This is a genomic window from Rhizobium sp. AB2/73 (genome assembly GCF_020871915.1).
Classification (GTDB): Bacteria; Pseudomonadota; Alphaproteobacteria; order Rhizobiales; family Rhizobiaceae; genus Rhizobium; species Rhizobium dioscoreae.
Genome location: NZ_CP067071.1, coordinates 2716775 through 2773518, shown reverse-complemented (window position 1 = coordinate 2773518; position 56744 = coordinate 2716775). Strand labels below are relative to the sequence as shown.

Genomic DNA, 56744 nt, shown 5'->3' with positions numbered 1-56744 from the left:
GCTGGATGGAGAAGCGGCGGAAGATCTCTTCCAGGTCCGCCTTGGAATAGAGGCTTTTGGCCGCCGGCTTGCGGCCTGCGGTCGCATTTGACTTTTTCACGGTTTGGGCGCTGGATTTGATCTTTGGATTTGCCATAAACGACCTATACTCAAGTCCTATGACGGAACGCAACGCCGATACGGCTGCAGACGGCAACAGGCCGGTTTTTGCCGCCGAACTGTTTCCCCATCGCTCGCTGCCGCGAAAGGGGTTCAGGGTCATGCTGGCCATGGCGGGCGGCTTCTGTCTCATCTACACTATTCTCTTCGTCACGCGAGGCGCCTGGCCGATCGGGATTTTCTTCGGCGCTGATTTCTTCCTGCTCTATGGCGCCTTCTGGCTGAATTATCGGTCGGGCCGCGTGCGCGAAGAGGTGACGATATCGCGCACCAATGTTTCCATCCGCAAATTCTCGCCGACGGGCCGCATGGTGGAACATGATTTCAATCCGTTCTGGACGCGCTTCCTTGTTCGCCGCCACTGCGAGATCGGGGTCGTGTCGATGCATGTCCGCGACAGGAGCCACGACACCGATGTCGGTTCCTTCCTCAATCCGGAGGATCGCGAGAGTTTCGCCAAAGCCTTCAAGCGGGCATTGGCGACCGTGACACAACGGATATGAGCGGTCTTCCCAAACCGGCGGTATCACATTTTTGCAGAGAGACCACTTGCGCAAGAAACGGGTGGTTTTAGCCCTCTTGTCGTGGTTTTCTCCTTTTTAAGGAGAAAGATCATGAACGCGATTGCACAGCTGAAGAAAGACATCACCCCGGAAGGTCAGGACTACGACACCGTGCGGGAGGTCATCGAGCTCATCACCGAGGAATATCGCGACCAGCCATCGCTGGAGATGCTCGCCGAGAGGCTCGGCCAGTCGCCGACACAATTGCAGAAGACATTCACGCGCTGGGCCGGGCTGTCGCCCAAGGCCTTCCTGCAGGCCGTCACGCTCGATCATGCCAAACGCCTTTTGCGCAAGGAGGATCTGCCGCTGCTCGAAACCTCTTTCGAGGTCGGCCTTTCCGGTCCGAGCCGGCTGCACGATCTTTTCGTTACGCATGAGGCGATGTCGCCGGGCGAATGGAAGGCAAGGGGCAGCGGTCTGGTGATGCGCTATGCGTTTCACATTTCGCCCTTCGGTCTCGCTTTGATCATGGTCACGGATCGCGGCCTTGCCGGTCTCGCCTTCAGCGATTCCGGCAATGAGAAGGCTTGCCTCGCCGACATGACCTGCCGCTGGCCGAATGCCGAGTTCATCGAGGATCCGAATGCGACGGCACCTTATGCGGCACGCATCTTCGAGCGCTCGAACTGGTCGAGCGATCAGCCGCTGCGCGTCGTGCTGATCGGCTCGGATTTCCAGCTCCGCGTCTGGGAAAGCCTGTTGAAGATTCCGATGGGCCGTGCCGTGACCTATTCCGACATCGCAAGGGATATCGGTCAGCCGACGGCCATGCGGGCCGTGGGCGCTGCCGTCGGCCGCAACCCAATCTCCTTCGTCGTGCCCTGTCACCGCGCGCTCGGCAAGAACGGGCAGCTCACGGGCTATCACTGGGGGCTAACGCGCAAGCGGGCGATGCTGGGGTGGGAGGCGGGAGATGCTTGACGGTTGCTGCAATAGGCCTTGAGTTTTTGGAGAGTACACACCCCCCTCTGTCGCCGTCGCGACATCTCCCCCACAAGGGGGGGAGATTGGTAATCCGCGGTACTCTCTCACTTCAAAGCAAACCTTGAATTTGCTGGAATTGCCATTGTGGAGTGTCTGCCAAGAGGCAGCCGCAAACTCCCTATGATCTCCCCCCATGTGGGGGAGATGTCCCGACAGGGACAGAGGGGGGATGCACTCTCCGCAAACTCAAATGCAATTGTTCAAGCCGCCTTCGCCATAGCCATCTGCAGCAGCGCCTTGGCAGCGCTCTCATCCGTAATCAAAGTATTGCAGCCGATGCGTTTGATGGTGGCGCTGATCGCCTGCGCGCGGTGGGCGCCCCCGGAGGAGATCACGATGTGCTTTGCCTTTTTCAGCGTATCGAGATCGACGGACATGACGCGCTTGTTAATCGGGTGATCGACCGAATTGCCCTCGGCGTCGAGGAAGTTGAACATGGTGTCGCAGACGCAACCCATGTCGATCAATTCTTCCAGCTCGCGCTTCGAGATGAAACCCTCCGAAAGGGAGGTCGATTGCGGACCGATATCGCCGCAGCTGACAATGGCGAGATCAAGGTTCTCCGCTAGGCGGTAGATAGCCTCCAGTCCGCATTTTTCGATCAGATTGCGCTTGGTTTCGACAGAATCGACAAGCAGCGGCGCCAGGAACATGTAGCATTCCGCGCCGAGCTGGCTCGCCAGACGCCATGTATAGTCGATCGGGTTGGTCTGGTGGACGGCGACGATGCCGCCGAGCAGGGAGACCACCTTGCAATTGTCGCGGCGAGTCGGACGGAAGCTCGCGAGCGAAGCGGTCATCGTCCGGCCCCAGCCGACGCCGATCGTATAATTGTCGGGGATGGCCTCCGTCAGGAACTGGCCGAGCGCCAGGCCGACGCTCTTTGCCTGAGCGTTGACATTGCCCCCGGCGGGCTCGGGAACGACGATCGCCTCGTCGAGCCCATAGGTGCGTTCGAGCTTGATCGCCAGTTCCACGCAGTCGTCAATGCCTTCGGTGATCCAGATTTGCACTTCGGCGCGGCGCATGGCCTCGTCCAGCAGGCGGATGACCGTGGTGCGGCTGATGCCGAGCTGCTCGGCAACGTCCTTCTGCGTCAGGCCCTGATTGTAATAGAGCCAGGCGGCGCGAAGCCTCAGGGAGGAGGTCTCCGAATAGGCGGTATGGGTTCCGCGTCTCAGTTTGGCCACAGGTCCTCCGGCAAGATTGTCGCACACGTCATTTAACGTCAAGATCCGCCTGAGAGCGAAATGTGGCTATGGCGGATGACAGGAGCAGGCGAGATCGGCTCTTCTGCCGCCGATATTCTATGACATGAAACTTATGTCAATCGAATTGCACAAATGTCCTTGACTTTTCCGTGCGAGATTGCTGATAGTCGGCGCTGAGGAATTCGGTCTTGTCCAGTCGAGGAGGACAATGTGCGAGTGCTGCCGCGAGCAAGTGCCAGGCCGGACGGGGAGCCATATAGGGCGCCCGATGCCGGCGGAAAGCTTGTTTTCGGAAGGTTGTCTCCTCATCGCTCGGCCGTTCACCGGAAATGGAACTTTCGCTGTTTTTATCCCGTTACCGAAACATAGGAGAAGGAAGGCCGCACTCCCCTGACGCCTTCGGTCCCGCCCGGCGCAAGACCGGATCTGCCGCCCGACATCTCCCATCCCAATGGGCCTCATTCAACAAGGATACCTGTTATGACTTCCAAGCTTGATCAACTCCGCGCCATGACGACGGTCGTGGCCGATACCGGCGATATCGAGGCAGTCGCTCGCCTGAAGCCGGTGGATTGCACCACCAACCCGACCATCGTGCTGAAGGCGCTCGGCACGCCGATGTTCGCCGATGCGATCAAGGAAGCCGTTGCCTGGGGCAAGAAGCAGGGCGGTGCCTCCGAAGCCGTCGTTGCCGCCGTTGCCGACCGTCTGGCAATCTCCGTCGGCGCAGCGCTCTCCGGTCTCGTTCCCGGCCGTGTCTCGACGGAAGTTGATGCTGATCTCTCCTTCAACACCGAAGCTTCGCTTGCCAAGGCCCGCGCTATCATCGCCGCCTACAAGGAGCGCGGCATCGAGCGCGACCGCATCCTGATCAAGCTCGCCTCCACCTGGGAAGGCATCCGCGCCGCCGAAGTGCTGCAGAAGGAAGGCATCGACTGCAACCTGACGCTGCTCTTCAGCAAAGCCCAGGCGATTGCCTGCGCCGATGCCAAGGCATTCCTGATCTCGCCCTTCGTCGGCCGCATCCTCGACTGGTACAAGAAGTCGACCGGCAAGGACTACACGGCTGAGGAAGATCCGGGCGTCATCTCGGTGCGCGACATCTATCACTATTACAAGGCCAACGACATCAAGACGATCGTCATGGGCGCCTCCTTCCGCAATACCGGCGAAATCGAAGCGCTGGCCGGCTGCGATCGCCTGACGATCAGCCCGAACCTGCTCGACGAACTTTCCAAGGACGAAGGCAAGCTGGAGCGCAAGCTCTCGCCGGAGCCCAAGGGCTCGGTCGAAAAGATCGCCGTCGACGAAAAGACCTTCCGCTGGATGATGAACGAAGACGCAATGGCAACCGAGAAGCTTTCCGAAGGCATCCGCGCTTTCGCCAAGGATCTCGGCACGCTGCGCGCCATGGTCAGCAAGGAACTGCAGCTCGCCGCGGCTTGAAAGTGAGATTGGCTCTCTCTTTGGGGAGCTATGATTTGAGAGGGGTGTCGCAGGATGCGGCGCCCTTTTTATTTGGGGTGATAGGTTGAGACTTTGAGTTTGCCGCACCGGTGTACCCCCCTCTGTCACTTCGTGACAGAGGGGGGTATCGCAGATGCGAAGTATGCGATGACCTACCGATCCCCAATAAACTCCGCCCTGATCTTCTCCGACTGCCCGCCGATCGTCGGCGCCGCCATATCGTTCTTGGCACGGACGCCATTCACCCGGATCGGGCTTGCCGTCGTGCGTACCGAGGCGCCGTTATCGCGGGTTACCGTCTGCAGCATATCGAGCTGGCGGAAGGCCGCGCTTTGCAAGAGCTTTGGCCAGTCGAGCACTTCGGCCGCCCAGATGTCTGCTGGTTCCAAGAGATCGAGCCACTCGCGAACCGTCTTTTCCCCCAGGCTCCTGGCGATCATGCCCTTGATCTCGTCCCGACGCTGGAAAGCATCATCCGGCGTGTAACCGGCAAGAGCGGGCAGATCGAGCAGCGACGCGAGTTTTTCCAGCGGCATCATCGCCAGTGCCAGCCAGCCATCGGCACAGCGATAGACGCCATACGGCGCCGCGAGATAGGCGTGGGCATTGCGCACGGCGGATTTCTTCGGCAGTCGACCGCCGTCGTTCAGATGGGTGGTTAGCACTTCGAACTGGAAATCGACCAGCGCCTCCAGCAAGCTCGTCTCAACATGCACGCCGCGGCCGGTGACGCCGCGGCGCACCAGTCCGGCAAGGATGGCCTGAACCAGGAGATTACCGGCCAGCATGTCGGCGACGGCGAGGCCGAAGGGCACCGGCCCGTCATCCGCCTCGCCATTCAGCCACATGACGCCGGAGCGGGCCTGGGCCAGCAGATCCTGCCCGGGGAAATGGCGCCATTCATTGTCGGGGCCGTATCCGGTGATGCTGCCATAGACGACGCGGGGATTGATCGTGGCAACGGCGGCATAGTCGAGGCCAAGCCTTTCGATGACGCCGGGGCGGAAATTCTGGATGACGACGTCGGCCTTGGCGATCAGCGCGCGCAGTTCCTGCAGGTCGCCTTCATCCTTCATATTGACGGCAAAGCTCTCCTTGCCGCGGTTGATGGCATGAAACAGCGTGGAGTCGCCGCCGATCTCGGTGTCGCTGAGGTAGAGCCGGCGGCAGAGATCGCCGCCATCGGGCCGCTCGATCTTGATGATCCTCGCGCCGAGATCGCCGAGCCGTAGCGCCGCCATCGGGCCGGCAAGAAACTGGCTCATATCCAGCACGATGATGCCGGAGAGCAGGCCCTCTTCGTTATCCTTGGTCATGTCAGACTTTCAGCGGCGGCGCGTCCGCGGGCCGGCCGTTCCTGTAGCGCACGGTCTGGATATGCTCGCAATAGAGCACCAATTCGCCTTCGCCCTTGAAGACTTCGTAAGAAGAGCGGATCAGGCCGAGCTCGGCATATTTCGGCTGCTTATCGAGATTGGTGCGGATGGTGTAGATCGTCTCGCCGATGAAGGTAGGTTTGATGAAGCGCAGTTTGTCGTATCCATAGGAAAAGGCGTTGACGCAATTGGTGGCGACAAGCCCAAGCCCGGCGGAAAAGACGAAGGCGCCGGCAACGAGCCGCTTGCCGAACAGGCCCTCGGTTTCGGCGAAGATCTGGTCGCTGACGTAAGGATGCATGTCGAGCACCAGGGCGTTGAACTGCTGGGATTCGCCTTCTGAGATCGTGCGACGCAGCGAGCGGATCCTGTGGCCGATTTCGAAATCTTCGTAGAACCAGTTTTCCGCATTCCAGACAGGAATCTCGGCGTGATCGGCCGGCATGGTCTTCGGACAGGTGCTGGATATGCCGACGGTGGCGGTCATGGCATGTCTTTCGATGGAAAACCTCCGATCTCAGAGAGACCAGAGGCGCTTGGCATTGAGGTGATAGAGCCGGCTGCGTTCGTCGGTGCTTACGCCTTGCATCAGCGCGTGAGTGGCTGCGACCCAGGTGGAAAGATTGCCGCCGAGCGTACAGACTGGCCAGTCGCTGCCCCAGATGACGCGGTCCCAGCCGAAGCTTGCGATGCAATGTTCGACGAAGGGACGCAGCGTTTCCGGCGTCCAGCTGTCCGGATCGGCATAGGCGACGACGCCGGAAATCTTAACGGTGACATTCGGGCGCTTCGCCGTTTCCGTGATCGCCGCCGCCCAGCTTTCGCTGAAGCCATCCTTCACCGCCGGTACGCCGCAATGGTCGAGGATGAAGCGGATATTGGGATTGAGGTCAATGAGCGCAAGCGCCTTGGACATCTGATTCGGTAGGACACAGAGGTCGAAGGTGAGCCGCGTGCCGCCGAGCCGCTTGAGGTTCTCGCGGAAGAGGGCGTCCTCGGAGACGTCATCTGGCACGACATGCAGTACACGGCGGAATCCTTTGACGAAGGGATCGGCAAGTACGCGTTCGAGATAGGCGGGGAAGTTCGTGCTCTCAGGACGGCAGGCGGCGATGGCACCCCTGAGGAGGCTGCCGGGCTCACGGCTTACGCTTTTGACGTAGTCGGTTTCCCGCTCGATATCATCCTCGGCGACGTCGACCTCCATGTGAAGCGTATCGGTGATCCCAAGCCGCTTGGCCTCGCGCGCATAGTCTTCATAGAGGCTGTCGCGATTGAGCGCGCCGGCGCCGGCCAGCCAGGGATAGGCGAGACGTTTCCGGTCGACGATGTGCAGATGGCTGTCGAAAAGCATGACGTTCCTCCCATACCCGCTTACTCAACATATACTCACATAAGAATAGTTTATTCAAATAAAAATTATAACTCGGCCCTATCCACTGTGCCGGCCACGGTTTCGGAGATTTGCTTGGCGGCTTCCCGTACATATTCGACCACCTGCTCGCGCGTAGGCGCCTTCGGGTTCACTGGCTCGATATAGGGGCAGGTGAGGGCGGCAAGGGCGTTGCCGTCCATCGCCAGCACGGGCGCGGAAATATTGTGTACGCCGCTCGTCTGCAGGCTGCTCATCGTTTCGAAGCCCTTTTCACGAATTGCTGCGAGCTTTTCCTCGAGATCGGCAGGCGGCTCCTCCGGATCCTGTTCCTGGCGTCTCTGCTCGTTGATCATCATCTGGCGCTGCTTTGCATCCCGGAATGCCAGAAGTATATGGCCGGAGCCGGTATTATAGAGATTGATCTGCGCGCCGACGCGGATGGAGATGCCCCAATAGGTCGGCGAATCCTGCTGCGCGATGACGACGACAGAACCGCGGTCATAGATGGCCAGATGGCAGGCCTGCTCGGCACGGTTGGAGAATTCGCGCATCAGCGGTGTGGCGAAGGAGACGAGGCGGCGCACCGGCGCATGATAATGCGCAAGGCCGAAGAGCTTCAGCGTCAGATAGAAACGATCGCCATCCTGCCGCTGCACATAGCCGCGCCGTACGAGACGATCGAGCATGCGGTAGAATTCGTTGGGGCTCTTGTTGAGCGCCTTGGCAATCTCGGCCTGCGTCAAGCCGCCGTCGATCGTCGCCAGCAGCTCCAAAATGTCGAGCCCCTTGTCCAGCGCCGGTGCGCGGTAGCGATCACTGTCGTCTTCTATGCTCATCAACAAGTCCCCCGTGCGAAGAAACATGAATCATCATTCATATATGAATGAAGACATTTTACAAGCGCGCGATCGCGGCTTGACGGCCAATGAATAAGATGTTTACTTATAAATCATTGATCCATATTTGGGTCGAGAGGGCAATCGGGCAAGGGGTCCGATTTTAAGGGAGGAAGTTCGATGAGGAATTGGAAGGCCGGTCTTGCTGCCGGCACGATGGCATTGCTTGCCGGCACAGCGGTCTTCGCCGCCGATCTGCCGGGCAAATTTCCGGGCGTGACGATCGACGCCAAGCTCATCGGCGGTCAGCAATACGAGCCGCTTTACGCGCGCATCGCCGAGTGGGAGAAGGAGACGGGCGCCAAGGTCAACATTCTCTCGAAGAAGAACCATTTCGAACTCGACAAGGAAATCAAATCGGACATGGCCTCGGGCAGCATCTCCTGGTGCGTCGGCTCGAACCACTCGTCCTTCGCGCCGCAGTATCCCGATCTCTATACCGACCTCGGCAAGCTGCTGCCGAAGGAAGAAATTAGCCAGTTCGTCGATTCAACCATCCAGGCCTCGACCATCGACGGCCGCCTGATCATGCTGCCGCGTGCGCAGTTTGACGTTTCGGCGCTCTACTATCAGAAGAGCCTCTATAGTGACGAAGCCAAGAAGACGGCGTTCAAGGCGAAGTACGGCTACGATCTGGCGCCCCCGAAGACGTGGAAGGAAGTCTCCGATCAGGCGATCTTCTTTTCCAACCCGCCGAACTTCTTCGGCACGCAATTCCCCGGCAAGGAAGAAGCGATCAATGGCCGCTTCTATGAGATGCTGGTCGCCGAAGGCGGTGAATATCTCGACAAGGACGGCAAGCCTGCCTTCAACTCCGAAGCCGGGGTGCGCGCGCTCGACTGGTTCGTCAACATGTACAAGGCCAAGGCCGTTCCGGCCGGCACGACCAACTATCTCTGGGACGACCTCGGTGCCGGCTTTGCCTCTGGTTCGATCGCTCTCGATCTCGACTGGCCGGGCTGGGCGACCTATTTCAATGATCCGAAGTCTTCGAAGATTGCCGGCAATGTCGGTGTCGTTGTGCAGCCCGCCGGTTCCTCGGGCAAGCACACCGGCTGGTCCGGCCATCATGGCTTCTCGGTAACGGAGGCTTGCGCCCACAAGGATGCAGCCGCCTCGCTCGTCTGGTTCCTGACGAATGACGACTCGCAGAAGCTCGAAGCCGCCAACGGCACTCTGCCGACCCGCAAGGCCGTATGGGATTGGGATATCCAGCAGGCTGCATCCGACCCTTACAAGAAGGAAGTGCTGAGCACCTTCCAGGAAGCCATGAAGTATGCCTTCCCGGTTCCGCGCACGCCGCAATGGATCGAGATTTCCAACGTCGTCTATCCTGAGCTTCAGGCCGCGATCCTTGGCGACAAGAGCTCGAAGGAGGCGCTTGATGCCGCTGCGCAGAAGGCAACCGATGTTCTGAAGGACGCTGGCGCCCTCTAAGCGGTGCACTCGAAATCCCGCGCGTCTCGGGCGTGCGGGATTTCCGCAAAACTGAGTTCGAGAATGGTTTTCGATCGGCACCGCAACGGGCCGGTCTGCCCTGCCGGTTTGCTGCCGGCTTCTCGGTCCCAAGCAATCCATTCCACGCAGTCCGGGCCACGCTGCCGAGGAATGCCGACAGGTGCAAACCATGCTCAAAAGAATATCTCCACCGGTCCTGCTTCTTCTTCCGGCGATCATCGTCCTCGTGGCTGTGGTTCTGTTTCCGCTGCTTCTGTCCTTCTATTCCAGCTTCACGCCCTTTCGCCTGACGCGGCCGGCGACGCTCTTCACCTTCATCGGTCTGCGCAACTACATGCGCATCCTGTCTGATCCGGTGTTCCTGGCCGCCTTCGTGCGCACCGTCGTGCTTTTGACGATCGCGCTCAATCTGGAAATGCTGCTCGGTTTGGGATTGGCGATTCTCGTCAACAAGGCGACGCACGGCAAGCGCGTGCTGCGCACGCTGATGATGTTTCCGATGATGTTTTCGCCAGTGCTCGTCGGCTTCCAGTTCAAATTCATGTTCAACGACAATGTCGGCATCATCAACAATGCCCTGCAGTCGCTAGGGATCACGGAAACGGCCATTCCCTGGCTCATCGACGGCAATCTGGCGCTGCTCTCCATCGTCATTGCCGAAGTCTGGTCGTCGACCTCGGTGTTCGCGATCCTCATCCTTGCGGGCCTGCTCGCCATGCCACAAGAGCCGGTCGAGGCCGCCAAGGTAGATGGCTGTACCAGCTGGCAGACCTTCCGCTACGTCACCTGGCCATTCCTGATGCCGTTCGCCTTCATCGCCATGACGATCCGCTCACTCGACGTTGCCCGCGCCTACGACATCGTCAAGATCATGACCGATGGCGGGCCGGCGCGGCGCACCGAGCTGATCTGGACGCTGGTCGGGCGCACCGCCTATGCCGATGCGCAGATGGGGCTCGCCAATGCCATGGCTTATGTCTCGATCATTCTTTCTATCGTCTTCACCGTCTATTTCTTCCGTAAGCTGGCGCTTGCCCGCACCCAGATCGGAGCGGAGTGGTAATCATGGATCGCAACGCTCAACAACGCCTGCAGCGCCGCCTCTGGAAGATCGCCTATCTCATCGGCCTTTTCATCGCGATGCTTATCATCTGCCTGCCCGGTTTCTGGATCGTCATCAGTTCGCTACGGCCGACCGTGGAAATCATGGCGAAGCCGCCGGTCTGGATACCGCAGGAGCTGTCGCTGGAAGCCTATCGCGCCATGTTCAGCGGCGTCGGGCAGGGCGGCATTCCCGTCTGGGATTATTTCCGCAATTCGCTCATCATCTCCGTCACCTCAACCGCCATTGCGCTCGTCATCGGCATGTCCGGCGGCTATGCCTTTGCTCGCTTTCGTTTCGCAGGCAAGTCAGCCGTGTTCCTCGGGCTGATGCTGACGCGCTCCGTGCCCGGCGTGGCGCTATCGCTGCCGCTCTTCATGGTCTATGCGCGGCTCGGGATCATCGACACGCATTTCGGCCTCATCCTCACCTATGTCGCGCTGAACGTGCCGTTCACGATCTGGCTGATCGACGGCTTCTTCCGGCAGGTGCCGAAGGATCTCGCCGAGGCCGCGCAGATCGACGGCTGCACGCGCTGGCAGGCGTTCTGGCAGGTGGAATTTCCGCTCGCGGGCCCCGGCATCGCATCGGCCGGCATCTTCGCATTCCTCACCTGCTGGAATGAATATGCTCTCGCCTCGCAGCTGACGCGTTCCGTCGATTCCAAGACGCTGCCGGTCGGTCTCCTCGACTACACGGCCGAATTCACCATCGACTGGCGCGGCATGTGCGCGCTGGCTGTCGTGATGATCATTCCGGCTCTCGCTCTCACTTTCATCATTCAGAAGCATCTGGTGTCGGGTCTGACATTCGGTGCGGTCAAAGGTTGATCTCCATGGCTCAGGTTTCCCTCAAAAAACTCGTCAAGCGCTACGGCGCGCTGGAAATCGTCCACGGGATCGATCTCGACATCGCGGACAAGGAGTTCATCGCGCTTGTCGGCCCGTCCGGCTGCGGCAAATCGACGACGCTGCGCATGATCGCCGGCTTGGAGGATGTGTCCGACGGCACGATCGAGATCGGCGATACGGTCGTCAACGACCTGCCGCCGCGCGATCGCAACATCTCCATGGTGTTCCAATCCTATGCGCTCTATCCACATATGACCGTGCGCGAGAACATGGGTTTCTCGCTGAAGATCGCCAAGCAGCCGCAGGCCGAGATCGACCGGCGCGTCAACGAGGCCGCTGGTATTTTGAGCCTCGAAGCGCTGATGGATCGTCGTCCGGCGCAGCTTTCCGGCGGCCAGCGCCAGCGCGTTGCCATGGGCCGCGCCATCGTGCGCCAGCCGGAGGTCTTCCTCTTCGACGAGCCGCTATCGAACCTCGATGCCAAGTTGCGTACGCAGATGCGCACCGAGATCAAGAAACTGCATGCCAAGGTGCAGTCGACGGTAGTCTACGTTACGCACGATCAGGTCGAGGCCATGACGCTGGCCGACCGCATCGTCATCATGCGCGACGGTCACATCGAACAGGTCGGCACGCCGGATGAAGTGTTCAAGCGGCCCGCCACCCGCTTCGTTGCCGGCTTCATCGGCTCGCCACCGATGAATATCGAAGAGGCGACGCTGAAGGCAGGCGAACTCATCTTCAAGAACGGTGATCGTCTGCCGCTGCCGAACCAGTTTGCCGGCAAGGTCAGGGAAGGAGAAAAGGTCGCTTTCGGTCTTAGGCCCGACGATATCTTCCCGACCGGCCACGGCCTGCATTCGGGCGCGGAATCTGCCGTCTACGAGCTGACCCTGCCGGTCGCCATCACCGAACCGCTCGGCAATGAAACACTCGTCTTTGTCGAATTCGCCGGGCGCGAATGGGTGACGCGCATGCTCAATCCGCGCGCGCTGAAGAGTGGCGAGCGGCTGAAGATGAGCTTCGATCTCAGCCAGGCGCATCTCTTCTCCGCCGAAACCGGCAAGAGCCTGGCAAACTGAGGAATAGCTCCATGGCACGTATCGAGAAAATTGAATTGCGCATGGTCGATCTGCCGCCGAAGGTGAAGCGGACGGATGCGATCCAGAGCTTCGTCAGCCAGGAGACGCCGATCGTCACCATCACCGACAGCGATGGGGCGGTTGGTACCGGTTACAGCTATACGATCGGCACCGGCGGCTCGTCCGTCATGCGGCTGCTGTCCGACCATCTGGTGCCGCTCTTGATCGGCGAGGATGCCGATTGCATCGAGGCGATCTGGCACAGACTGGAATTCGCCACGCATGCTACGACGATCGGTCCCATCACGGCGCTGGCGCTTGCGGCCATCGACACGGCACTTTGGGATCTGCGAGCCAAGAAGCAGAAGCTGCCACTCTGGAAGCTTGCCGGTGGCGCCAAGGATCGGTGCCCGCTCTACACGACGGAAGGTGGCTGGCTGCATATCGAGAAGGAAGCTTTGGTCGAAGACGCCCTGCAGGCGAAGGCCAAGGGCTTTTCCGGCTCGAAGGTGAAGATCGGCAAGCCGCATGGCTCCGAGGATTACGACCGGCTGGCCGCGATGCGTCTGGCACTCGGCTCCGGCTTCGAAATCATGACCGACTGCAATCAGGGCTTCACCGTCGATGAGGCGATCCGCCGGGCAGCACGCTTGAAGGAGCTGGACCTCGCCTGGATCGAGGAGCCGCTGCCGGCCGACGATCTCGATGGCCATATCCGGCTGACACGATCGACGGCGACGCCGATCGCGGTCGGCGAATCCATGTATTCGATCCGGCATTTTCGCGAATACATGCAGAAGGGTGCCTGCTCGATCGTGCAGGTGGATGTCGCCCGCATCGGCGGCATCACGCCCTGGCTGAAGGTGGCGCATGCCGCCGAAGCCTGCGACATTCCCGTCTGCCCGCATTTCCTGATGGAGCTGCATGTCAGCCTCACCTGCGCCGTGCCGAACGGCAAATATGTCGAATACATCCCGCAGCTCGACGATCTCACCACCAAGGGCATGGAAATCGTCGATGGCAAGGCGGTCGCCCCATCGGAGCCCGGTATCGGCATTGCCTGGGACTGGGATGCCGTGAAGGCGCGCTCGATCGGCGAATTCACCCGGGAAATTCACGGCTGAGGAGGAGCTGGCCATGCAGCGGATGGGAATGGTGATCGGCCTGAAGCCGGCCAAGGTGGCGGAATACAAGGCGCTTCACGCGGCCGTCTGGCCCGAGATCCTGGCGCTTATCTCCGAATGCAACATCACCAACTATTCGATCTTCCTGAAAGAGCCGGAAAACCTGCTCTTCGGCTATTGGGAATATGTCGGCACGGATTTCGAGGCCGATATGGCGAAGATCGCTGCCAGCCCGAAGAACCAAGAGTGGTGGTCCTTCTGCATACCCTGTCAGAAGCCCTTCGAGACCCGCAAAGAGGGCGAGTGGTGGGCCATGATGGAGGAGGTGTTTCATCATGATTAGAAACTGGAGTGGAACGGACCGCGAAGCGGTCACCTCCCCCTCAAGGGGAGGCTGAGATGAGCTTCGATCCCAAATCCCTTCGCCAATGGTGGCCGAAGCCGTCGCATCCGCGTCCGATCGTGATTTTCGGTGCCGGCAGCATCGTCGGTGACGCGCATCTGCCTGCCTATAAACAAGGCGGCTTTCCGGTCGCGGGCCTCTACGATCCAAACACCGAGAAGGCGGTGGCGCTGGCTGCTCGATGGGGTATTCGAGTTTTCGCCTCAGAGGCAGAAGCCCTTGCCGTCGATGGCGCGCTCTTCGATCTGGCGACGCCGCCGGCAGCGCATGCGACGATCCTTTCGAAGTTGCCGCGCGGTTCCTTCGCGCTGATCCAGAAACCGATGGGCAGCGATCTTGCCGGCGCCTCCGAAATTCTGCGGGTCTGCCGCGAGCGGGATATCAAGGCGGCCGTCAACTTCCAGCTTCGCTTCGCGCCGATGATGCTGGCGCTCTACGACGCCGTGAACAAAGGGTATCTCGGCGAGGTCGTCGATTTTGATGCTTGGCTGGCGCTTGCGACACCCTGGGGCCTCTGGCCGTTCCTGAAAGGCCTGCCGCGGATCGAGATCGCCATGCACTCGATCCACTATTTCGATTTCATTCGCGGGCTGCTCGGTAATCCTCAAGGGATCCACGCCAAGACCATCGGCCATCCCAATCACGATGTCGCGCAGACGCGGACGGCGGCGATCTTCGATTATGGCGACAAGGTTCGCTGCGTGCTCTCGGTCAATCACGACCATGATTTCGGTCGCAAGTTCCAGGCTTGTGAGTTTCGCATCGCCGGCACCAAGGGGGCGGCCTATGTCAAGCTCGGTGTCAATCTCGACTATCCCAGCGGGGAGCTGGACGAACTCTGGATCCGCCCCGAGGGCGGCAGCGATTGGATCGAGGTCAAGCTGGAAGGCGCCTGGTTCCCGGATGCCTTCGTCAATCGCATGGCCAACCTGCAGCGTTTTGCATCCGGCGAGGATCAGGAGCTGATCGGCTCCGTCGAGGATGCCTGGCAGACCATGGCGCTCGTCGAGGCCGCCTATCAATCGAGTGCCGCGCCAGCGACGCCGATTGCCGAACTTCCAAAGGCTTGAGCAATGGCAGAACAAACCCTCTATTTCGAAGATTATGAAGTCGGCCACCTCAGGGTGACCACGGGACGGACGATCACCGAGACGGATTTCGTTGTCCACGCCGGCCATACCGGCGATTTCTTCCCGCATCATATGGATGCGGAATTCGCCAAGACCTTGCCCGGCGGCCAGCGCATCGCGCATGGCACGATGATCTTTGCGATCGGCGTCGGACTGACGGCCTCGCTCATCAATCCCGTCGCCTTTTCCTATGGTTACGATCGGCTCCGCTTCGTCCGCCCGGTGCATATCGGCGATACGATCCGCACCCGCGTTACCATCTCGGTGAAGGAGGATGATCCGAAACGGCCGGCTTCCGGTCGTGTGGTCGAACGTTGCGAAGTGCTGAACCAGCGCGACGAAGTCGTGCTTGCCGCCGATCATATCCTGGTCGTCGAGCGCAAGCCGGGCGCGGGGAAGGCATGATGGTAAAACTTAAGGGAATGACCTGGTCGCATCCGCGCGGCTACGATCCGATGATCGCCTGCTCGAAGGTGTGGCGGGAAAAGACCGGTGTCGAGATCAGCTGGGAAAAGCGCTCGCTGCAGGATTTCGAGACGTTTCCGGTGGAGGAGCTTGCCGCGCAATACGATCTCATCGTCATCGATCATCCGCATGTCGGCCAGATCACGCGCGAGAACTGCCTGCTGCCGCTCGATGATGCAGGCTATGCGGAGGAAATTGCCGCGATCGCCGCCGGCACCGTTGGGCGCTCCTATCCGAGTTACAACTGGCATGGCCGGCAATGGGCCTTTCCGCTCGATGCGGCAACACAGGTGCAGGCCTATCGGCCCGACCGGCTGAGTGCGCCGGTCAAGGATCTCGCCGAATTCGTGACGCTCGCCAAGGAAGGCAAAGCGATCCTGCCGATGCGGCCGCCGCATTCACTGATGACTTTCATCACGCTGGCTGCCCACCTCGGCACGCCCTGCAACATCGAAGGGCCGGATTTCATTGTCAGGGCCGATGGCGAAGCGGTGCTCGACTGGATCGCGCAGCTCGTTTCGGGCATGGATGCCAGCTGCTATGAAATGGATCCGATCGCCGTGCTCGACCTGATGGGCCAGCCTGACGGCGCCTATGTGGCGTCGCCGTTCATCTATGGCTACGTGAACTATTCCTTTGCCGGATTCAGGCCGGCGCGGATCGCTTTTGCAGATATGCCCGTGATCGATGGACGCGCGCCGAATGGCTCGGCACTCGGCGGCACCGGCATTGCGGTGTCGGCACGCACGCAAGCGCCTGAAGAGGCGAAGGCCTTTGCGCGCTGGATTGCGAGCGGGCCGGTGCAGGCGGGTGTTTATGCAAGTGGCAATGGTCAACCCGGCCATGCCGACGGCTGGGTCAGCGATGCGGTCAATGCGCCGGCGCTCGATTTTTACCGCGACACGCGTGCGACGCTGGAAGGAGCCTATGTGCGGCCGCGGCATGATGGCTACATGGCATTTCAAAGCGATGCATCCGAGATGATTAGCAATGGACTGCGAAGCGGCGAGCGGCATACAGTCCTCATCGACAAACTGAATCATCGCTTCGCGCAGTCTTTCGAAGCGTAGCGAGGTTGCGCCAACTGATTGTTATAGCATGATCTTATCCGAGGTTTCGGCTATGCAGCCAGCGGCATGGATGGGGTCATGGTTCCCGAAGAAAGGATCAGGATTATGGGTCACGGGTTGGAAGGCAAGAAGGTCGTCATCACGGCGGCGGGGCAGGGCATCGGCCGGGCGTCGGCAGAGCGCTTCATCTCGCTTGGCGCACACGTCTACGCCACTGATATCAACGAGCAGACGCTCTCGACGCTTGATGGCGCGACCAAACATGTGTTGAACGTGCTCGATAGCGCCGCCGTCAAGGCCTACGCGGAAGAACTTGGCCCGATCGACGTGCTCTTCAATTGCGCCGGCTTCGTCCATGCTGGCACGATCCTGGACTGCGAGGAAAAGGATTGGGATTTCTCCTTCAACCTCAATGCCAAGGCGATGTACACGACGTGCCGGGCCTTCCTGCCGGGCATGCTGGAAAAGGGCAAGGGGTCGATCGTCAACATGTCCTCCGTTGCTTCCAGTGTGAAGGGCGTGCCGAACCGTTTTGCCTATTGCGCCTCCAAGGCTGCCGTGATCGGCCTGACCAAATCGATCGCCGCCGATTTCGTCGCCAAGGGCATCCGCGCCAACGCGATTTGCCCTGGCACGGTCGATAGCCCGTCGCTGCATGAGCGGCTGAAGGCAACCGGTGACTACGAGAAGGCGATGAAGGACTTTATCGCCCGCCAGCCGATGGGCCGCATCGCGACTGCCGAAGAGATCGCCGCGCTGGTGACCTATCTCGCCGGCGACGAGGCGGGCTTCACGACAGGCCAGATCCACGTCATCGACGGTGGCTGGACGGGCTGAGGCTGCATTTTGAGGGTCGAGGCCCCGTATTGCGGGGCTTCCTTTTATTTGCCACTCTCGTCGGCGAATCGTTGTTTTGAAAGACGATTTGCGATCGGAGAGCGGTATGGATGCGCAGGGACATTTGCATCATTCCAGATGGCGTGTGCTGTGGCGCAAACACCATGTCATCCTCATTGCCGTGCTTGCCGGTATTGCCGTTTTCCTGCTTCTGACATCCAGAGACTTCAATGCCGGCAATCTGCTGATCGCCTGGGATGCGACCGCCATCATCTTCATTGTCTATAGCCTTTATCGCATGCTGACGGCCGACCCGCAGCGCATCCGCAAGCGTTCCGCGGATCTCGATTTCTCGGATGGATTCCTGCTGTTCCTGTCGATTGCGGCGGCGCTCGCGAGCATCGGCGGCATTGCCCTTGATCTTCTTGGCGTCAAGGACGCTTCACCCGAAATCGCCTTTTACCGCGTGACGATGGCGATCGTGACGATCCTGATATCCTGGACCTTCCTGCATACGCTGTTCACCATCCACTATGCGCACCGGTTCTACAGCATTCCCGGCAAGGGGCAGGGGCTGAAATTCGCTGAGCCTTTGGAGGAGCCGATCTATTGGGACTTCCTCTATTTCTCATTCACGATCGGGGTGGCGGCCCAGACCGCCGATATCGGCATTTCCACTGTTTCGATGCGTAAGCTCGCGCTTCTGCACGCGATCCTGTCGTTCCTGTTCAATACGACGATTCTGGCGCTCGCCATAAATGTCGGGGCGAGCCTGATCTAGGCCCGCCCCGAGCGCCGATGATCCTTGCCGTCAAACGACGGCATTGCCGGCCATGACGGCCAGGATCAGGAATATCAGGAAGATGATCAGGAAGATGGCGAAGAGAACGCGCGCAATGGTTGCGGTTGCCGCGGACACGCCGGAAAAGCCGAAAAAGCCGCTGATCAAAGAAATCACAAAGAAAATGAGAGCCCATTTCAGCATTTAGCAATCTCCTCTGCATTGTACTTCTTAAAGACGCGGGAGAAGGGTGAATTGTTCCGAAGGCGCTTTGGGGTAATGAGTATTGTTGCCTTCGACGGATGCTGTCGAGTCTGCTGAGGGTGCATACCCCCCTCTGTCACTTTCGTGACATCTCCCCCACAAAGGCAGGGTTATCGCATATGGAGGCGGACGAGCACCACAAGCTCCTTCTCCCCTTGGGGAGAAGGTGGCCCGAAGGGTCGGATGAGGGGGGTATCGATTTGAATTCATGGATTTTTGTGGTCTTGGCGGGCACCCCCTCATCCGCCTGGCGGCACCTTCTCCCCGCTGGGGAGAAGGGGGACAGCGGCGATCTCCGCTCATATGCGATACCCCTGCCCACAAGGGGGGAGATTGGTAACCTACGGCACCGTCACCGTAAAATAATAGACCTCGTATCCGCTGAACGATGGTGCCTCATTTTGAGGAGCTGGCGATGTGCCCCAACGATCTCCCCCCTTGTGGGGGAGATGTCACGAAGTGACAGAAGGGGGGGGACAGCCGGGCGGCAAAATGGAGAATGCCGTTCACGTCGCGAACCCCTTCTCACCCATGATTGATCATCACATGCCGCACGGCCGTATAGTCTTCGATAGCGTAGACTGACATATCCTTGCCGTAGCCGGATTGCTTCAGGCCGCCATGCGGCATTTCGTTGACCAGCATGAAATGGGTGTTGATCCAGGTGCAGCCATATTGCAGGCGGGCAGCGGTCTGCATGCCGCGGCTGATGTCCTTCGTCCAGACCGAGGAAGCCAGGCCGTAGTCGCTGTCATTGGCCCAGGCGACGGCATCGTCGGGATTGGTGAAGCGCGTGACCGAGACCACCGGGCCGAAGACTTCGCGGCGGACGATCTCGTCATCCTGCGTGGCGCCGGCAACGACAGTTGGGGCATAGAAGAAGCCGCGCTCGCCGGAGATCTTGCCGCCGGTGGTGATCTCCATGTGCTTGTGTTCGGAGGCGCGGGTGACGAAGCTTTCGACGCGGTCGCGCTGGCGCTTGGAGATCAGCGGGCCGATTTCGTTCTCGGTATCGTCAGCGAGGTTGAACTTGATGCTTGACACGGCCGAGGTGAGGTCGGCGACGAAATTGTCGTAGACCTTGGCGTCGGCATAGATGCGGCAGGCGGCGGTGCAATCCTGGCCGGCATTGTAGTAACCGAAAGTGCGGATGCCGGCGACCACGGCGTCGATATCGGCATCGTCGAAGACGATAACGGGAGCCTTGCCGCCAAGTTCGAGATGCGTGCGCTTGACCGTCTTGGCCGCGGCCTGCAAGACCTTCTTGCCGGTGGCGACATCGCCGGTGATGGAAACCATGCTGATCTTCGGATGGTTGATCAGCGCATTGCCGACGCTCTCGCCGCGACCGAGGATGACGTTGACGATGCCTTCCGGCAGCACATCCGCCAGCAGCTTCGCCATCTTCAGCGCCGTCAGCGGCGTCTGTTCGGAGGGCTTGAAGACGACGGTGTTGCCGCCGGCAATCGCGGGCGCGAGCTTCCAGGCCATCATCATCAGCGGATAGTTCCAGGGCGCGATGGAGCCGACGATGCCGATCGGATCACGGCGGATCATCGAGGTATGGCCGGGCAGGTATTCGCCGGCGACCGGGCCGTGCAGGTTACGCACCGCGCCGGCAAAGAAGCGATAGCAGTCGACGATCGCCGGGATTTCGTCATTGAGCACGGCATTGATCGGCTTGCCGCAGTTCAGCGCTTCCAGCGCCGCAAAGCCTTCGGCATCGCGCTCTATGGCGTCGGCGATCTTGAGGAGATAGGCCGAGCGCTGGCTTGGCGTCGTCTGCGACCAGCTCGTGAAGGCCCCTTCGGCAGCATCGACGGCGGCATCGATCTGGCCGAGCGAGGCCTCCGGCAAGTTGAGCACCGTCTCGCCCGTCTTCGGGTTGAGGACGCGTTCTTCCGTTTCCGTGCCGGCTTCGAAGCGGGAGCCGATCAGCATCTGGGTATCCATTATTCTCTCCCTTTCATTTGCCGCCGCCGGCGATCTGATCGCCGTCGCGGGTAAGATAATAGGCTGCCAGGATTGGCAGGAAGGTGACAAGCACGACGATCATGGCGACGACGTTGGTCACCGGTCGCTGACGCGGGCGAATGAGCTCCTCCAGCATCCAGATCGGCAGGGTCATCTGCTGGCCGCCGGTGAAGGTGGTGACGATGACTTCATCGAAGGACAGCGCGAAGGCGAGCATGCCGCCCGCAAGCAGTGCCGTGCCGATATTCGGCAGGACGACATGGCGGAAGGTCTGGAAGCCATCGGCACCAAGATCCATCGACGCCTCGATCAGCGAGCCGGAGGTGCGACGGAAGCGGGCGACGGCGTTGTTATAAACAACGACGACGCAGAAGGTCGCATGGCCGAGAACGATCGTCCAGACCGAGAAGGGGATATCGAACAGGCTGAAGGCGGAGCGCAGCGCAATGCCGGTGATGATGCCAGGCAGCGCGATGGGCAGGATGACCAAGAGCGAGATCGCCTCGCGGCCGAAGAACTTCGTCTGGCTGACGGCCGCGGCGCAGAGCGTCCCGAGGATCAATGCGATCGCGGTTGCGATGGTCGCGACTTGCACCGAGAGTGCCAGCGCCGACCAGACATCCGGCCTGTTCCAGGCGACACCGAACCATTGGAGCGTCAGTCCTGGCGGCGGCCACTGATAGCTCTTTTCCTCCGTCGTGAAGGCATAGACGAAGATCAGCAGGATCGGCAGATGCAGGAAGAAGAGACCTCCGGCTGCAGCGATCTTTAGGGGTAAGGTGGCGCGTTGGCCGCGATCAGAGCGCATCGAAAGCTCCCTGTTTCTTGGCGATCCAGAGATAGATGGCCATGATGACGATCGGCACGACCGAGAAGGCGGCGGCCAGCGGCACGTTGCCGGCGGTTCCCTGCTGCGTATAGACGGCTTGGCCGATGAAGAGGCGGGAGGAGCCGATGATCTGCGGGATGATGTAATCGCCCAGGGTCAGCGAGAAGGTAAAGATGGAGCCGGCGACGACGCCGGGCAAAGCGAGCGGCAGCAGCACGGTTCGGAAGGTCTGGTTCGGCGTCGCGCCGAGATCCGAGGAGGCTTCCAGCAGGTTTGCCGGCACGCGTTCGAGAGCGGCCTGCGTCGGCAGGATCATATAGGGCAGCCAGATATAGACGAAGACGAGGAAGGTGCCGATATAGCTGACCGAAAGCGAGTTGCCGCCGATGATGGGCAAGGCAAGCACGCCATCGAGCAGCCAGCCGAGATGCAGCCTGTCGAAGATCCAGGTGAGGATGCCTTCCTTGGCGAGGATCAGTTTCCAGGCATAGACTTTCACCAGATAGCTCGACCAGAGCGGCAGCATGACGCCGAGATAGAACAGCGCCTTCCATTTTCCCTGCGCATAGCGCGCCGCATAATAGGCGATGGGGAAGGCGACGAAGGCGGAGGCGACGGTGACGAGGGCGGCCATGACGACCGTGCGCAGGATGATATCGAAATTCGCTGAGTTCAGCAGCTGCGCATAGGTCGATAGGGTGAATTCGTAGTTCACCATTCCCGAGAAGTCATCGATCGAGAAGAAGCTCTGCAGCAGCAGCGCGATCAGCGAGCCGATATAGACGATGCCGAGCCAGAGCAGCGGCGGCGTCAGCATCAGAAACAGCAGCAGCTTCGGCCGTCGCCAGAAGATATCCGATAGACGGCCAAAGACGCCGCCGCGGCGCGGCAGGATCGAGGCCGGTGCCTGGCTCGACGAGGCGGGGAAGGCGGCGGCGTTCATGCGGCGTCATCCATGTAGTGGACATCCGCCGGCAGCCAGGCAAGGCGGACGGAGGCCCCGGTATCCGGAGCCGGCTGGCCTGCGGGTACGGTAACATGCAGGCGGGCGCCATTCGTCTCGACCGAGAGGCGGGTAGCGGCACCGAGAAAGCTCGTCGCTTTCACGGTGGCCGCCACGCCGCTCTCCTCAGTCAACCGGATGGCTTCGGGGCGCAGGCTCGCCCAGCGCCGCTCGCCGCCGAGCGACGACATGGTTTCGGGCGCGATGACATTGGAGGAGCCGACGAAATCGGCGACGAAGCGGGTCTTCGGTCGTTGGTAGATGTCGTGCGGCGTGCCTTGCTGCACGATGCGGCCGTCGTTAAAAACGGCGACGCGGTCGGCCATGGACAGGGCCTCGCCCTGATCGTGGGTGACGAAGACAAAGGTGATACCGAGCGCCCGCTGCAGGCTCTTCAACTCCTCCTGCATCTGCTCGCGCAGCTTCAGATCGAGCGCGCCAAGCGGTTCGTCGAGCAGCAGTACCTTCGGTTTGTTGACCAGGGCACGAGCGAGCGCCACACGCTGCCGCTGGCCGCCGGAGAGTTGACCGGGGCGGCGGGCGCCATAGCCCGGCAGTTTCACCAGCTCCAGCGCTTGTTCGGCGGCCCGCAGCCGCTCGGCCTTGCCGGCACCCTTGACCATCAGCCCGTAGGCGACGTTGTCGAGGATATTGAGATGCGGAAAGAGCGCATAGTCCTGGAAGACCGTGTTGACGTTGCGCCGGTAGGGCGGCACGCCTTCGGCGGTTTCGCCGAAGATTTCGATATGGCCACCTGTCGGTTGCTCGAAACCGGCGATCAGCCTGAGGCAGGTGGTCTTGCCGGAGCCGGAAGGGCCGAGCATGGCGAAGAATTCGCCGGGCGCGATTTCCAGGTCGACGCGGTCCACAGCGCGAACCTGGCCGAAATGGCGCGACACCTGCTGGAAACGAACGGCGTTCATTGGTTTCTCCAGGGAAAGTGTTGTTTTTTCCTTCTCCCCAACGGGGAGAAGGTGCCCGTCAGGGCGGATGAGGGGGCGAGGAGCGCAGCGACGAGGGCATTGAGCGGCAAGCGAAAGGCAATCCTTCGTATGCCGGACCACCCCTCATCCGACCCTTCGGGCCACCTTCTCCCCGAGGGGAGAAGGTATGTTTCCCGTGAAGATCACCGCCCGCCGATCACGCCGATATAGTCGGAGACCCAGCGGTGATAGGGCACGCATTCGCCCTGCGTGCTGCATTTCGCGACAGGCGTCTTCCAGAACTTGATCTTGTCGAAGTGATCGTAGCCGTTGGTGGCGCAGCCGCTGTCGGTCAGGAGTTCATTGCCCTTGCAAGCTGCCGGAACCGAGGGCACGGCGCCGAACCAGGCGGCGGCATCGCCCTGAACCTTGGCCTGCAGCGAATGTTCCAGCCACATATAGGCGCAGTTCGGATGCTCACTGTCGGTATGCAGCATGGTAGTGTCGGCCCAGCCCGTCGTTCCCTCATCCGGGAAAGTGGAGGCGATCTTCTGCTTGTCGGCCTGCAGCAGATTCACCTGAAACGGCCAGGAGCCGGAGGCGACGACACCTTCGTTCTTGAAGTCGTCGGTCTGGATCATCGCGTCGTGCCAGTAGCGGCTGACGAGCTTGCGCTGGCCGCGCAGCAGCTCGAGGGCGGCCTTGTACTGATCTTCGTTGAGCTCGTAAGGGTCCTTGATGCCGAGTTCAGCCTTGTGGGCCATGAGATAGAGGGCGGCATCGGCAATATAGATCGGACCGTCATAGGCCTGCACTCGACCCTTGTTCGACTTACCATCAGGCAGCGTCGTTTCTTCGAAAACGACGTTCCAGCTCTTCGGCGCCTGGCCCTTGAAGGCATCGGTATTGTACATCAGCACATTCGGGCCCCAGAGATAGGGCACGCCATAGTGAACGCCGTTGACCGTGTGCCAAGGGGCATTCTTCAGGCGGTCGTCGAGGTTCTTCCAGCTCGGGATCAGATCGGTGTTGATCGGCTGGACGCGCTTGCCGGCAACTAGGCGCAGCGACGCGTCGCCGGATGCGGTCACCAGGTCGAAGCCGCCTTCGTTCATCAGCGCCACCATTTCGTCCGATGTCGCCGCGGTCTTGACGCTGACCTTGCAGCCGGTTTCCTTTTCGAAGCCGGTGACCCAATCGTAATTCTTGTCGCTTTCGCCGCGCTCGATATAGCCGGCCCATGCGACGATGCTGACCGCACCTTCGCCCTTGCCGAGCGTCTTCAACGGCTCGGCGGCAATGACCTGCGTTGCGAAACTTAAGGATGCGAGTGCGGCCGTGCATGATTTCAGCAGATGCTTCATCGGACTCTCCCGGTTTTTGAGCCTTGATGGCGTGGAGCCAGTGGCTGGCTTCCTGTTCCCGGAAGAAAAGGTGACGCGATTTCGCCGCATTCGCAAATTCATTTATCAGAAAGACGATATCGGAATTTCCGATTCCTGGCTGTACGTGGCTGAGAGATCGAAAACCTCCGGCCGCAGCTTTCCGGCCCGCATGAGGTGCTGCAGCGTGTAGGAAATGGAAAGGGCATCATCGAGCGCGTCATGGCCTTTAAGCGGCGGATGCCGCACGCCGTAGTAGTGGGAAAGCTCGTTGCTTGGCGTCTTCGCCAGATCTTCGACCGGCATTCCCGCGGCAAGCAGCAGCTTGACGGCATTGTCGAAACGATGCGCGGGGATCAGGGGCTGGATACCGGCGACGTAACAGCTGATCGCTATCATATTCAGCTCGTCCTTGCCCCAGGACCAGAGACGGGCACCATCCGAGAAACGATCCAGACCGGCGACGGCGTCCTGCAGGGCCATGCCTTCCGCCTCGATGTTCTCTTCGGTCACACCCGTCAATGCGGTGAAGAACGGATCGAGCGCATATTGTTTGCCAAACCGATCGACCGGGCGAACATAGGCCTTGTAGCTGTCCAGGATCGCGAAATCGTCTTCGAGGCTGAGCTTGACGGCTCCGACTTGCGCGACGACCGGATCGGGATCATGCGCCGCACACCAGGACCGGCGTTGTGACCCTTCGAGGCAAAGGAATTCACAGTCGAATATGATCGCGGTCTTCATACCTGACCCTCCATTTGCGGCAATCTTAGATTGTATTCCGCTCGCCGTATCGGAAGAATGCCGTCTGTTACCGCTGTCGGCCCGAGCGCATGCTTTCCGCGACACCGACGAAATCGCGGGCCGCTTGCGGCAGGCTGGAGCCCTTGCGCCAGACCATGCCGACCTGCACCACAGGCAGCGAACCGGAGACGTCGCGGCTTTCGATGCGATCGCCTTCCAGCGACCAGGGACGATAGACGAGATCCGGCAGCAGTGCGACACCGGCGCCGGTGGCAACCAGGCTGCGCACGGCCTCGACAGAGCGGGTGCGGAAGGCGACATGCGGGCGGGCGCCGAGCGCGGTCAAAAGCTTGCCGGTGTTTTCCTCGATTTCGTCGATGGTCAGCATGATCAGCGGCTCGCGGCTGATGTCGGCGACGCTGATGATGTCGGCCGAGACGAGGGGGTGCCCCATCGGCAGCCACAGGCGATAGGGCGAGGTTTCGAGGATCTCGGCCTGCAGGGCCATGCGATCGCGCAGATTGGAAATGACCATGACGGCGACGTCGAGCTCGCCACCAACCAAAAGATGTTCCAGATAACCGCCATTGTCCTCGATGGCACTGACTTCGACCCCGGGGCAGGCGCGGCGGTAGCGCGCCAGAAGATCGGAGAGCACATAGCCGGCGACAAGCGATGTCACGCCGATATTCAGCGTGCCTCCGGCCTCGTTCTGCTTGCCGGAAAAGCTGGTACGCGCGTCGGAGACCGTCGCCAGGATTTTCGTTGCGTGGCGCAGGAATTGGTGGCCGTTGTGGGTGATCGACAGGCCACGCGGATGGCGCTCGAACAGCTCCACGCCGAGATCGCTTTCCAGTTCCTTGAGGGCTTCGGTGACGGAGGATTGCGAGATGGACAGGTTCTGCGCAGCGCGCGTCACGGAGCCCTGTTCCGCAACGGCGACGAAGTATTGCAGCTGTCTCAAGGTGAAGGCCATGCCAAGGTTAGAGCATGTTCGCGGCACGGAAGGCAAGCGCCCGTCATAGGTGCGAAAGTTTGGACCTTTTTTGGTAACGATGTCGAGGACAGCACAAGTTTCACCTCAGTTTTAAGTATTCCGAAACGCCAATTCCCTAACGTGAGGGTTGATCATTTTTCTCAGCTTGGAGTGGTCTATGCTGGAGCAGTTGGCGTGAGCGCCTTACTGCACATTTTCCGGATACCCCGGAAGTTTGTCGTCATGATCGGCGGAGTGGCCTTTCTCATAGGCTGCTCCGGCGTATTGGCGCTTTATGTCGGCAAGGACAGGCTGCTCGGTCTTGCCTCCGCATCTCCTGACGGGCTTCAGTGCACCGACGTCAATCTCGTCACGATCCGCAAGGATAACCGTTTCTGGGTTCGCAAATATATCCGCACCGAGCCGACCGATGGGCTGACGCGCGTCAGGACTGCGCTCCGGGTTGCCAAGGCTGTCTATCAGGAGCAGAAACCGGATCTCGTTCAGGTTGTGGTTCTCGACAGAAATGGGCCGACATTGCGGTCTGACTTGCGTGGCCGGGCGCTGGGGGCTGATGTCGTTTACGTGCCGCATCCGGACAAGCTTGTCGATGGCAGCTCCGAGGCACCGCTGACGGCACGCTATTATGATGGCGGCGCGAGCAATGCCGGCCTGTTTTATGGCGAGCAGATTACCATGCTGCCGCGGGATATCGATGCGGCGATCGCCGGGTTGAAGAATCTGACCGACTGCGACAACGCGCTGGCGGCAGACAATGGCGGCGATGCCAAGAAGGATAAGATGAAGGCGGCGATCGCCGCGGAAGAGAAAGCGGCCGCAAATCAAGCGGAGGGCCACGATGCCAAACCGCAGCTGCCGGAACCGAAATCGACCGGCAATGTGCAGCCGGGCTATGATGCGAACGGCGATTTCATCGGCGCCGATGCCGGGGCGAAGGAAAAAAGCCCGTCACCGGGATTGGACCCGACCATGACGGGCGCCGCCGACCGCCGCTCGCCCGTCACCAACTGATCAAAAACGGGTTTGCGCTATCGGGCGGAAAGGCTGATGCCTCATTCCGCCAAATGTTTCTCGCCGATAGCCTGGTAGAGCGCGAAGAGCGCTTCGTGGACTTCGCCGGCAAGACGGTAGAAGTCCGGATTCGCCAGAATGGCGGGATGCAGCAGCAGCTGGTCGTCGGTCATGTCGAGCATGATCGATGCCGTGTGCATCGCCTCGTGGCAACCGAACGTTCCCGGTGCATATTGCGAGAGATCGATGTCGCCGAGCTCTGCAAGATCGGCCAGCCGCTGATGCTCGCTATGATCTGCGGCTGACATCTCTTTACCCGTCATGATACGCACCTTTGATGTTCGAGGGACGGAACCGGCCTCAATCGGCCTTGTTGCGGCGGGCCGGGAAGAGGATGATGTCGCGGATGGACGGCGAGTTGGTCAAAAGCATGATGAGGCGGTCCACACCGATGCCGAGACCGCCTGCGGGCGGCATGCCCTGATCGATCGCGTCGAGGAATTCCTCGTCGAGTTCCTTCTGCTTTTCGCCGCGCGCATGCGCCTGCTCGAGCTGCTCGACCATGCGGGCGCGCTGCTCTTCCGGATCGTTGAGTTCCGAAAAGGCGTTGCCGAGTTCCCAGGCGTTGCAATAGGTCTCGAAACGTTCGACGAGGCGCGGCTCGCCCGGCACTTCCTTGGCGAAGGGCGAGATGTCCTTCGGGAAATGCGTGACGTGCGCCGGCTGGATCAGCGTACCCTCGACCTTCTCCTCGAAGATGAAGGCCAGGCATTCACCCCAGGTGGCGTCCTTCTCGACGGCAAAGCCGGCGGCCTTGGAGGCGTCCCGAGCTTCCTCGTCGGTCTTGATCGCGAGGAAATCGATACCGGTTGCTTCCTTGACGGCATCGGGCATCGGCACGCGGCGGAACGGACCCTTGAAGGAAATCTGCTTGTCGCCGAAGGCGAATTCCGTGCTGCCGTGGATCGACATGGCGAGCGTCGAGAACAGCCGCTCGACAAGATCCATCATGTCCTCGTAGTCGGCATAGGCCCAATAGCACTCCATCATGGTAAATTCTGGATTGTGCCGGGTGGAGACGCCTTCGTTGCGGAAGTTGCGGTTGATTTCGAAGACTTTATCCGCGAGGGCCGAAACCAGCGTGCGCTTCAGGAACAGTTCCGGCGCGATGCGCAGGTACATGTCGAGCTTCAGCGTGTTGTGATGCGTCTTGAACGGCTCGGCGGTGGCGCCGCCATAGACCGAATGCAGCATCGGCGTCTCGACTTCCATGAAGCCGTCATCTTCCATGAAACGACGGATGCCCGAGACGATCCGGCTGCGCTGCTGGAAGCGGAGCTTCGATTCCTCGTTGGTCATGATGTCGAGATGGCGCTTGCGGTAGCGCAGCTCGATATCGGACAGGCCGTGCCATTTTTCCGGCATCGGCAGCAGCGACTTGGTCAGCATGGTGATCTGCTGGGCGTTGATCGTCAGCTCACCGCGCTTGGTGCGGCGCACGACGCCGGTGACGCCGATGATGTCGCCGAGATCGATCATCGGCAGCAGCGAGCGCGCCTCTTCCGAAGTCACGTCCTTGTGGCTGAAGATCTGGATCTTGCCGGAGGCATCATGGATATCCATGAACATGCCGGAGTTGCGCGAGGAATAGACGCGGCCGGCAACGGTAGCGACATCGCCGGTTTCCGTATCCGGCTCCAGGCCTTCGTATTTCGCAGCGAGCTCGGCATTGGTCATGGTCCGATGGAAATGCGCCGGATAGACGTCGCCGATCTGTTCGCGCAGCAGCTTCAGCTTCTGGCGGCGAACTTCCGTTGCGTCGGAGGAGAGGGCGGATGCTTCGTTCTTGTCGTTCATGGTTTTAAAGTCCGGTTCAATTCTTCGGGCCGACGAGGGTCGCAACGGTCTGCGCGGCCAGTTTCAGCCGCTGGCGAACGACGGAGCGGCCGAGGATCGCCATGCTATCGAACAGCGGCAGCGAGCGCGAGGAGCCCGATACGGCGACGAAAAGCGGCGCGACGATGACCTTCAGCTTCTTGCCCATGCGGTCTGCGATGGCGCGCAGCTCGGCTTCGATCGTCTCGACATTCCATTCGAGGATCTTTTCCAGATCCGGCTGCACCGTATTCAGGATCTCAAGCAGTTCTTCCGGCGTCGACTTGATCTTGGCGAAGGCCGAAGGATCGAGGTTGAGATCGGACTTGAACAGGAAGCCTGTGAGGTCGGGCAGCTCGCCGAGCTTGGTGATGCGCGACTGCGAGAGCTTCAGGCCTTCCTTCAGGCGATCGTTTTCCATCGCCCAGGTCAGAACCCGATGCTGGAACTCTTCTTCCGAGAGCTTTTCGCGAATCCAGCGGCCGTTCAGCCAGTCGAGCTTCTGAATATCGAAGATGGCACCGGCCTTGGACAGGTTTTCCGGATCGAACTTTTCGGCAAGTTCGTCCATGGTCAAAAGCTCTTCGCCTTCGGCGATCTGGATGAAGAACAGGCCGAGGAAGTTCATCAGCGCCTCGGGGATATAGCCGAGCGCCGTGTAATAAGAGATCGAGGTCGGGTTCTTGCGCTTCGACAGCTTCGACTTGTCGGCATTGCGCATCAGCGACAGATGCATGAACACCGGCGGCTCCCAGCCGAGATACTGATAGATCAGAATGTGCTTCGGCACCGAGGCGAGCCATTCCTCGCCTCGCGCGACATGGGTGATCTTCATCAGATGGTCGTCGACGACATTGGCCATGTGATAAGTCGGCATGCCGTCGGCCTTCAGGAGAACCTGCATGTCGACCGCATCCCACGGGATTTCGACATCGCCGTAAACGCCGTCGTGGAATTTGCAGGAACCTTCGGTCGGGATCTTCATGCGTACGACATGCGGCTCGCCGGCCGCGACGCGTGAGGTTACTTCCTCGGCTGATAGGTTCAGGCAATGGCCGTCATACTTCGGCGGCAGACCGGCGGCGCGCTGCGCCTCGCGCATCTTTTCCAGACGCTCGGGCGTGCAGAAGCAGCGGAAGCCGTGACCGTTTGTGACGATCTGCTCGACATAGGGCTTGTAGAGATCCTTGCGGTCGCTCTGGCGATAGGGGCCGTAGGGACCGCCGATATCCGGGCCTTCCGACCATTTCAGGCCGCACCATTTCAGAGCATCAAGCACCTTGGTCTCGAATTCCGGGGTGGAGCGGGTCGCGTCGGTATCCTCAATGCGCAGGATGAACTCGCCGCCGTGTTTCTTGGCGAAGAGATAGTTGAACAGCGCGATATAGGCGGTACCGACATGCGGCTCGCCGGTGGGGGAGGGTGCGATGCGGACGCGAACGCCTGAAGTGGTCATTTTGTTTGCCCGTCATAAAAGGCCGGGCCGCGCTTGGGACAAGCGCCGTCCAGCCGAAAATGTCTATCTGGATCAGGAAACCGGCCGGAAAAGGGCGTCTTGCCGCTTCTATCAGCGTTTTCCGTATGGCTGGCCTTAGGCCATATTCAAGGGATGACGTCAAGGGAAACTGCGCCGCAAGAGCAGGCGGAGGCACCGAGGACGCTGTGCTGCATCGAAAAGAGCCGGCCTTTCAAATTCACGAAACGTCTTTACTCTGCGTAAGTGTTTCAGGAGAAAAGTCTTACGCTTGCCGAATTTGATTTGCAATTTTCGCGGCAGTGGCAAAATAGGTTTTCAATCATTCATTCCGGGGATCCCATGAAGAAACTGATTTTGAGCTTGCTGTTTACGGTCTCGATGATCGATGCCGCTGCTGCCCAATCAACCATTACGCGCGATAATTCAGCGAAACTGATCGAGTCCTACCGCGCCTATATCGGCAATGACGACCTTTACAATTCCAAGGGCGAGCGCCTGACCGCGCCTTGGCAAATCATTCGTCAGGACCGCGCCAACTATCACGCCTATCGCCGCCGTGACCGTGGCGATCAGGGCGACAGTTTCTTCTCGTTGCCCTCCAATCGCCAGAAGCTGGAAGCGATGCTGGCAAGCGGCAATATCGCCGACGATGCCGGGAACTATATCGTTCGCGGCAATGTCTGGATCAAGGTCGACATTTACGGCCGCGGCGATATCGGAGAATGGGTCGACGTGCACGTCCAGGATTGATCGGTCTATTGGAACTGCACCCGCAGCGGGTGCAGTTCTTTCGATCAATGACCGCCGGATGCCTTTTTTCGACGGTTGCGCGCCATCATGTTGAGCACTTCGACCAGGGCAGAGAAGGCCATGGCGGCGTAGATGTAGCCCTTGGGAACGTGTACGCCCATGCCTTCGGCGATCAGCGTCGTGCCGATCATCAGCAGGAAGGCGAGCGCCAGCATGACGATGCTTGGGTTCTTCTCGATGAAGTTGGCGAGCGGATTTGCCGCGACCAGCATGACCGTGACGGCGGCGATGACCGCGACGAACATGATCGCCAGGTGCGGCGTCATGCCGACGGCGGTGATGATGCTGTCGATCGAGAAGACCAGGTCGAGCAGCAGGATCTGGCCGATCGCCGCGGCGAAGGTCGTGGTTGATTTAGCGATGAAATCCTCGCCCTGCTCCTGCGGATCGACGTTGTGATGGATCTCCTTCGTCGCTTTCCAGACGAGGAAGAGGCCGCCGCCGATGAGGATCATGTCCTTCCAGGAGAAGCCCTGGCCGAAGATTTCGAAGACGGGCTGGGTAAGCTGGACGATCCAGGCGACGGTTCCGAGCAGCGCAAGGCGCATGATAAGGGCGAGGCCGATGCCGATCTTGCGGGCTCTGTCTCGATGTTCCGGCGGCAGCTTGTTGGTGAGGATCGAGATGAAGATCAGGTTGTCGATGCCGAGGACCACCTCCATGACGACAAGCGTGACGAGCGCCACCCACGCTCCCGGGTCCTGTATCAGCCCCATGATATCCATTGAATGTCCCCCTTTGATCAGCATTCGCCGATGCTGACCCCCAGCACGGCCGCTCCAGAATGGCCGTAATGTAAGGAGCGCAATCGTCCGTACAAGCGCCGCCGCCCATTTCGTGGCGGCGGCCTTGTTTCCAGGGCTTTGTTCCCCGGCTTGGTTTTCAGGCTTTCAGGGGTATCCAGATTTCGGTCACACCCATGCCGGTGCGCGGGTCGAAGCGGTCATCATAGCGCTCCATCATGTCGGGCGTGCCGGCATGCTGTTGACCCGATTGCGGCAGCCATTCGCCGAAGATCTGATGCACCGTGGCGGAAATGCCGGAGATATGGCCGCGATGCGTGAAGATCGCGTAGCGCTGCTGCGGAAGTCTCGTCGTTATGAAATCTTCCTGCAGGCCGTCCGCAGCGGAAACTTCGACGGCAGACATATAGCGGAAGCCTTCGCTGCCTTCTTCCGCCTGGGTGCAGACGCCATAGGCGACATTGCCGACCTGGCCGGGAATATGGCCGAAATGCTGATTGAACTTCTGCCAAAGCGAGGGGATGGCCTCTGTCGCCTCGTAGGCATAGGTTTCCGCAAGGCCGGCAAGCAGCATTGCGGGATGGGTCTCGAAGCGCGGTGCCTCGAGCTTGGGAAGGCGGGTGTCGTCCATTCTGATCGGTTCCTGTAGAGCGAGGTTGCGAACGTGTCCTTGTTTGCGCAGGCTTTCCGGCGTCATGCCGAACTGCTCGCGGAAGGCACGGGTGAAAGCCTCGTGCGAGCCGTAGCCGGCATCGAGGGCAACCTGGAGAATGGAAGAGGAGCCGTCGGTCAGTGCGAGAGCCGCTTCGCTGAGGCGGCGGCTCCGGATATAGCTGCTGATCGAGTGACCCGTTGTCATGCCGAAGACGCGCGAGAGATGAAAGCGCGACAGCCCGGCCGTCTCGGCGATCTCGTCGAGCGAGATGTCGGATTTAAAATGGCTTTCGATAAACCATATCGCTCTGCCGATCGCGCTCATTTTCAACTCCCCTGGTTGCCGGACCAGTCATAAGCTCCCGTCGGTGGCGATGCTTGATCGCCATTGCGGAGTTGAATGACTATACGCTCGCGGCCAGCAGGAGAGGCCCGTTCATCCTGGAGCGGTTCGGTTTTTCACCGAATCTCCGAACCGCTTTATTCACGCAATTCCGGACGGAAAACCGCTGCGCACTTTCCCTGGAATTGCTCTAATCCTTGCGATCCGGACCGTAGCCCGCCAGGAAGACGCGGACGGCGCCGCGCACGACATAATCGATCTCTTCCTTCGACGGCGGCTGCTCCATGTCGCCGAAGAGCCGCAGCTTGAAATAGCCGCCGCTGGCCATTTCCAGGAAGTGGCGGGCAGCCATGTCGAAATCGTCGATCTTGAGATGGCCGGCGGCAACCTGCCGCTCGAGGAAGCCGCGCAGCACCGTGCGCAGATTTTCGGGGCCGGTGAAGAAGCGTTGACAGAGCGAGGGCATGCGTTCGCGCACGCCGATGACCGTACGCATGGCGCTGATGGTCTTGTCCGAGGTAACGTGCGTGACGAAGACGATGCCGAAATCATACAGTGAGGTCGTGACATCCGCTTCGTCTGAAAGGGCATTGCGAACAAGATTGACGAAATGGGTGCGCTCGCTCTCCATCATGGCGGCGAACAGATCTTCCTTGTTGGCGAAATAGACGTAGAGGGTGCCCTTGGAAACGCCCGCCTCGCGGGTCACATCGTTCATGCTCGCCGCATCGAAGCCCATTTTCATAAAGACACGCTTGGCGCCTTCGAGAATCTGATGACGCTTGGCAGGGTCCTCGCCGGCTGCCCAGCGTCCACCGGAGCCCGGCGCGGGTGCGTTCAGCACAGCGGCATTTTGGGATTCGTGTTTCATCGGCTCTTTCACTGTCTCCTTTACGCGATACTCGATCACTTTTTCTGAATCTTAAACAGATTCGCGAAATAAATCGAACCGCTCAGTTCGATATCTCTTGATATGGCGTGAGAAAGGCTCTATGTCAATTGAACCGAACCGTTCGGTTCGATTATTTTGCCAGATTTTCGGTGGTAGGGAAATGTCGTCAAGTCATGGAAACAATGTAGCGCGCATCGTGAACGAGCCCGCTGATGCAGAAGTAGAAGCCCGGGAAACCGGTGCGCCTGCCGAGGCTCCAGCGGCCGAAACGCGCAGCAACCCTGCTCCCGCCCAGGCTGCGCCTGCTGCTCCGGCCCCCGCGGCCCCACCGCCATCGGAGAAGAAGCGGCGCAGCCTGGTTTTTCCGGTCATCATCGTCGCGGCTCTCGCAGCCGGTGGCTGGTATGGCTATGACTGGTGGACGAACGGCCGCTTCATGGTCTCCACCGATGACGCCTATATCGGCGGCGACATCGCCACAATCTCGCCGAAGGTAACGGGCTATGTCGCCAAGGTGAATGTCGTGGCCAACCAGCAGGTCAAGGCCGGCGATGTGCTCGCAACGCTCGACGACGGCGACTACAAGCTTGCGCTCGGCCAGGCTCAGGCCTCGCTCGATACCGAGCAGCTTTCACTCCATACCATCGATGCACAGATCGCTGCCGGCCAGGCGGCCCTTGCCCAGTCGCAGGCGCAGAAGGTTGCCCTGGAAGCCACGGTCCGCGGCGCCCAGATCACCCAGACGCGCGCTGCTGAACTGCAGTCGAAGTCGGTCGGCACCACGGCCGCTTTGGACAGCGCCAATATCGCGCTGGATCAGGCCAAGGCCAATCTGGTCGGCGGCGACGCCGCCATTGCATCCGCGCAGGCCAACATCAACCTGCTGCAGGCCCAGCGCCGCCAGGCCGAAAGCACGATCAAGGGTCTCGAAGCCGCGCGCGACAAGGCTGCCCGCGACCTGTCCTTTACCGTGCTGAAGGCTCCGTATGACGGCATCGTCGGCAATCGCTCGGTGCAGGAAGGCGATCTCGTCTCCCCCGGACAGAAGCTGATGGCGATCGTACCGACCAAGCAGCTTTATATCGACGCGAATTTCAAGGAAACGCAGATCCAGCATCTGGTTCCCGGCTCCAAGGTCAATGTTCACGTCGATGCTTTCAGCGATCATCCGATCGTCGGCACCGTAGAATCGATCTCGCCGGCTTCCGGTTCGGTCTTCTCGCTGCTGCCGCCGGAAAACGCGACGGGTAACTTCACCAAGATCATTCAGCGCGTGCCTGTCCGTATCGCATTGCCGCAGGATGCGCTCAATACCGGCCGTCTGCGCGCAGGCCTCAGCGTCGTCGTCGACGTCGATACCCGCACGGCGCCGGACAAGTAAACGATCGAGCTCGGGAGAGACGCGCCATGTCGTCCGCCAGCACTACAGCCGGGTCGCCCCCACGCGCGGCCGGCCCAGCCGCGCCTGCGGCTGACCATATCGAACCGAGAAAGCTCATCGCCTTTCTGGCGATGGTGCTCGGCATGTTCATGTCGATCCTCGACATTCAGATCGTCTCCGCCTCCCTCAGCGAAATCCAGGCCGGCCTCAGTGCCGGCTCGGATGAAATCGGCTGGGTGCAGACGGCCTATCTGATCGCCGAAGTCATCATGATCCCGCTATCGGGAACGCTCGCGCGTATCATTTCCACGCGCTATCTCTTCGCGATCTCAGCGGCCGGCTTCACCATATCGAGCGCACTTGCCGCGACCGCCACCAATATCGATCAGATGATCATCTACCGCGCCCTGCAGGGCTTCATCGGCGGCGGCATGATCCCCTCGGTCTTTGCGGCGGCATTCACCATCTTTCCGCCGTCCAAGCGCAACGTCGTCTCGCCGATCATCGGCCTGATCGCGACGCTTGCGCCGACCATCGGCCCGACCGTCGGCGGCTATCTGTCCAATGCCTTCTCCTGGCACTGGCTGTTCCTGGTCAATATTCCGCCCGGTATCATTGTTGCCATCGTCACCTGGAATTTTATCGACTTCGACAAGCCCGAGCTTTCGCTTTTCAAGAAGTTCGACTGGTGGGGCCTGATTTCGATGGGTATTTTCCTCGGCGCGCTCGAATATGTGCTTGAGGAAGGCAATACGAATGATTGGTTCAACGACAATTACATCGTTGCGGGTGCCATCGCGTCCGCTATCGGTGCAGTGATTTTCTTCTATCGCGCCTTTACGGTCGATTTTCCCGTCGTCGATCTGAGGGCCTTTACGAACAAGAACTTCTCCTTCGGGTCGATATTCTCCTTCGTCATGGGCATCGGTCTCTACGGCCTGACCTATATCTATCCGCTCTATCTCGCGCGCATTCGCGGCTACGATTCGCTGCAGATCGGTGAGACGATGTTCGTCTCCGGCCTCACCATGTTCTTCACGGCGCCGCTGGCCGGCTTCCTGTCGAGCAAGGTCGATCTGCGCATCCTTATGATCATCGGCTTCACCAGCTTCTCGGCCGGTACCTACATCATGATGCACCTGACGGTGGACTGGGATTTCTGGGAGTTGCTCATCCCGCAGATCCTGCGCGGTTTCGGTTTGATGCTCTGCATGGTGCCGATCAACAATATCGCCCTCGGAACCATGCCGCCCGCCCGTATGCGCGGCGCGTCCGGCCTGTTCAATCTCACGCGTAATCTTGGCGGTGCCGTCGGTCTTGCGATCATCAACACGCTTTTGACGAACAGGCAGGACCAGCATTATTTCAACCTTCGCGACCATGTTCATTGGGGCAGCCATGCCGCCGTTACCCAATTGAACAACATGGCCGCCAGCTTCAATGCAGCGGGCTTGGACGGTGATCAGGCCGCCCTGAAGCAAATGGTCAATATGGCGACGCGGCAGGCGGTCGTGATGTCCTTTGGGGATATTTTCCTGATGCTGACCGTGCTGTTTCTCGCGATGATCCTCGGCGTTCTGATGCTCAGCAAGCCGAATGCGGCGGGCGGCGGCGGTGGTGGCGGAGGCCACTAATCCGGCTCTTGATAATGCTCCCAAGGCATGGCCCTTCCTCGCGAGGGGCCATTTTTTGTTGGGGGGTCGTTTGGAAAAATTCACCGGCCCGAAATTTTTGATTTACGTACATCAAAAATCGCAGTAAGGGTTTCCGCAGGAGGAACCCATGAGACCGACCGTGCATGACATCGCCGCCGCTGCGGGCGTCAGCCTCGCCACGGTGGACCGAGTCCTCAACCAGCGGCCGGGCGTGCGGCTGGTGACGCGGGAGAAGGTGGAAGCCGCTATCCGGCAAATCGGCTATATCCGCGATGTCGCTGCTGCCAACCTGGCGAAGAGCCGTGTCTATCCTCTCGTTTTCATCGTGCCGACGGGGGACAATTCCTTCATGCACGGGCTGCGATTTGAGGTACATCAGGCGACCTTGCGGGCCAGCATAGAGCGCACCGATATCCGCATCGTCGAGGTGCCGCCGTTCGATGTGCCGGCGCTGGTTACCGCACTGGACGCCTTGCAGGGGGAGGATATCGCCGGCGTCGCTCTTGTGGCGACCGATGCGCCGGCAGTGCGGGTCGCCGTCGACCGTCTCGTATCGGAGCGTATTCCCGTCATTACGCTGGTCTCGGATCTCACCGATTCCGCCCGCCATCACTATGCGGGCATCGACAATATCGCCGCCGGACGGACCGCCGCGCGGCTGCTCGGGCGCTTCCTGAGCGGTCGTGAAGGCGATCTTACCGTTCTTGCCGGCTCGATGCTGGTGCGCGACCATCGCGAGCGCCTACAGGGTTTTTCTGCCGTGATGGCAGAAGAGTTTCCCAACCTGCGGCTGCTGCCTGTGCTGGAAGGACGTGATGATCCCGAACAGGCCCGATCGCTCGTTTCAAAGGCGCTCTCCGCAAATAAGAATATCATCGGCATCTACAGCCTCGGCGCCGGCAACCGTGGTCTGATTGCGGCCTTGAAGGCCGTGCGGCCCGAGCGTGAGCTGACGGTGGTCGTGCACGAGCTGACGCAGCATACGCGGGCGGCATTGCTGGATGGCACTATCGATGCCGTCCTCAATCAGGATGCCGGCCATGAAGTCCGCAGCGCCATCCGCGTCATGAAGGCGACGGCTGACGGCCAGGCCGTCATTGCCGATCAGGAGCGCATACGTCTCGACATTTTCTTGAAGGATAATCTGCCCTGAGCATTCGAACGCGGCAGAGCATAGGGAGTAATATCTGATGTATTTGGGTCTCGATCTCGGAACCTCCGGCGTCAAAGCGATGCTGATCGACGGCAATCAGAAGATCATCGGCTCCGCCAATGGCGGGCTTGACGTGTCGCGCCCGCATCCAGGCTGGTCGGAGCAGGATCCGGCGCATTGGATCCGCGCGACCGAGGAGGCTGTTGCCGGGCTGAAGGCTGCGCATCCGAAGGAGCTGGCGGCTGTGCGCGGCATCGGCCTTTCCGGTCAGATGCATGGCGCGACGCTGCTCGATGCCGATGACAAGGTGCTGCGGCCCTGCATCCTCTGGAACGATACCCGTAGCTACCAGGAGGCCGCCGCCCTCGACGCCGATCCACGATTCCGCGCGCTGACCGGCAATATCGTCTTCCCCGGCTTTACAGCACCGAAGCTCGCCTGGGTCGCCAAGCACGAGCCGGAGATCTTCGCGAGAGTGCGTTGGGTGCTGCTGCCGAAGGACTATCTGCGCCTGTGGCTGACCGGCGAGCACATGTCTGAAATGTCCGATTCCGCCGGCACCTCCTGGCTCGATACCGGCAAGCGCAAATGGTCTTCCGAGCTGCTGGCGGCAACCAATCTCGACGAGAAGCAGATGCCGGCTCTGGTCGAGGGCACTGAGGTCGCCGGCAAGCTGCGTGGCGAGCTGGCCTCGAAATGGGGCATTGCTGGCGATGCCGTCGTCGCCGGCGGGGCAGGGGACAATGCGGCCTCGGCCTGCGGCATGGGCACGGTGAGCCACGGTGCCGCCTTCGTTTCGCTCGGGACGTCTGGCGTTCTCTTTGCGGCCAACGGCTCCTATCTGCCGAAGCCGGAAAGCGCCGTGCATGCTTTCTGCCACGCGCTGCCGAATACCTGGCACCAGATGGGCGTCATCCTCTCGGCAACCGATGCACTGAACTGGCATTCGCATGTGACGGGCAAGTCTGCCGCCGAACTCACCAGCGAGCTTGGTGAGACGCTGAAAGCGCCGACGAGCGTCACCTTCCTTCCCTATCTCTCGGGCGAGCGCACGCCGCACAACGACGCTACCGTCCGCGGCGCCTTCATCGGTCTCGGCCATGAGAGCGGCCGCGCCGTGCTGACGCAAGCCGTGCTCGAAGGCGTGTCCTTCGCCATCCGCGACAACCTGGAAGCGCTGCGTTCGGCCGGCACCGACATTGCGCGCGTGACCGCCATCGGCGGCGGCTCGCGTTCGCGCTACTGGCTGGCTTCGATCGCCACTGCGCTCGGCGTACCGGTCGACCTGCCGGCGGACGGCGATTTCGGCGCGGCCTTCGGCGCCGCACGCCTCGGCCTGATTGCCGCGACCGGCTCCGACCCGGTTGCAGTCTGCACCCCGCCGCAGACGGCCGGCACGATTGATCCGGTTGCGTCGCTGACGGATGCTTATGCGGATGCCTACAAGCGCTATCGGGCGGTTTATCCCGCAATCAAGCCGCTGAGCATGGTTTGAGGTCACCCCCTCACCCTAGCCCTCTCCCCGAGGGGAGAGGGGACGACGGAGCTTACCGCGGTCATCCATACCTTCTCCCCTCGGGGAGAAGGTGGCCCGAAGGGTCGGATGAGGGGCATCAAAGTGACAAAACAATATCGAAACACCAAACCCAAGGAGATGAGACATGAGCACCGGATTTTTTGGTGACATCAGCAAGGTAAAATACGAAGGCCCGGACAGCACCAATCCGCTGGCCTTCCGCTATTACAACAAGGATGAAGTCGTTGCCGGCAAGCGCATGGAAGACCATCTGCGTTTCGCCGTCGCCTACTGGCACACCTTCACCTGGCCGGGCGGCGATCCCTTCGGCGGCCAGACCTTCCTGCGCCCCTGGTTCAACGAGACGATGGAAGCCGCCAAGCTGAAGGCCGATGTCGCTTTCGAATTCTTCACGCTGCTCGGCGCTCCCTATTACTGCTTCCACGATGCCGACGTGCGTCCGGAAGGCAAGAATTTCGCCGAGAACACCAAGAACCTCAACGAGATCGTCGACTACTTCGCCAAGAAGCAGGCCGATACCGGCGTAAAGCTGCTCTGGGGCACGGCAAACCTCTTCTCCAACCGCCGCTTCATGTCGGGCGCTGCGACCAATCCGGATCCGGATGTCTTCGCCTTCTCGGCTGCGACCGTGAAGACCTGCATGGACGCCACGCACAAGCTCGGCGGCGAAAACTACGTTCTCTGGGGCGGCCGCGAGGGCTATGAGACGCTGCTCAACACAGACCTGAAGCGGGAACTGGACCAGATGGGCCGCTTCCTCAATCTCGTCGTCGAATACAAGCACAAGATCGGCTACAAGGGCACGATCCTCATCGAGCCGAAGCCGCAGGAGCCGACCAAGCATCAGTATGACTACGACGTCGCCACGGTCTACGGCTTCCTCAAGAAGTACGGCCTGGAAAACGAAGTGAAGGTCAATATCGAGCAGGGCCATGCGATCCTCGCCGGCCATTCCTTCGAGCATGAGCTGGCGCTTGCCAATGCGCTCGGCATCTTCGGTTCGATCGACATGAACCGCAACGATTATCAGTCCGGTTGGGATACCGACCAGTTCCCGAACAACGTTCCGGAAATGACGCTGGCCTATTACCAGGTTCTGGCAGGCGGCGGCTTCAAGACCGGCGGCACGAACTTCGACGCCAAGCTGCGCCGTCAGTCGCTCGATCCGGAAGATCTGCTCATTGGCCACATCGGCGGCATGGATTGCTGCGCTCGCGGCCTGAAGGCTGCTGCGAAGATGATCGAGGACAAGGCGCTCTCCAAGCCGCTCGCCGACCGTTATGCCGGCTGGGATTCGGCCGAGGGCCAGAAGCTGCTGCGCGGCGAATATTCGCTCGACCAGATCGCCCAGTGGGTCGAGACCAAGGACGTCAACCCGCAGCCGAAGTCCGGCAAGCAGGAACTGCTGGAAAACATCGTCAACCGTTACGTTTGATCGACAGCTTCGGGGGGCGGTGTTTCATTGCCTCCCGATTTCAGCCTGAAGGCGCGGCTGGAAATGGCTATGGGATTCCCTGAGGGGTCCTTGGCATTGGCGAAAACATAGTCGTCGGCCTGATGCAAGGGGCCGAACTCCAGCCCCTCTTCAGCACACTTTGCGCGGAAAGCTTCGACATGCTCGACGTCGAAGACCAGCTTGACCAGCACCTGGCCCATTTTCTGCGCCTTACCCGCCGGATGGATCATCAGATTGGCGCCGCCATCCTGCGCGAGCAGCTCAACAATCCGATCGCCCTCCAGACGGAGTGGCTTGAACCCGAAATGCTTCTCGTAAAAGCTGATCGTTGCTTCGACATCGCGGACATAGAGGGTGATTCTGCCGAGCGGCATCGTTGCGTCTGCCTAGCGTCGACTGCGCGGCGGAGCCCCGACCGAGTTTCGCACGATCAAATCCGGCCGCAGCAGGATCTCCGTCTCCGCCGGCTCGCCATCCGAAAGCAGTTCCAGCAGAAGCGCCATCGCATGCTTGCCGATGGCGGTGCGCGGCTGCCGGATCGTGGTCAGCGACGGCGTCATGAAGACGGCTTGCGGCACGTCGTCGAAGCCGGTCACCGAGAAATCCTCGGGAATATCGTAGCCGCGTGTTTTGAGGCCGATCATCACGCCGATCGCGGTCTGGTCATTGACGCACATGAAGGCTGTCGGCAGCGTGTCCCGCATGAAGAGCTGCTCGACGGAGAGCCGCCCGCTCTCGATGGTGCCGTCGCCTTCCAGCACGATGCGCAGGTCCTGTGCGATGCCGGCCGCATCCAGTCCGGCCTCGTAGCCCATGCGCCGGCGGCTGTAGGCGAGGCGGGTGCGAGAATCGCCGATGAAGGCGATCTTGCGATGGCCCTCGGCAATCAGCAGGTCCACGGCCTTGCGAGCGCCGGCGATATCGTCGACGCCGACATAAGGGATGCCACCGTTGAAGACCGGTTCGAAGACACCGACGCTCGGCGGCAACCGCGCCGTCATCGTCTGATGTCCGAAGGGCAGGATGCCGGTGAAGAGGATCAATCCCGCCGCCTGGTTGGAGTTCAGGAACTTCAGATATTCCAGGCCGCGCTGGGCATCGTTCTGCGTGTGGCCGATCAGGATGCCATAGCCGTGCGAACGAGCCTCGTTTTCCAGACCGATCAGAATATTCGAGAAATTAGGATCGCCGATATCGGGCGCCACGACGAGAATCATGTTCGAGCGGCCGAGTCTTAGGCTGCGCGCCATGGCATTGGTAGTATAACCGGTAACGGCGATAGCCTGATTGACTTTCAGCCGCGTCGAATTGGCGACTTTCTCCGGAGTATGGATGGCCCGCGAAACCGTTGCTATCGAAACATTGGCAATTCGGGCGACGTCTTCGATAGTTGCGGGCGTGGAATTCGACACTGCGCTCTGCCTTGGGTCTCGTCTGGGACTGGAGACTACACAGACTTCGGTGGAGGTCAAAGGTGACCGCGAAAATTTATGCGATATCCAATGATGTAAACCTTTACACAGGTTATGTAAAGGTTTACACAGCATGGAAAGCGGGTGGGACCGCAGGGAGGATTCAATGAGTTCGGAAGCCGTCGACGGTGCGGTCGTGCTGTCTGCGAGAGGGATTTCCAAGTCCTTTAACGGCGTGCAGGTGCTGTTCAGCGTCAACTTCGATCTTCGGGCCGGCGAAATCCATGCGCTGATGGGTGAAAACGGTGCCGGCAAGTCGACGCTGGTAAAAGTTCTCTCTGGTTTCGAGCAGCCGACCTCAGGCGAAATCCTCTTAGATGGCAAGCCCGTCAAGCTGCCGCCGAACGGCGCCGCCGAGGCGCTCGGCATCGTCATCATCCATCAGGAATTCAATCTTGCGGAACATTTGAGCGTTACCGAGAGCCTGTTTCTCGGCCGCGAAGTCACGCGCTTCGGTGTGCTCGATCGCAAGCATATGCGCGCGGAAACGCGGCGCGTCCTCGACCTTCTCGGCTCGCATGTCGACGAGAATGCCATCATCAGCACACTCTCCATCGCCGACAAGCAGATGGTGGAGATCGCGAAGGCGATCAGTCGCGATGCGAGGATCGTCTTCATGGACGAGCCGACCGCGGTTCTCTCGCGCGAGGAGACCAATTTCCTGTTCAAGCAGGTGCGCAAGTTGCGCGACCAGGGAACGAGCTTCGTTTTCGTCTCCCACAAGCTTGATGAGGTCATGGAACTGACGGATCGCGTCACGGTCTTGCGCGACGGCCAATGGGTGAAGACATCACCGACTTCGCTGCTCGATGGTGAATCGATCGCCCAGCTAATGGTCGGGCGCGAGCTTTCGAGCCTCTATCCGGCCAAGAACGAGCCCGATGTCGACGAGAGGGTGGTGCTCAGCGTCGCCTCGGTCTCGACCGGCTACGTCCACGATGCGAGCTTCGAGCTGCGAAAAGGCGAGATCCTGGGTTTTTCCGGCATGATCGGCTCTGGGCGTACCGAGCTGATGGAAGCGATCGTCGGTCTGCGCTCGCGTGCCGCCGGCGAGGTCGTCGCCAACGGCCAAACGGTGCCGCCGCATGATGTGCATGCAGCCATCGATGCCGGGCTTGCCTATATGACGAAGGACCGCAAGTCGAAGGGTCTGCTTCTGAATTCCGGCATGATCGTCAATCTAACCCTGCAGTCGCTCGACCGGCATGGCAAGTTCGGCTATCTGAGCGCCTCAAGCGAAGCCGATGCGCTGGCGAGGGCGCGCCGCCGTTTCGATATACGCGTACGTGACGGCAATATCGTTGCCGGTCGCATGTCCGGCGGCAACCAGCAGAAGCTGCTTCTGGCGAAGATCATGGAGACCGAGCCGCAGATCATCATCATCGACGAGCCGACGCGCGGCATCGATGTGGGTACGAAGCAGCAGATCTATCATTTCATTTCCGCGCTGGCGCGCGACGGTCATTCGATCATCGTCATCTCTTCGGAAATGCCCGAGGTCATCGGGCTTTGCACACGGGTTGCCGTGATGCGCGAGGGCCGGATCGTCGGCGTGCTCGAAGGCGAAGAGATTACCGAGCAGGAAATCATGCGTTATGCGGCGGGCCTGAAGAAAAAGACGGCTGCCTGAAGGGCGGCGGAGCAAGGCGAATTCCCAGCAATTATGGGACGGGAGGTTGGTTTTGGTTATGAGCGTGGGTGAAGACAGCAGCGGCAAGACAGGCCGGCGGGGGCGCTCCTGGCGGGATGTCGATCTTAGGGCCGTGGCGCCTTTTGCAGCACTGGTGCTGCTTCTGATCGTGGGCGCGCTGGTCAATCCGAACTTCATCGGCCTTACCAATCTCACCAATGTTGCGACGAGATGCGCCTTCATCGCCATCATCGCGGTTGGTGCCACCTTCGTCATCTCGGCCGGCGATCTCGATCTGTCTGTCGGCGCAATGGTTGCCTTCGTTGCGAGCCTGATGATCCTCCTGATGAATTCGGGTGTTATCGCCGATCCCGCCCTGATGCTGGCGGCGGCCATATTGTTTTCAGTCGTTGCGGGTGTGCTCTGCGGCCTGGCCAATGGCCTGATAACGACCGTGGGCAAGATCGAGCCTTTCATTGCGACGCTCGGCACCATGGGTGTCTATCGCGGCTTGACGACCTGGCTGTCGCAGGGCGGTGCGATCACCTTGCGGCCGGCCAATCTGCAGGCGCTCTACAAGCCCGCCTATTATGGCTCGGTGTTCGGTGTGCCGGTGCCGATCGTGGTCATTCTTGTCGTCACCGGCATTGCGGCCTTCATTCTCTACCGCACCCGCTATGGGCGGCACGTCATCGCCGTCGGTTCCAATCGCGATGTTGCGCGCTATTCCGGCGTGGCGGTCAATCGCGTGCGCACCGTCGCCTTCGTCATTCAGGGTCTGTGCGTGGCGATTGCCGTGCTTCTCTATGTGCCGCGGCTTGGTTCGACGTCGGCGACGACGGGCAGTCTCTGGGAATTGCAGGCGATCACCGCCGTCGTCGTCGGCGGTACGGCGCTGAAGGGCGGAGCGGGCAGGGTATGGGGCACGATCTGTGGCGCCTTCATCCTTGAGCTCGTCGGCAACATCATGCTGCTTTCCAATTTCATCAGCGAGTATCTGCTGAACGCCATCCAGGGCGCGATCATCATCATCGCCATGCTGGTTCAGCGCTCACTTGCTCGCAAATAGCAAATAGCCGGGTCAGGGGGCGCCCGGTTCTTGGTGACAAGGCCCTGTCTCTATCTGGGAGGAAGAAATATGCGAAAGAGACTCATAGGCTTGGCTGTCGTGATGGCGGCTCTGGCCGGCACGGTCCATGCCGAGGACAAGAAGGTGACGATCGGCGTTTCCATTCCGGCCGCCGACCACGGCTGGACCTCGGGCGTGGTCTTCCATGCCGAGCGCGTCGCCAAGCTCTTGATGGCGGAGCATCCTGGCCTCAACGTCATCGTCAAGACTTCGCCTGATGCCGCCAGCCAGGCAAACGCTGTACAGGATCTTGAGACGCAGGGCATCGACGCACTCGTGATCCTGCCGTCGGATCCGGATCCGCTCGTCAACGCCATCAAGGAAGTCAAGGACAAGGGCAAGTTCGTGGCGCTCGTCGACCGTGCGCCGAGCAACAACGACAATTCCGTCCGTGACCTCTATGTCGCCGGCAACAATCCGGCGCTCGGCCAGGTCGCGGGGGAATACATCAAGGCCAATACGCCGGATGCCCAGGTCGTCGTCATCCGCGGCCTGCCGATCCCGATCGACCAGCAGCGCCAGGACGGCTTCGACAAGGGCATTGCCGGCTCGAACGTCAAGGTTCTCGACCGCCAGTACGGCAACTGGAACCGCGACGACGCCTTCAAGGTCATGCAGGACTACCTTACCAAGTTCCCGAAGATCGACGTCGTCTGGTGTCAGGATGACGACATGGCCGTCGGCGTTCTGCAGGCAATCGAGCAGGCCAAGCGCACCGATATCAAGTATATCATCGCCGGCGCAGGCTCGAAGGACATGATCAAGAAGGTCATGGACGGCGACAAGCTGATCCCGGTCGACGTGCTCTATCCGCCGGCAATGGTCGGCACCGCCATGGAACTGACGGCTGCCAATTTCTACGATCAGGTTCCGGTTCGCGGCAACTATATCCTGGATGCGACGCTCGTCACCAAGGACAACGCCAAGGACTTCTACTTCCCCGATTCACCGTTCTGATCGGTTCCTCGGTTCATCTTCAAGGGCGCCCGCCGGTTTCGGCGGGCGTTTTTTAAGTGTTCCGTCAGCCCCGTTTTGCGGTGGATGGAAATTTTGCGGCACGTACCTCTTGCCGTCTGCGGCGTGCCGTGATTAGGTCGCAGGGCATTCGACTTTCAGCCCGACGACCCTATAGTTTTTGGAGGCTACGGCACCTCAGCCGCCTCGGATATGGGTCCGAAAGGCATCGGAAACGTTTACAGAACGCGATCAGGGAGGAAATACATATGAAGACGATCAAGGGACCAGGCCTGTTTCTCGGCCAGTTCGCCGGCGATGCCGCACCTTTCAACTCGTGGGATTCGATCACGAAATGGGCTGCCGATGCCGGTTACATCGGCGTACAGGTTCCGACCTGGGCAAGCCAGCTCATCGACCTGAAGAAGGCAGCCTCCTCCAAGGATTATTGCGATGAATTTGCCGGTGTCGCCCGCGCCAACGGCGTCGAGGTCACCGAGCTTTCCACTCACCTCCAGGGCCAGCTCGTCGCCGTCCATCCGGCCTATGACGAAGCCTTTGACGGTTTTGCCGCTCCTGAAGTACGAGGCAATCCGAAGGCTCGGCAGGAATGGGCGGTCGAACAGGTGAAGATGGCGCTGACGGCGTCGAAGCATCTCGGCATCAAGGCCCATGCAACCTTCTCCGGCGCGCTCGCCTGGCCCTTCATCTATCCTTGGCCGCAGCGGCCGGCCGGCCTTGTCGAGACCGCCTTCGAAGAGCTTGCCCGCCGCTGGACTCCGATCCTCAACCATGCCGACGAAAACGGCGTCGACGTTTGCTACGAGATCCATCCGGGCGAAGACCTGCATGATGGCATCACCTTCGAGATGTTCCTGGAGCGCGTAAAGAACCATCCGCGCGCCAACATGCTCTACGATCCCTCGCACTACGTCCTGCAGTGCCTCGACTATCTCGAGAACATCGACATCTACAAGGACCGCATCAAGATGTTCCACGTCAAGGATGCGGAGTTCAATCCGACCGGGCGTCAGGGTGTCTATGGCGGCTATCAGGGTTGGGTCGAGCGTGCCGGCCGCTTCCGTTCGCTGGGTGATGGCCAGGTGGATTTCGGGGCCGTCTTCTCGAAGATGACCGCCAATAATTTCGATGGCTGGGCCGTGGTCGAATGGGAATGTGCGCTGAAGCATCCCGAAGACGGCGCCCGCGAAGGCTCCGAATTCGTCAAGGCGCATATCATCCGCGTCACGGAAAAGGCCTTTGACGACTTCGCCGGCAGCGGCACGGACCAGGCGGCGAACCGGCGCATGCTGGGGCTGTCGTAATTTCTCTTCTCCCCAACGGGGAGAAGATGTCCGAAGGACAGATGAGGGGGGACGAGGAGCGTCGCGACGAGTGCCTTGAGCGACAAGCGAAAGGCAGTGTCTGCTGAGTTCCCCCTCATCCGACCCTTCGGGCCACCTTCTCCCCGCAGGGTAGAAGGGAAGTACAATTCCATTCATTCAGGAGGACAAAATGGCAATCGAAGGATCATCGGAACAGACGCGGGAGCCGCGCATTCGGCTCGGCATGGTGGGCGGCGGCGCCGGCGCATTCATCGGCGCGGTGCATCGCATCGCCGCGCGCATTGACGACCAGTTCGATCTCGTCGCCGGCGCGCTCTCGTCTTCGCCGGAAAAGGCCGTGGCATCCGGCCGCGATCTCGGTCTCGATCCCTCGCGCACCTATTCCAGCTACCGCGACATGGCGATCCGCGAAGCCAAGCTGAAGAATGGCATCGAAGCTGTCTCGATCGTCACGCCGAACCATGTCCATTATGACGCCGCCAAGGAATTCCTGCGGCGCGGCATCCATGTCATCTGCGACAAGCCGCTGACCTCCAATCTTGCCGACGCCAAGAAGCTCAAGAAGGTGGCCGATGAAAGCGGTGCGCTCTTCATCCTCACGCATAATTACACCGGCTACCCGATGATCCGCCAGGCGCGTGAGATGATCGCCAACGGCGAGCTTGGTGATATCCGCATCGTGCAGGCGGAATATCCGCAGGATTGGCTGACGGAAAATATCGAGCAGTCCGGCCAGAAGCAGGCGGCCTGGCGTACCGACCCGGCCCAGTCGGGCGTCGGCGGCTCCACCGGCGATATCGGCACGCATGCCTATAATCTCGCTTCCTTCGTGACCGGCCTCGAGCTGGACAGCCTTGCCGCGGATCTCGACAGCTTTGTTGAAGGACGTCGCCTCGACGACAACGGCCATGTGCTGCTGCGCTTCAAGGCGAAGGGCAAGGAAAAACCGGCAAAGGGCATGCTTTGGTGCAGCCAGGTGGCGCCGGGCCATGAGAATGGCCTAAAGCTCCGCGTTTACGGCACCAAGGGCGGCATCGAGTGGACGCAGGCCGATCCGAACTATCTGTGGTACACGCCATTTGGCGAGCCGAAGCGGCTGATCACCCGCAACGGTGCCGGCTCGGGTGCCGCAGCGGCGCGCGTCTCGCGCATACCCTCGGGCCATCCGGAAGGCTATCTGGAAGCTTTCGCGACGATCTATACCGAGGCTGCGCGTGCCATCAACGCCCGCAAGAAGGGCGTGGCCATCGATCCTGCCGTGATCTATCCGACCGTCGATGACGGTGTGAAAGGTGTGGCTTTCGTCGAGGCTTGCGTCGCGTCCTCGAAGCGCAATGGCGCCTGGGTCAAGCTTTAGGTTTGGGGAGGTTCGAGGCGGTTTGCCGCCTCGAACCTGCTTAGTCAGGCGGCGATGTCCTGCCTGCGCTTGGTCAGCGCGTCGACACTCAGCGGGCCACCGCCGGCGCTGGCGAGAAACAGGAAGATGAAGCAGAAGAGGATGGCAGATGTGCCGCCGTTCTGGGCGGGATAGAAGCTCTGCGGCGCATGACGCAGAAAATAGGCGAAGGCCATCAGGCCTGACAGAATGAACGCTGCAATCCGTGTCTTGAAGCCGATCAGGGCGAAGAAGCCGAGAGTGAGTTCGAGCAGGCCGGCGATCCAGGACAGCGATCCGACAGCGGGCACATTTTCGGCCGCCGGGAAATGCAGCACCTTCTGCGTTCCATAGCTGAAGAGCACGAGCGAGGCGACGATGCGCAGGAGACTCAGCAGATGAGGGTGGAGGGCGTGGATCGCAGGGAGCATTTATGTCCTTTCACTGTCAAGTTTGGATGCTACCCTCAATTGATCTCACGCTGGAAGACAAGTCACGACTGTTGACATTGCTGTTATCCAGTCGTGCGAAGAGTATTGCCGTCGCCCGCGGAGGCGCCTTTCGCCGGCTCGGTTTGTCGGCGCCTGCAACGTTGCAGTTTTCCCGTGCCGGCACTGTACTTTGCCAACCGGGTTGGCTAAACCGCAGCCAACGAAGCCAAAACAGACGGGATTTTCACCATGATCGATCCGAAGCTTCTTGCCGATCGCTTTCCAGGCGATTTCACATTCGGTGTTGCCACCGCCGCCTTCCAGATCGAGGGTGCCACCAAGGCAGACGGCCGCAAGCCATCCATCTGGGATGCTTTCGCCAACATGCCGGGCCGCGTCTATCAGCGCAATAATGGCGACGTCGCATGCGACCACTATAACCGTCTGGAGCAGGATCTCGATCTGATCAAGGAGATGGGCGTCGAGGCCTATCGCTTCTCGATCGCCTGGCCGCGCATCATCCCTGAAGGCACCGGCCCGGTGAACGAAGCCGGCCTCGATTTCTACGATCGCCTGGTCGACGGCTGCAAGGCGCGGGGGATCAAGACTTTTGCGACCCTCTACCATTGGGATCTTCCGCTGGCGCTCGCCGGCGACGGCGGCTGGACGGCGCGTTCGACGGCGCATGCCTTCCAGCGCTATGCCAAGACCGTCATGGCCCGCCTCGGCGACCGTCTGGACTCTGTTGCTACCTTCAACGAGCCCTGGTGTATCGTTTGGCTGAGCCACCTCTATGGCGTCCATGCACCCGGCGAGCGCAATATGCAGGCGGCGCTCTATGCCATGCATTACATGAACCTTGCCCACGGTCTCGGCGTCGAGGCAATCCGCTCCGTCGCGCCGAAAGTGCCTGTTGGTATCGTGCTGAACGCCGCTTCGATCCTGCCGGGCTCGGATAGCCCCGAAGATGCCGCCGCTGTCGAACGCGCGCATCAGTTCCACAATGGCGCTTTCTTCGATCCGATCTTCAAGGGCGAATATCCAAAGCAATTCCTCGAGGCGCTCGGTGATCGCATGCCTGTCATCGAGGATGGCGATCTCAAGACCATCAACCAGAAGCTCGATTGGTGGGGGCTGAACTATTATATGCCGATGCGCGTCTCCGACGACGCCTCCAAGAGCGGCGATTTCCCCTGGACGAAGGAGGCGCCGCCGGTCAGCGACGTCAAGACCGATATCGGTTGGGAGATCTATTCGCCGGGTCTGAAGCATGTCGTCGAAGACCTCAACAGGCGCTACGACCTGCCGGAGTGCTACATCACCGAAAACGGCGCTTGCTACAATATGGGCGTCGTCAACGGCGAGGTCGATGACCAGCCTCGTCTCGATTATTATATCGAGCATCTCGGTGTCGTCGCCGATCTCATCAAGGACGGCTATCCGATGCGCGGCTACTTCGCCTGGAGCCTGATGGACAATTTCGAATGGGCTGAGGGTTACCGCATGCGCTTCGGCCTCGTGCATGTCGATTACGAGACCCAGGTGCGCACCATCAAGAAGAGCGGCAAGTGGTACAGGGAGCTTGCCTCGCAGTTTCCGAAGGGCAACCACAAGGCGGACTGATGCGGTTCGGCATTCCCCTTGAGGGGCTCGGGTTGGGTGGAACCCGAGGGTGGGCTTTAGGTCTGCAATGGTCACCCCACCCCTTCGGTCCGACCCTCCCCGCTTGCGGCAGGGGTATCGCATATGAGCGGAGATCGCCGCTGTCCCCCTTCTCCCCAGCGGGGAGAAGGTGCCGCGAGGCGGATGAGGGGGTGCCCGCCAAGACCACAAAAATCCATGAATTCAAATCGACAACCCCTCATCCGACCCTTCGGGCCACCTCTCCCCAAGGGGAGAAGGAGCTTATGGTGCTCGTCCGCCTCCATATGCGATAGCCCTGCCCCTCAAGGGGAGGGTGGCTATCGCTCGAATCGGCGAGGCCTGATAGACATCGCGCATGACCCAGCGGCCGATTTTTCTTTATGCGCTTTGCGGCAGCCTGCGGCAGGCTTCGGCCAGCCGCAGGCTGCTGGAGGCGCTGAAGCTCGCCTGTCCACAAGGCATCACCATTGCCATTTGCGATCTGATCGGGGACCTGCCGATCTTCAATCCGGATAATGAGGGCAAGCGAACACCAGCCGTCGTCGAGAGATTTGCGGCCGAGATTCGCAAGGCGGACGGTTTGATCGTGTCGTGCCCGGAATATGCTCACGGCATACCCGGCGGCTTGAAGAACGCGCTGGACTGGCTGGTGTCGCGCGACGAGGTACCATTCAAGCCGCTGATGTTTGCTCACGCATCGCATCGCGGCGATCTCGTCTTGGCACAGCTCACCGATGTCTTGAAGACCATGTCGCTGCATATCGTTGAAGACGCTTTCCTGCGTCTGCCGGTTGCAGGCAAGAGCGATGAGATGCAGGCCACGATGCTGCTGGAGGCGCGGGAAAGCGGCCTTTTCTCCGCAAATCTCGGCCGTTTCGCGCGAGCGATTGCCACTAAGGCATGAATTCTTCCGGTTTCGGCAGATATACAACTCTTTCCTGTAGGAATCTCCAATTCGCCTTAACCGTTTATTGAAAACCTGACGGCAGACTTCTCCGCCAAGGAGAAAAGGTGTTGGGAGCAATTTCCAAGTCCCTGCGGAAAAATGCACAGATCGGTCGTCATTCCATTGTGACGGCCGTTTTGATTTGCTTCGCCCTGATCGTTGCCGTCGTGACCTTGATGGTTCTTACCGCGATCGGGCGCGTTGCCGATTATTCTAACAAGCTGGACGACGAGCGCTCCTGGGAAACGACTGTCGGGGCGTTGAAAACATTTCAGGGACAGCTGGAAGCGACACTGCATGACCATTCCGCCCGCAACGATGCGGCGCGAAGTGTCTATGGGACCGATAATCAAAATTGGATCGTCGGCAATTATGGCGACATTTCCTCCAACGGCGCGCTGTTCGATACTGCCATCATCGTGGACGACAACAACAAGCCGATTGTCGCTTACCACGATGGCCAGCCATTGACAGAGAATATCGAGGATGTCCTCGGTGCGGCCGTCTGGGCGCTCGTCGATCAGGCGCGAACAACGCGTGTGACTGGGGTGCCGGAAGCTGCGGGCTACATCATGACCAGAGATGGTATCGCCGCCGCCGGGGCCGCGACGATCCGCGAAAGATCCGGTCGCATTCCGGTGCCGGAAGGTCATCGGCGCTATCTGATCCTCGTTCGCTACCTTGACGCCGACCGGATCAAGATGCTCGCCAACACCTATGTCATCAGCGGCTTGACGCTAGTGTCGCCGGATACCGTCGCCCGATATGCCGTCTCCATCGTCGATCCACTCGGCAAGTCGCTGGGACGGTTGGTGTGGAGCTCGCGCCAGCCGGGGGATATGAGCTATCAGCAGGTCCGCCCATTGGTGCTCGGCGCGCTTGGTCTGGTGGGTCTGTTCTTCGTCGTGCTGCTGATCTTGGGCTCGCTGGCGGGGCGCCGGCTGCGGGCGGAGGAAGTTCAGGCACGTCAGGTCTCGCTTCGCGACCGGCTGAGCGGGCTCCTCAATCGTGAGGGATTGCGGCTCGATGTGGATCGTCTGGTCGAGCGGGCGCGCTCCGACGGCACCAACGTCCTGCTTCTCTACCTCGATCTCGATGGTTTCAAGGAAATCAACGACGCTTACGGGCATGGCACCGGCGATCAGCTCATCCGCGCGGTAGCCGCCGGGCTCAAGGTTCTCGTGCCACCGCAGGCGGCCTTGGCGCGCCTTGGAGGCGATGAATTCGCCATCGCCTTCCCCACGAAGGAGCTTAATGACGCGCCAGCTTTGCGGTTGGCTGAGCAAATCCTGGATTTCCTTGCGGAGCCTCTGGAGATCGGCCGCCGGGTGGTCGTGGTCGGCGCCAGCATCGGCATCGCAAGTTCGCCTGAAGGCCGCATCGACCGTGAGGAACTGGTGCGCCGCGCCGATCTTGCCATGTACAAGGCCAAGGAAGCCGGCCGCGCCCGCATGACCTGCTACGAGACGGCCATGGATGCGCATCGCGAGGAACGCAATGCGCTGGAGCTTGATCTGCGTCGCGCGATCGAGATGGAGGAGCTGACGCTCGCCTACCAGCCTCTGGTTGATGCCTCGAGCTGCGAGATGATCGGCGTCGAAGCGCTGGTGCGTTGGAACCGCCCCGGACACGGACCGATTTCGCCGGAGGCCTTCATTCCGATTGCCGAAACCAGCGGCCTGATCGAGGCATTGGGCCTGCTGGTCCTCCGCAAGGCCTGCGAGGCGGCAAGGCACTGGCCGGATCTGCGTGTTGCCGTCAACGTTTCGCCGGGCCAGTTCCGCAATCCTGCCTTCGCCGATTACGTCCGCAGCGTGCTCAACAGTACCGAGATCGAAGCCGAGCGGGTGACGCTGGAAATCACCGAAGGCTACATCATTCAAAATCCCGAGCGCACCCGCCAGTCGATCGAGCGATTGAAGACGCTTGGCGTCAGGGTGGCGCTCGACGATTTCGGCTCCGGTTTCTCCTCCATCGGCTATCTGCGTCAATTCGGGTTCGACCGCATCAAGATCGATCGCTCGCTGACGATGAATGTGCTGGAGGACAACCGCGCCCGCGAGATGGTGAAGGCGACCGTGGCACTGGCCCGGTCCCTCGACATTCCCGTCACGGCCGAAGGTATAGAAACCGAAGAGCAGGGAAGGGCGCTCGAGGGCTTCGGCTGCGACGAGCTGCAGGGCTACTTCTATGGCAAGCCGATGCCGGAAGCCGAGATCAGCAAACGCCTCGCCGTGCAGATAGCCGCCGCAGTGGACGAAGAACACGCCGCTGCCTGATACGCCTAGCGCATTCGCGCATTCCCGACCCAAGGCCCGAGCGCGGTTCTTCCGAAAATGCCTTTAGCCGATATGCTCGTGACCACGCTTGCGGGCGAGCGCGATCTGCCGCTGCCTTTCGCGATAGCGCTCGCGGTCTTCTTCAGTGCGTTCGTGGTAGCAGTGGCTGCAGGAAACGCCGGCCTCGTAAAAGGGTGAGCTCACTTCCTCTGATGTAATGGGATTGCGGCAGGCGTGGCAGAGCTTGTGATTGCCTTCCTTCAGGCCGTGTTCGACCGAGACACGCTCGTCGAAGACGAAGCAGGCCCCTTCCCAGAGGCTCTCTTCCGGCGGCACTTCCTCGAGATATTTCAGAATGCCGCCCTTGAGATGATAGACCTCGTCGAAGCCTTGCTGCTTCATGAAGGCGGTTGCCTTCTCGCAGCGGATGCCGCCGGTGCAGTACATGGCGATCTTCGGCTTGTTGTGCAGGCCGGTATGGTCGCGCACCCAATCGGGAAATTCGCGGAAAGTCTTCGTCTTCGGATCGACCGCGCCCTTGAAGACGCCGATGGCGGTTTCATAGTCGTTGCGGGTGTCGATGACGATGGTGTTGGGGTCGGAGATCAGTGCGTTCCAATCCTTCGCCGCGACATAGGTGCCGACGACCTTGGTCGGGTCGATGTCCTCGACGCCCATGGTGACGATCTCTTTCTTGAGCTTCACCTTCATGCGCACGAACGGCATTTTTGACGCGCGGCTTTCCTTATGTTCGAGGCCGGCAAATTCCGGCTGGGCGCGCAGGAAGGCGAGCACGGCGCCGATGGCGGCATCCGTGCCGGCGATCGTGCCGTTGATCCCTTCATGTGCCAGCAGCAGCGTGCCCTTCACGCCCTTTTCCTCGCAGAGCGCAAGCAGGGGCTCGCGCAGGCTTGCGAAGCGCGGAAAGGAAACAAAATGATAGAGCGCGGCAACGAGGAATGCGCCGGTCGCGTCGCGCCGTGGATCTGAAAGCATGTCGGTCATGCCGGTGAAATACAATTTTGCGGGCCTTCAGGCAATCGGGATTTGCGTTGCAGCCCGCGCCTTCGCGATCCCGCCTCTGTTGGCGCGGCGAAAGATGTGGGTTGTGCTGGCCGACGAGCTGAGATGTCCAGCGCCATACGACTTGAAAGGAAGGCATTTCGAAATGCGGCTTATTGTGCAGCTGGCGCATCATCCTTTATATCGTCGGCAAACCTGCGCATGAGCCGCACAAGGTCCTCGATATCCTTGTCATCCCATTTGGCGAAAATGGACCGGGCAATCCTCTCACGCGCCTCATCGATGCGATCGGTCATCGCCTTGCCCTGTTCGGTGATGACGGCCTCGCGCAGGCGTCGGTCCATCGCGTTCTCCCGCCGGCTGATCAGTCCGAGCCCCTCCATTTTCGCAACCTGACGGCTGACGGTGGTGTAGTCGCGTCCGACGCGATCGGCCAGTTCGACGACGCCGATGGGGCCGAGCCGCTCCACCAAAACCAACAGGGAAAACAGTGCGCGGTCGAGGGAGATGCCCGCCTCCTTAATCATAGCCTCATCACGCTGGGGCCGGTTCATGACGCCGACAATTTCGACCAGCGCGCTATGGAGTTCGCGTAGCTGAGCGCCGATATGTGTATTTTGCAAGCTCTTCGTTGACACCTGACCACCCTTCTTTTAATAAGTGCATATTACACATATGGAGATGGAGATGACAGAGCAATTTACAGCCGATGTGCTGATTTGTGGTGCGGGCGCGGCCGGCCTCGCGCTGGCCATCGATTTGGCAAGGAGAGGAATTTCCTTCCGTCTGATCGAAAAGATGGACGGGCCTTTCCGTGGTTCGCGCGGCAAGGGTATCCAGCCGCGAACCCAGGAAATCTTCGAGGATCTCGGCATTCTCGACCGGGTCGTTGCGGCCGGCGGCATGTATCCGCCCGTACGGCGATATCGCGACGACGGTAGTTTTACCGAGTCCGACATCGCCGAGCATGAAGACCCAACACCAGCAGAACCGTACCATCTGCCGCTGATGATACCGCAATTCCTGACCGAAAAGGTGATGCGCGAGAGGTTGCTCGAGCTTGGCCATAAGCCGC

55 protein-coding genes (2 of these 55 running past the window's edge) are annotated in these 56744 nt (G+C 60.5%); 30 read left to right on the top strand and 25 right to left on the bottom strand.

What is annotated here, in order from left to right:
• Positions 1–136 carry the 5' end (the start) of an endonuclease III gene (gene nth / locus I8E17_RS13695; RefSeq protein WP_069615968.1) on the bottom strand. The gene continues 644 nt to the left of window position 1, outside the view, so the window shows 136 of its 780 coding nt (coding positions 1–136); it begins with the start codon at positions 134–136; its stop codon lies off the left edge, out of view.
• A gap of 22 nt (positions 137–158) precedes the next feature.
• Between nth and I8E17_RS13690 the strand changes: the two genes are divergently transcribed.
• Both I8E17_RS13690 and I8E17_RS13685 read left to right on the top strand, forming a co-directional pair.
• Entirely contained in the window at positions 159–662 is a 504-nt protein-coding gene (locus I8E17_RS13690) for a DUF2244 domain-containing protein (protein ID WP_069615969.1), read from the top strand.
• 111 nt (positions 663–773) lie between these two features.
• Positions 774–1646: a bifunctional helix-turn-helix domain-containing protein/methylated-DNA--[protein]-cysteine S-methyltransferase gene (locus tag I8E17_RS13685; protein WP_069615970.1), complete on the top strand. Its 873-nt coding sequence runs from the start codon at positions 774–776 to the stop codon at positions 1644–1646.
• A 263-nt stretch (positions 1647–1909) separates the two neighbouring features.
• On the opposite strand, the gene I8E17_RS13680 is transcribed toward I8E17_RS13685, so the two are convergent.
• A complete protein-coding gene (locus tag I8E17_RS13680; RefSeq protein ID WP_069615971.1) occupies positions 1910–2899 on the bottom strand; it encodes a sugar-binding transcriptional regulator in 990 nt (329 codons plus the stop codon).
• A gap of 501 nt (positions 2900–3400) precedes the next feature.
• On the opposite strand from I8E17_RS13680, the gene tal reads away from it, so the two are divergent.
• Positions 3401–4366, top strand: a complete 966-nt coding sequence (tal, locus tag I8E17_RS13675; protein ID WP_069615972.1) for a transaldolase — start codon at positions 3401–3403, stop codon at positions 4364–4366.
• Positions 4367–4539: 173 nt separating this feature from the next.
• On the opposite strand, the gene I8E17_RS13670 is transcribed toward tal, so the two are convergent.
• The 4 genes from I8E17_RS13670 to I8E17_RS13655 all read right to left on the bottom strand — a co-directional run bounded on the left by I8E17_RS13670 (position 4540) and on the right by I8E17_RS13655 (position 7974).
• Positions 4540–5703, bottom strand: a complete 1164-nt coding sequence (locus I8E17_RS13670) for a CaiB/BaiF CoA-transferase family protein (protein ID WP_069615973.1) — start codon at positions 5701–5703, stop codon at positions 4540–4542.
• A gap of 1 nt (position 5704) precedes the next feature.
• Positions 5705–6250: a MaoC family dehydratase gene (locus tag I8E17_RS13665; RefSeq protein ID WP_069615974.1), complete on the bottom strand. Its 546-nt coding sequence runs from the start codon at positions 6248–6250 to the stop codon at positions 5705–5707.
• A gap of 30 nt (positions 6251–6280) precedes the next feature.
• The gene (locus tag I8E17_RS13660) at positions 6281–7117 is read right to left on the bottom strand and encodes an amidohydrolase (RefSeq protein ID WP_113367091.1); all 837 of its coding nucleotides are present in this window, start codon (positions 7115–7117) and stop codon (positions 6281–6283) included.
• Positions 7118–7182: 65 nt separating this feature from the next.
• Positions 7183–7974: an IclR family transcriptional regulator gene (locus tag I8E17_RS13655; RefSeq protein WP_069616023.1), complete on the bottom strand. Its 792-nt coding sequence runs from the start codon at positions 7972–7974 to the stop codon at positions 7183–7185.
• A 180-nt stretch (positions 7975–8154) separates the two neighbouring features.
• Here I8E17_RS13655 and I8E17_RS13650 point away from each other — a divergent pair, with 180 nt between their 5' ends.
• From I8E17_RS13650 to I8E17_RS13600, 11 genes are all read left to right on the top strand, one after another.
• On the top strand, positions 8155–9471 hold the full coding sequence (locus tag I8E17_RS13650; RefSeq protein WP_069615976.1) for a sugar ABC transporter substrate-binding protein: 1317 nt from the start codon (positions 8155–8157) through the stop codon (positions 9469–9471).
• Between the two features lie 190 nt (positions 9472–9661).
• Positions 9662–10555 carry a sugar ABC transporter permease gene (locus I8E17_RS13645; protein ID WP_069615977.1) on the top strand — a complete coding sequence of 298 codons (894 nt, stop codon included), beginning with the start codon at positions 9662–9664 and terminating at the stop codon, positions 10553–10555.
• Between the two features lie 2 nt (positions 10556–10557).
• Complete coding sequence (locus I8E17_RS13640) at positions 10558–11424, top strand: carbohydrate ABC transporter permease (RefSeq protein WP_069615978.1); 867 nt, start codon at positions 10558–10560, stop codon at positions 11422–11424.
• 5 nt (positions 11425–11429) lie between these two features.
• A complete protein-coding gene (gene ugpC / locus I8E17_RS13635) occupies positions 11430–12527 on the top strand; it encodes a sn-glycerol-3-phosphate ABC transporter ATP-binding protein UgpC (RefSeq protein WP_069615979.1) in 1098 nt (365 codons plus the stop codon).
• Positions 12528–12538: 11 nt separating this feature from the next.
• Positions 12539–13651 (top strand): mandelate racemase/muconate lactonizing enzyme family protein, encoded by a 1113-nt coding sequence (locus I8E17_RS13630; protein ID WP_113367092.1) that lies wholly within the window; start codon positions 12539–12541, stop codon positions 13649–13651.
• A 13-nt stretch (positions 13652–13664) separates the two neighbouring features.
• On the top strand, positions 13665–13994 hold the full coding sequence (locus tag I8E17_RS13625) for an L-rhamnose mutarotase (RefSeq protein WP_069615981.1): 330 nt from the start codon (positions 13665–13667) through the stop codon (positions 13992–13994).
• A 56-nt stretch (positions 13995–14050) separates the two neighbouring features.
• Positions 14051–15124: a Gfo/Idh/MocA family oxidoreductase gene (locus I8E17_RS13620; protein ID WP_069615982.1), complete on the top strand. Its 1074-nt coding sequence runs from the start codon at positions 14051–14053 to the stop codon at positions 15122–15124.
• A 3-nt stretch (positions 15125–15127) separates the two neighbouring features.
• Positions 15128–15589 carry a MaoC/PaaZ C-terminal domain-containing protein gene (locus I8E17_RS13615; protein ID WP_069615983.1) on the top strand — a complete coding sequence of 154 codons (462 nt, stop codon included), beginning with the start codon at positions 15128–15130 and terminating at the stop codon, positions 15587–15589.
• Positions 15586–16719 (top strand): extracellular solute-binding protein, encoded by a 1134-nt coding sequence (locus I8E17_RS13610; protein WP_069615984.1) that lies wholly within the window; start codon positions 15586–15588, stop codon positions 16717–16719. Before I8E17_RS13615 ends, I8E17_RS13610 begins: the two co-directional genes overlap by 4 nt.
• 105 nt (positions 16720–16824) lie before the next feature.
• A complete protein-coding gene (locus tag I8E17_RS13605; protein ID WP_069615985.1) occupies positions 16825–17556 on the top strand; it encodes an SDR family oxidoreductase in 732 nt (243 codons plus the stop codon).
• 106 nt (positions 17557–17662) lie between these two features.
• Positions 17663–18337 carry a DUF1345 domain-containing protein gene (locus I8E17_RS13600; RefSeq protein WP_069615986.1) on the top strand — a complete coding sequence of 225 codons (675 nt, stop codon included), beginning with the start codon at positions 17663–17665 and terminating at the stop codon, positions 18335–18337.
• A gap of 30 nt (positions 18338–18367) precedes the next feature.
• On the opposite strand, the gene I8E17_RS13595 is transcribed toward I8E17_RS13600, so the two are convergent.
• The 8 genes from I8E17_RS13595 to I8E17_RS13560 all read right to left on the bottom strand — a co-directional run bounded on the left by I8E17_RS13595 (position 18368) and on the right by I8E17_RS13560 (position 26432).
• A complete protein-coding gene (locus I8E17_RS13595) occupies positions 18368–18541 on the bottom strand; it encodes a DUF1328 domain-containing protein (RefSeq protein ID WP_069615987.1) in 174 nt (57 codons plus the stop codon).
• A 585-nt stretch (positions 18542–19126) separates the two neighbouring features.
• A complete protein-coding gene (locus tag I8E17_RS13590) occupies positions 19127–20554 on the bottom strand; it encodes a gamma-aminobutyraldehyde dehydrogenase (RefSeq protein ID WP_069615988.1) in 1428 nt (475 codons plus the stop codon).
• 13 nt (positions 20555–20567) lie between these two features.
• A complete protein-coding gene (locus I8E17_RS13585) occupies positions 20568–21383 on the bottom strand; it encodes an ABC transporter permease (protein WP_069615989.1) in 816 nt (271 codons plus the stop codon).
• Positions 21373–22347, bottom strand: a complete 975-nt coding sequence (locus tag I8E17_RS13580) for an ABC transporter permease (protein ID WP_069615990.1) — start codon at positions 22345–22347, stop codon at positions 21373–21375. The genes I8E17_RS13585 and I8E17_RS13580 overlap by 11 nt, the downstream gene beginning before the upstream one ends.
• Positions 22344–23330 (bottom strand): ABC transporter ATP-binding protein, encoded by a 987-nt coding sequence (locus I8E17_RS13575; protein WP_069615991.1) that lies wholly within the window; start codon positions 23328–23330, stop codon positions 22344–22346. The genes I8E17_RS13580 and I8E17_RS13575 overlap by 4 nt, the downstream gene beginning before the upstream one ends.
• 203 nt (positions 23331–23533) lie before the next feature.
• Positions 23534–24694: an ABC transporter substrate-binding protein gene (locus I8E17_RS13570; protein WP_069615992.1), complete on the bottom strand. Its 1161-nt coding sequence runs from the start codon at positions 24692–24694 to the stop codon at positions 23534–23536.
• 105 nt (positions 24695–24799) lie between these two features.
• On the bottom strand, positions 24800–25456 hold the full coding sequence (locus I8E17_RS13565) for an exonuclease (protein ID WP_069615993.1): 657 nt from the start codon (positions 25454–25456) through the stop codon (positions 24800–24802).
• A gap of 67 nt (positions 25457–25523) precedes the next feature.
• Complete coding sequence (locus tag I8E17_RS13560) at positions 25524–26432, bottom strand: LysR family transcriptional regulator (RefSeq protein ID WP_069615994.1); 909 nt, start codon at positions 26430–26432, stop codon at positions 25524–25526.
• 195 nt (positions 26433–26627) lie between these two features.
• On the opposite strand from I8E17_RS13560, the gene I8E17_RS13555 reads away from it, so the two are divergent.
• Positions 26628–27464, top strand: coding sequence for a hypothetical protein (locus I8E17_RS13555; RefSeq protein ID WP_069615995.1), 837 nt, complete (start codon positions 26628–26630; stop codon positions 27462–27464).
• 41 nt (positions 27465–27505) lie between these two features.
• On the opposite strand, the gene I8E17_RS13550 is transcribed toward I8E17_RS13555, so the two are convergent.
• The 3 genes from I8E17_RS13550 to gltX are packed head-to-tail and all read right to left on the bottom strand — an operon-like array spanning position 27506 to position 30795.
• On the bottom strand, positions 27506–27787 hold the full coding sequence (locus I8E17_RS13550; protein ID WP_069615996.1) for a hypothetical protein: 282 nt from the start codon (positions 27785–27787) through the stop codon (positions 27506–27508).
• Between the two features lie 37 nt (positions 27788–27824).
• A complete protein-coding gene (gene lysS / locus I8E17_RS13545; RefSeq protein WP_069615997.1) occupies positions 27825–29321 on the bottom strand; it encodes a lysine--tRNA ligase in 1497 nt (498 codons plus the stop codon).
• Positions 29322–29337: 16 nt separating this feature from the next.
• A complete protein-coding gene (gene gltX / locus I8E17_RS13540; protein ID WP_069615998.1) occupies positions 29338–30795 on the bottom strand; it encodes a glutamate--tRNA ligase in 1458 nt (485 codons plus the stop codon).
• 360 nt (positions 30796–31155) lie between these two features.
• Here gltX and I8E17_RS13535 point away from each other — a divergent pair, with 360 nt between their 5' ends.
• Positions 31156–31566, top strand: a complete 411-nt coding sequence (locus I8E17_RS13535; protein ID WP_069615999.1) for a hypothetical protein — start codon at positions 31156–31158, stop codon at positions 31564–31566.
• A 44-nt stretch (positions 31567–31610) separates the two neighbouring features.
• Here the strand turns inward: I8E17_RS13535 and I8E17_RS13530 are convergent, their stop codons facing one another.
• The 3 genes from I8E17_RS13530 to I8E17_RS13520 all read right to left on the bottom strand — a co-directional run bounded on the left by I8E17_RS13530 (position 31611) and on the right by I8E17_RS13520 (position 34237).
• Positions 31611–32351, bottom strand: a complete 741-nt coding sequence (locus I8E17_RS13530; protein WP_069616000.1) for a TerC family protein — start codon at positions 32349–32351, stop codon at positions 31611–31613.
• A 157-nt stretch (positions 32352–32508) separates the two neighbouring features.
• On the bottom strand, positions 32509–33348 hold the full coding sequence (locus tag I8E17_RS13525) for a GyrI-like domain-containing protein (protein ID WP_069616001.1): 840 nt from the start codon (positions 33346–33348) through the stop codon (positions 32509–32511).
• A gap of 208 nt (positions 33349–33556) precedes the next feature.
• Positions 33557–34237: a TetR/AcrR family transcriptional regulator gene (locus I8E17_RS13520; protein ID WP_069616002.1), complete on the bottom strand. Its 681-nt coding sequence runs from the start codon at positions 34235–34237 to the stop codon at positions 33557–33559.
• Between the two features lie 181 nt (positions 34238–34418).
• Here I8E17_RS13520 and I8E17_RS13515 point away from each other — a divergent pair, with 181 nt between their 5' ends.
• The 5 genes from I8E17_RS13515 (at position 34419) to xylA (ending at position 41419) form a co-directional block, all read left to right on the top strand.
• A complete protein-coding gene (locus tag I8E17_RS13515; RefSeq protein ID WP_069616003.1) occupies positions 34419–35639 on the top strand; it encodes an HlyD family secretion protein in 1221 nt (406 codons plus the stop codon).
• Between the two features lie 26 nt (positions 35640–35665).
• Positions 35666–37273 carry a DHA2 family efflux MFS transporter permease subunit gene (locus I8E17_RS13510; protein WP_069616004.1) on the top strand — a complete coding sequence of 536 codons (1608 nt, stop codon included), beginning with the start codon at positions 35666–35668 and terminating at the stop codon, positions 37271–37273.
• Between the two features lie 148 nt (positions 37274–37421).
• Positions 37422–38447 carry a LacI family DNA-binding transcriptional regulator gene (locus I8E17_RS13505; RefSeq protein ID WP_069616005.1) on the top strand — a complete coding sequence of 342 codons (1026 nt, stop codon included), beginning with the start codon at positions 37422–37424 and terminating at the stop codon, positions 38445–38447.
• A 37-nt stretch (positions 38448–38484) separates the two neighbouring features.
• On the top strand, positions 38485–39942 hold the full coding sequence (gene xylB / locus I8E17_RS13500) for a xylulokinase (protein WP_069616006.1): 1458 nt from the start codon (positions 38485–38487) through the stop codon (positions 39940–39942).
• Between the two features lie 166 nt (positions 39943–40108).
• Complete coding sequence (xylA, locus tag I8E17_RS13495; protein WP_069616007.1) at positions 40109–41419, top strand: xylose isomerase; 1311 nt, start codon at positions 40109–40111, stop codon at positions 41417–41419.
• Here xylA and I8E17_RS13490 read toward each other — a convergent pair.
• Entirely contained in the window at positions 41410–41814 is a 405-nt protein-coding gene (locus I8E17_RS13490; protein WP_069616008.1) for a VOC family protein, read from the bottom strand. The two genes, xylA and I8E17_RS13490, sit on opposite strands and share 10 nt — an antisense overlap.
• 12 nt (positions 41815–41826) lie before the next feature.
• Positions 41827–42852 (bottom strand): LacI family DNA-binding transcriptional regulator, encoded by a 1026-nt coding sequence (locus I8E17_RS13485; RefSeq protein WP_069616009.1) that lies wholly within the window; start codon positions 42850–42852, stop codon positions 41827–41829.
• Positions 42853–43018: 166 nt separating this feature from the next.
• Here I8E17_RS13485 and I8E17_RS13480 point away from each other — a divergent pair, with 166 nt between their 5' ends.
• The 5 genes from I8E17_RS13480 to I8E17_RS13460 all read left to right on the top strand — a co-directional run bounded on the left by I8E17_RS13480 (position 43019) and on the right by I8E17_RS13460 (position 49328).
• The gene (locus I8E17_RS13480; RefSeq protein WP_069616010.1) at positions 43019–44542 is read left to right on the top strand and encodes a sugar ABC transporter ATP-binding protein; all 1524 of its coding nucleotides are present in this window, start codon (positions 43019–43021) and stop codon (positions 44540–44542) included.
• A gap of 58 nt (positions 44543–44600) precedes the next feature.
• Positions 44601–45611: an ABC transporter permease gene (locus I8E17_RS13475; RefSeq protein ID WP_069616011.1), complete on the top strand. Its 1011-nt coding sequence runs from the start codon at positions 44601–44603 to the stop codon at positions 45609–45611.
• Between the two features lie 69 nt (positions 45612–45680).
• A complete protein-coding gene (locus tag I8E17_RS13470) occupies positions 45681–46628 on the top strand; it encodes a substrate-binding domain-containing protein (protein WP_069616012.1) in 948 nt (315 codons plus the stop codon).
• A 266-nt stretch (positions 46629–46894) separates the two neighbouring features.
• A complete protein-coding gene (locus tag I8E17_RS13465; RefSeq protein WP_069616013.1) occupies positions 46895–47950 on the top strand; it encodes a sugar phosphate isomerase/epimerase in 1056 nt (351 codons plus the stop codon).
• Between the two features lie 190 nt (positions 47951–48140).
• A complete protein-coding gene (locus tag I8E17_RS13460; RefSeq protein ID WP_069616014.1) occupies positions 48141–49328 on the top strand; it encodes a Gfo/Idh/MocA family oxidoreductase in 1188 nt (395 codons plus the stop codon).
• Between the two features lie 44 nt (positions 49329–49372).
• Here the strand turns inward: I8E17_RS13460 and I8E17_RS13455 are convergent, their stop codons facing one another.
• On the bottom strand, positions 49373–49777 hold the full coding sequence (locus tag I8E17_RS13455) for a DoxX family protein (protein ID WP_069616015.1): 405 nt from the start codon (positions 49775–49777) through the stop codon (positions 49373–49375).
• Positions 49778–50026: 249 nt separating this feature from the next.
• Between I8E17_RS13455 and I8E17_RS13450 the strand changes: the two genes are divergently transcribed.
• From I8E17_RS13450 to I8E17_RS13440, 3 genes are all read left to right on the top strand, one after another.
• The gene (locus I8E17_RS13450; protein WP_069616016.1) at positions 50027–51400 is read left to right on the top strand and encodes a GH1 family beta-glucosidase; all 1374 of its coding nucleotides are present in this window, start codon (positions 50027–50029) and stop codon (positions 51398–51400) included.
• 376 nt (positions 51401–51776) lie between these two features.
• Complete coding sequence (locus I8E17_RS13445; protein ID WP_069613327.1) at positions 51777–52325, top strand: NADPH-dependent FMN reductase; 549 nt, start codon at positions 51777–51779, stop codon at positions 52323–52325.
• A gap of 110 nt (positions 52326–52435) precedes the next feature.
• On the top strand, positions 52436–54646 hold the full coding sequence (locus I8E17_RS13440) for an EAL domain-containing protein (protein WP_069613326.1): 2211 nt from the start codon (positions 52436–52438) through the stop codon (positions 54644–54646).
• A 63-nt stretch (positions 54647–54709) separates the two neighbouring features.
• On the opposite strand, the gene I8E17_RS13435 is transcribed toward I8E17_RS13440, so the two are convergent.
• Both I8E17_RS13435 and I8E17_RS13430 read right to left on the bottom strand, forming a co-directional pair.
• The gene (locus I8E17_RS13435; protein WP_069613338.1) at positions 54710–55651 is read right to left on the bottom strand and encodes a rhodanese-related sulfurtransferase; all 942 of its coding nucleotides are present in this window, start codon (positions 55649–55651) and stop codon (positions 54710–54712) included.
• A gap of 170 nt (positions 55652–55821) precedes the next feature.
• Positions 55822–56307, bottom strand: coding sequence for a MarR family winged helix-turn-helix transcriptional regulator (locus I8E17_RS13430; RefSeq protein WP_069613325.1), 486 nt, complete (start codon positions 56305–56307; stop codon positions 55822–55824).
• A gap of 49 nt (positions 56308–56356) precedes the next feature.
• Between I8E17_RS13430 and I8E17_RS13425 the strand changes: the two genes are divergently transcribed.
• On the top strand, positions 56357–56744 hold the 5' portion of the coding sequence (locus tag I8E17_RS13425; protein ID WP_069613324.1) for an FAD-dependent oxidoreductase. It continues 1121 nt past the right edge of the window; only the first 388 of its 1509 coding nucleotides appear in the window; the start codon lies at positions 56357–56359; its stop codon lies off the right edge, out of view.

Coding starts and splice junctions, on each gene's coding strand:
- I8E17_RS13475 (WP_069616011.1), top strand. CDS start 44,601: ATGAGCGTGGGTGAAGACAGCAGCGGCAAGACAGGCCGGCGGGGGCGC.
- I8E17_RS13570 (WP_069615992.1), bottom strand. CDS start 24,694: ATGAAGCATCTGCTGAAATCATGCACGGCCGCACTCGCATCCTTAAGT.
- I8E17_RS13515 (WP_069616003.1), top strand. CDS start 34,419: ATGTCGTCAAGTCATGGAAACAATGTAGCGCGCATCGTGAACGAGCCC.
- I8E17_RS13480 (WP_069616010.1), top strand. CDS start 43,019: ATGAGTTCGGAAGCCGTCGACGGTGCGGTCGTGCTGTCTGCGAGAGGG.
- I8E17_RS13455 (WP_069616015.1), bottom strand. CDS start 49,777: ATGCTCCCTGCGATCCACGCCCTCCACCCTCATCTGCTGAGTCTCCTG.
- I8E17_RS13665 (WP_069615974.1), bottom strand. CDS start 6,250: ATGACCGCCACCGTCGGCATATCCAGCACCTGTCCGAAGACCATGCCG.
- I8E17_RS13525 (WP_069616001.1), bottom strand. CDS start 33,348: ATGAGCGCGATCGGCAGAGCGATATGGTTTATCGAAAGCCATTTTAAA.
- I8E17_RS13625 (WP_069615981.1), top strand. CDS start 13,665: ATGCAGCGGATGGGAATGGTGATCGGCCTGAAGCCGGCCAAGGTGGCG.
- I8E17_RS13595 (WP_069615987.1), bottom strand. CDS start 18,541: ATGCTGAAATGGGCTCTCATTTTCTTTGTGATTTCTTTGATCAGCGGC.
- xylA (WP_069616007.1), top strand. CDS start 40,109: ATGAGCACCGGATTTTTTGGTGACATCAGCAAGGTAAAATACGAAGGC.
- I8E17_RS13560 (WP_069615994.1), bottom strand. CDS start 26,432: ATGGCCTTCACCTTGAGACAGCTGCAATACTTCGTCGCCGTTGCGGAA.
- I8E17_RS13645 (WP_069615977.1), top strand. CDS start 9,662: ATGCTCAAAAGAATATCTCCACCGGTCCTGCTTCTTCTTCCGGCGATC.
- I8E17_RS13600 (WP_069615986.1), top strand. CDS start 17,663: ATGGATGCGCAGGGACATTTGCATCATTCCAGATGGCGTGTGCTGTGG.
- I8E17_RS13510 (WP_069616004.1), top strand. CDS start 35,666: ATGTCGTCCGCCAGCACTACAGCCGGGTCGCCCCCACGCGCGGCCGGC.
- I8E17_RS13565 (WP_069615993.1), bottom strand. CDS start 25,456: ATGAAGACCGCGATCATATTCGACTGTGAATTCCTTTGCCTCGAAGGG.
- I8E17_RS13445 (WP_069613327.1), top strand. CDS start 51,777: ATGACCCAGCGGCCGATTTTTCTTTATGCGCTTTGCGGCAGCCTGCGG.
- I8E17_RS13550 (WP_069615996.1), bottom strand. CDS start 27,787: ATGACGGGTAAAGAGATGTCAGCCGCAGATCATAGCGAGCATCAGCGG.
- I8E17_RS13615 (WP_069615983.1), top strand. CDS start 15,128: ATGGCAGAACAAACCCTCTATTTCGAAGATTATGAAGTCGGCCACCTC.
- I8E17_RS13580 (WP_069615990.1), bottom strand. CDS start 22,347: ATGAACGCCGCCGCCTTCCCCGCCTCGTCGAGCCAGGCACCGGCCTCG.
- I8E17_RS13650 (WP_069615976.1), top strand. CDS start 8,155: ATGAGGAATTGGAAGGCCGGTCTTGCTGCCGGCACGATGGCATTGCTT.
- I8E17_RS13655 (WP_069616023.1), bottom strand. CDS start 7,974: ATGAGCATAGAAGACGACAGTGATCGCTACCGCGCACCGGCGCTGGAC.
- I8E17_RS13685 (WP_069615970.1), top strand. CDS start 774: ATGAACGCGATTGCACAGCTGAAGAAAGACATCACCCCGGAAGGTCAG.
- gltX (WP_069615998.1), bottom strand. CDS start 30,795: ATGACCACTTCAGGCGTTCGCGTCCGCATCGCACCCTCCCCCACCGGC.
- I8E17_RS13630 (WP_113367092.1), top strand. CDS start 12,539: ATGGCACGTATCGAGAAAATTGAATTGCGCATGGTCGATCTGCCGCCG.
- I8E17_RS13530 (WP_069616000.1), bottom strand. CDS start 32,351: ATGGATATCATGGGGCTGATACAGGACCCGGGAGCGTGGGTGGCGCTC.
- I8E17_RS13585 (WP_069615989.1), bottom strand. CDS start 21,383: ATGCGCTCTGATCGCGGCCAACGCGCCACCTTACCCCTAAAGATCGCT.
- I8E17_RS13575 (WP_069615991.1), bottom strand. CDS start 23,330: ATGAACGCCGTTCGTTTCCAGCAGGTGTCGCGCCATTTCGGCCAGGTT.
- I8E17_RS13520 (WP_069616002.1), bottom strand. CDS start 34,237: ATGAAACACGAATCCCAAAATGCCGCTGTGCTGAACGCACCCGCGCCG.
- I8E17_RS13435 (WP_069613338.1), bottom strand. CDS start 55,651: ATGACCGACATGCTTTCAGATCCACGGCGCGACGCGACCGGCGCATTC.
- I8E17_RS13605 (WP_069615985.1), top strand. CDS start 16,825: ATGGGTCACGGGTTGGAAGGCAAGAAGGTCGTCATCACGGCGGCGGGG.
- I8E17_RS13640 (WP_069615978.1), top strand. CDS start 10,558: ATGGATCGCAACGCTCAACAACGCCTGCAGCGCCGCCTCTGGAAGATC.
- I8E17_RS13460 (WP_069616014.1), top strand. CDS start 48,141: ATGGCAATCGAAGGATCATCGGAACAGACGCGGGAGCCGCGCATTCGG.
- I8E17_RS13590 (WP_069615988.1), bottom strand. CDS start 20,554: ATGGATACCCAGATGCTGATCGGCTCCCGCTTCGAAGCCGGCACGGAA.
- tal (WP_069615972.1), top strand. CDS start 3,401: ATGACTTCCAAGCTTGATCAACTCCGCGCCATGACGACGGTCGTGGCC.
- I8E17_RS13505 (WP_069616005.1), top strand. CDS start 37,422: ATGAGACCGACCGTGCATGACATCGCCGCCGCTGCGGGCGTCAGCCTC.
- I8E17_RS13450 (WP_069616016.1), top strand. CDS start 50,027: ATGATCGATCCGAAGCTTCTTGCCGATCGCTTTCCAGGCGATTTCACA.
- I8E17_RS13620 (WP_069615982.1), top strand. CDS start 14,051: ATGAGCTTCGATCCCAAATCCCTTCGCCAATGGTGGCCGAAGCCGTCG.
- ugpC (WP_069615979.1), top strand. CDS start 11,430: ATGGCTCAGGTTTCCCTCAAAAAACTCGTCAAGCGCTACGGCGCGCTG.
- xylB (WP_069616006.1), top strand. CDS start 38,485: ATGTATTTGGGTCTCGATCTCGGAACCTCCGGCGTCAAAGCGATGCTG.
- I8E17_RS13660 (WP_113367091.1), bottom strand. CDS start 7,117: ATGCTTTTCGACAGCCATCTGCACATCGTCGACCGGAAACGTCTCGCC.
- lysS (WP_069615997.1), bottom strand. CDS start 29,321: ATGAACGACAAGAACGAAGCATCCGCCCTCTCCTCCGACGCAACGGAA.
- I8E17_RS13690 (WP_069615969.1), top strand. CDS start 159: ATGACGGAACGCAACGCCGATACGGCTGCAGACGGCAACAGGCCGGTT.
- I8E17_RS13490 (WP_069616008.1), bottom strand. CDS start 41,814: ATGCCGCTCGGCAGAATCACCCTCTATGTCCGCGATGTCGAAGCAACG.
- I8E17_RS13535 (WP_069615999.1), top strand. CDS start 31,156: ATGAAGAAACTGATTTTGAGCTTGCTGTTTACGGTCTCGATGATCGAT.
- I8E17_RS13465 (WP_069616013.1), top strand. CDS start 46,895: ATGAAGACGATCAAGGGACCAGGCCTGTTTCTCGGCCAGTTCGCCGGC.
- I8E17_RS13670 (WP_069615973.1), bottom strand. CDS start 5,703: ATGACCAAGGATAACGAAGAGGGCCTGCTCTCCGGCATCATCGTGCTG.
- I8E17_RS13470 (WP_069616012.1), top strand. CDS start 45,681: ATGCGAAAGAGACTCATAGGCTTGGCTGTCGTGATGGCGGCTCTGGCC.
- I8E17_RS13610 (WP_069615984.1), top strand. CDS start 15,586: ATGATGGTAAAACTTAAGGGAATGACCTGGTCGCATCCGCGCGGCTAC.